The following is a 41098-nucleotide window of genomic DNA, read 5'->3' as shown; positions in this document are numbered from 1 at the left end:
TTTTCATTCCATCTTTAGCAACAAATATGTTATTTAATTCTTCGTTTGTGTAGAACTTTTCTAATATAACTGCATTAGTCTCATTTCTATTTGTCCCACCTAATCTTTCTGGGTTTGGTAGCTTATTAGCTATTTCATTTGATATGGCTACTTCACTTCCAATAACGTAAGATTTCTCTATATTATTATCTTTTATATATTGATCAAATACCTTAGTTCCTTCTTTTGGTGATGCTAATACTATTGGCATTCCTTTCTGTGCTGCAACTGGTGAGATACTTATTGCATCAGGAAGTCCTGTTACGCCATTTACAACTGCTATTTCTGGTGCATAACCTATTTTTTTAGCTATCTCTAAAGATGTCTCGTATCTATCTTTTCCACTTATCCTCTCAACAGTAATATTCATAGACTTTAATTCATTTATAACTGAATTTGATACAACACTCTCTCCACCTATTACGTAAACTGTTCTAGCGCCAAGCCTTGATAGTTCTTTTTTGGTTTCACTATTTAATTTATTTCCTTCTGTTAAAAGTATTGGTGCCTGTCTGGATTCTGCAAATGGTGTTGCACTAAGTGCATCTGCTATTGAATTTGAGTTTACTATTACTACCTCAGATGCGTTATCCCATCCTTCATTACTTACTTTTATAGCTGTTTTGTATCTATTCTCTCCAACTAGCTTATTTTCATATACAATAGACTGTGGTTCATTTCCTTCTCTATTTTTTGTACTATAATGTACATATGACCATTTATCAATTACTTTTTTTATTTTACTCTCATCATAATGTACTTTAGTATATATCCCTTCTTTTTCTGCTTTTACTGTGTATGTATCTCCTTTTTGCTTTATATCTCCATCTATATATAGCTCTACTGGATTCTCTGTACTACTATTATCGCCTTTCTTCAAAACTATTGCGTCTTTTTTTGCACCATCTATCTCTAATGTTCCTTTTACTCTTACCTTACCACCTGATTCTTTGCTTCCCTCTGCATATATTGCATGATCTCCTGGATTTGTTATTTTTACATTCTCTAATTCTACACTTCCCCCCTCTAAATCTATTAGTGCATCATCATATCTATTATCATTTATTTCAGTATTGATTATCTTCGCTATTCCAACTTTTTCTTCATAAGCATTCACTGAGATCGAGCTATTTTTTAATTTACTTGAATTCACAACTAAATTTCCAGTACCATATATTGATGCATTATTCATTTTTACATTTTCTAATGATAGATTTCCATACAAATCTATTGATAAACTGTTCATTTCGCTATTATTTACTATATCTACTTTTTTTCCTTCTACAGTGAATATTCTTGCTGCAGTTAGCTTTAAATTATCTATTTTTGTATTTGCATATGCATAGAAAAAGTTTGATCCTAGGATATTACGTACTGTGTGTCCATTTCCTTTTATTTCTTTTTCATTTCCTTTTATATCTATATTAAACCCTCTATTTTCACGTCCATTTATGACTATATCATTTCTTAAATCTATTGCTTTTACATTTGGATCTTCTAATGCTGATATCAATTCTCTTTCATTTGTTACTGGTATAAATGTATTTTCATTACCTGGAAGTGGTGGCTTATTTCCTTCTCTATTTTTTGTATTGTAATACGCATCTGACCATTTATCAGTTACTCTTTCTATTTTACTATCATCATAATATACCTTAGTATATGTACCTTCATTTTCTGCCATTACTGTATATGTATCCCCTTTTTGCTTTATATCTCCATCTATATAAAGCTCTAATGTATTCTTTTTATTACTATCAGGTTCCATCCTCAACAATATTGCTTCTTTTTGTGCACCATCTACCTCTAATCTTCCTTTTATTCTTATCTTTTGTTCTGTTACACCTTTTGAATAACTTCCTGCTGCATATATTGCGTAGCTACCTGGATTTGTTATTTTTACATTCTCTAATTCTATATTCCCTCCATATAAATATATTGGTGCTTTATAGCGTTCATAATCCGTCTCAATTATACCCTTCCTCCCATTACTCTCATTTATTTCAGTATCAATTATCTTCACTATTCCAACTTCATCTCCGAAATGTTTAATTGAACTCTTGTTCATTTTACTTGAATTTATAACTAAGTTTTTCTCACTCTCTATCATTGTATTATTTACTTTTACATTTTCTAATGTTGTATTCCCACAATGATATATTACTCCATTACTTATTTCACTATTACTCACTATATCTAAATTTTCTCTATTTACGCTTCTTATGTTTATTTCATTTAGTTTTAGATTCTCTATTTTTGTATTTGTACGTAATACTAAGTTACATATATCATCACTACTTACTGTGTATCCATTTCCATTTATTTTTTTTCCATTTCCTTTTATTTCTATAGCGCGTGGATAATTTAAATCTCTTATTAATATATCATTATTTATTTCTACTATTTTTATATTTTCATTTTCTAATGCTGTTATTAACTCTTTTTCGTTTGTTACTTTTACAGTATCTTGTTTTACATAATTAGAAGACTGTGGTACGCTTTCTTCTATGTTTTTTTCTAGTGTAGTTTGGTTTTTATCATCTTCCAGTGCATATGATAGCGTTGTTATTTGTGTATTAGTAGCTATTACTACCCCTGATAAAATAATTCCCATATTTTTATTATATTTTCTCATATTACTCTCCCCTATTTGTAATAAATGTAATTAAAATTAATTATACCTTTTTTGTTAAAATCTTTATATACTAAAAAAAATACATTAACAAAGTTATTAATGTATTTTCGTGGATTTCAATAGTGGATACGAGCCACATTGTCCCCCTCCTTCTATAATATTTTTTTCATAATAATAGCAGGTAGTATTTTTCCATTCCAATTTAATGTTATATTCTCCATACTTTTAAACCCATTTTTTATCCAAAAATCAAAAACATGTTTATCATAATTTTCTACAACATCTATTCTTATACTAGTACTACCAAAAGACTTTATATAGCTTTCCAATGATTCATATATTATTGTTCCAATGCCATTTCCTCTATACTTATTATTAATCATAAGTATAGAAAGGTATGTTTCTTTATCTAGCTTGAAGTCGATTAGTCCTACTGTGCTATTTGATTTTTTTTGAATTACTTTACAAGAATAGAAGCCTTCATTTTTCATTATATCTAGCTCTCTAGCCACCCACTCTAGCGTTACATTTTCATTGCCTACATGGTTAATTAAGAAAAGTTTATTTGAATTATATATGTCAACAATATCAGTTAAGTCTTTATTATCAACTAAATCTATATAAAAATCATCAAATTCAAAGTAAATATTAATCTCCTCCCTTTTTACTAGCTTAATACTTCTTATCTCACTTTTAATTCTATGGTCCATAAGTGAACATCAACTATTTTTACATACTTTACTAACCATTTCTGATGATATAAGCATTACTATTATTAAAATTATTAAGAAATATGGTAAAATGCCAAATCCACTGAACTTTGATATCATACCAAACAAAGGTGGTACCAACGTACTACCCACATACGCCGTAGCCATTTGGATTCCCATTATACCTTGAGACAATTCTTTTCCAAATCTATTTGGAGTTTCATGAAGCATCGCTGGATAAATTGGTGCACAACCTAGACCTATTAGTATCAAACCAACTAATTGTAAATTATTTGATAGTGGCATAATTAAACATAAAGCTCCTATAACACAAATAATTTGACCCATTCTAATCATTTGCTTATTGCTTAGCTTCACAGCTATAAACCCTGCTAAAAATCTTCCTACTGTAATTCCTAAATAATATAAAGATACCCATTTAGCAGCCAATTCTGCTGATAATCCATTATTTACAACTAAAAACGAACTTGCCCATAACCCAGTCGTAAGTTCTACTGCACAATAACATAAAAAAGATATAAGAGCAGGTTTAGCTCCAGGTAATTTTAATAAAGTTGATACACTTACATCAGTACTACTATTTTTTTCTTCTTCATTATTTTCATTTTCAAACTTCTTCCATAACGGTAAAGAAATGAAAAGACACACTACTAGTACTGCTTGAATAATACCAATAGTTGCATAACCCATTCTCCAACCATTTTCTTTTAATAAATATAATGACATAATATATGGTCCTGATGTAGCTCCTATACCCCAAAAACAATGAAGCCAGTTCATATGCTTTGCTTCATAATAAATTGCAACAAAGTTATTTAATGCAGTATCTACAGCTCCTGCACCTAAACCTAAAGGAATTCCAAGCAAGCATATCCATATAAAACTAGGCGCAGAATAAATACCTAATAATCCTGCTGCTGTTAAAAATACACTGAAGGTAGTTATCTTCCCTGTACCAAATCTTTTTATCAGTTTAGAACTAAAAAAGCTTGAAATAATAGTCCCTCCAGCAACAATCATAGTTGCAAGTCCTGCATAAGATACTGGAACATTTAAATCTTGATGAATTATAGGCCAAGCAGAACCTAATATTGCATCTGGTAATCCTAAACTAATAAATGCAATGTAAATGATTGCTAATAATACTGTTAACATATCTTTTCCCCCTTATCTTTGCTATATTTAAAAAATTCTCTCGCTATTTTTTAATATTTCTAATGAAGCTCTTATCATTCCCGATTTATAATCTTCTTCAAATCCATCACATACAATTATATTTGCATCAAAGTGGTTTTGTAGCATATTATTAGCATTTTCTTTTATTTTTTTCTCACTTTCTACATTAAAGAAGTCTCCGTAAACTACAAAATAATCAGGTGCAATGATACAGCTCATCATAGCTATAAGCTTTCCAATAGCGCTACATACTTTTTCACAATCATAATAATCTAAATTTATCCAATCAATACCAATTGGCATATAAGCAACTTCTCCTGCAAAATTAGATTTTCCAGTATGTATTTCTCCATTTATTACTATACCTGAACCTGGTAAATGAACTCTATTAAATACCAATCCTACTACAGTTTGTGTATGATTGTTATCTAATTTATTGTGATAATATCCGTTAACAGCTGCATTTATGTCGTTTACAAAAATTACAGGAACTTTATATTTTTCTTTATAATGTTTTAAAAATGTATCTCCTACTATATCAGGATAATCATTGATAGTTATTACTCCATTTTCTTCAGTACCAGGAAGTCCAAAGGCTATAGCTTCTATACTTTCATATTTATCAAAAAGTATATCCAAAATATCATTAAAGCTATTATCATTTACATTTTCAAAAATATTTTCTTCTTCATAAATGCATTTACCTAATAAATTAGTTACTAAGATTTTTATGTAGTTCTTATCATTTCTAGTAAATCCAAATATTATAGCTGCACACCTAAACATATCATTGTATTTATATACAGTAGATGGACGACCACCATTTGATGGGATATTTTGTCCTACTAGTACTTCTTTAGTTTCAACCATTTCTTTTAGCAAAGCATTTACTGTTACTACACTTAGCCCAGTTTTTTGAGATAGTTGAGCTGCTGTTGAATCTAGTTCTGTTCTAAAGCAATTTCTTATAATATTTTTATTTATCTCTTTCATCATTTTAGTATTTGCTCTTTTCATATTTAACCTTTCCACCTTTTTAAATATACTTAATTAAGTATATTTATTATATGTTAAATACAAAATCTATGCAACTTTTATAAAAAACATATCCATAGTTAAATTTAGTAAATGCTTTTTAATACAATATTTTTTCTTAAAGCTGATAATAATAAGAATGTATCAAAACTATTACTAGGAGGACAAATTAATGAAAAACAAACAACCAAAGTTTAATAGTAAAAGTGATGTAAAAATGTCTTGCACTACAAAGAAAAGACTAGAAGGTACTTGCCCAGAATATAAAGATGGATGCCAATGCAAAGAAGAAAAAAATCAAAAATTCACAAATCAATTTAAATAAACTTATAGGGAGTCGTAAATACGACTCCCTATCTTTCTGTTGTTTTGAATAATCTATTATCAATAAAACTATTTTTATATTCTTTAAAATATTCTAAATCATATAAGTTATAAGTGTTTAATACTATATATTATAACTATATTTGTTAAGGAGAAATATAAATGATAAATAAAAATTTATCTATAAGAAAAAATTATGACTATGTATTTAGGTGTACGTTAATGTTATTTGGTATTTTTTTATGTGCAATAGGTATAAATGCTTTTCTAACTCCAGCTAATCTTCTAAGTGGAGGTGTTGCTGGAATAGGTGTAATTCTTCATCATATATTTGACATAAATCAAGGTGTAAGTACGTTTATAATCAATATTCCAATATTTATAGTAGGAATAAAGTACTTAGATAAAGACTTTTTAATAATAAGTTTTGTAAACATGTTTTTATTTTCTTTTGCATTAGGCGTAACCCAAGACTTATATAGATATGTTCAACTTAATGATCCTATGATTCAATGTATTTATGGCGGCTTACTTAATGGTACTGGAATGGGCTTAATTTTTAAATCTCGAGCATGTGTAGGTGGATTAGATATAATTGCTGCAGCCTTAAAAAAACAATTTAATATTGAAATGAAAAATACCTTTGTTACTGTAAATTTATTCGTTGTTAGCGTTGGAGGAATTTTGTTTGGATTTAGATTAGCACTATATACTTTAATAGCTATGTATCTAGCATCTCATACAATGGCAATAGTAAAGGATTCTTTTAATAGTCAAAAATCTATAATGGTAGTATCTGATTACGATGAAGAAATAGCAAATTGTATAATGAATAAGTTAAAAAGAGGAGTTACATATTTAGAAGCAGAAGGTGCTTACACTCATCATAAGAAGAAGTTACTCTATTGTATTGTAAAAACTAGTGAAATAGCTAAATTTAAAGAATTAGTTTATTCTATTGATGATAAAGCTTTAATATGTATAAATGATGTAAATGAAGTGAAGGGTGGAGGGTTTAAAGGCAAATTTTTATAAAAAAATGGCCCACTTCGCTTTAATGCTATTTTTTAATTCGATAAATATAGGCTCTGTTAGACAATTACCTAACATAGCCTATATATTAAATTAATTTATAATTATAGTGGTTTTATCTAATACATTATCATAAATCCAATGAGCATTTTCTACAGCTAATCGAATACATCCATGGCTCAAAGCCATGCCAAGCCTATCATCAATTATTTCAGTTCCCTCTGCATTAAATAAAATTGAATGATAATAGTAACTACCTCGAATTCTAGTAGCGTATTTTACTCTATAAGTATCAGAGCCAAAGTAAGGCTTTCTACCACTAACATAAAAGGTTCCCTTAATAGTTGGTGTACTAGATTTACCTACTGTACATGACCACTTATCTAGTAATTTCCATGAACCATCATTATTTTTTTCAAAAATATATGTAAGCTTATTTTCTAAATCTGTTGTAATTAAATTTATAGTTGGGCTTTTAATTTGATTATCATTTACAAACCTCTCCATATCTGTATAAAAGTACTTAAAATCATATCCTTCAGGTGGATTTCCATCATCAGAAAGGAAATAGCTAAATATATATCCTTCTTGATTATCATACATAACATGACTCCAGTCTCCATTTACAGACAACACTTGTACTATAGATTTTGGAGGAATTGCAGTTACTGGATTTGACTCAGCAGATGGATAAGACCTTAAAGTAACATCTGTCCATGTATATTTAGTTTTGGATAAATAATCACTATATACATACCCGCTTTGTCCATTATATAATACTTCATACCAATCTTCTTCAGCGTCGATAACTTGAACCTTAGACCCTGCAGGTATTACAGTTATTACATTTGAAGAAGTAGATTTTTCTTCCCTTAGATTAGTATTAGCTATGGTGTATTTATATGAATTTTGTTGTTGTCTTTTATATTTTTTCATACTTCACCCCTAAATTTAATTTTTATAATATCCTATGAGACTTTTTATTTATTTAGCACCACTATACTCAATACTAGTTGATACAAAATTTTTAATTATTCCTATCTAATATGCTTGCAATAAATCTCCTATTGATGACGCTACTATAAAAATATACTTAAATATTGCAAGATTATTTATTACTTTAAATAAAAAATAAACCTAGATTACAGTAATTTACTACGTAATCTAGGTTTATTTAATCTAAGCTATTCTTTTCTTATTTGCTCAACTATACTATATTTTTTAAATCTATCTATTAAATTATTTGTCTATATTTCTCTTAAAGGTATAATATGTACCTATAAAGTAACATATATAAATACATATAATTAGAACTAGAGCAATCACTATGCTTAAAACAAAAGTTTCACCTCCAATATAAGAACTAATTACTGGAGAATATATAAGATAGAAATTATATATAAAAATTACAAACCCAACTATTGCAATAGCTATAGGTATTATAAAATACATAGATATTTGTTTTAAGATAATTTTATTTATATCATTATCTTCTACTCCAAGTTTTTTAAGTACATTAAACCTATCCTTATGCTCTATAGAGTCTGATAGTTGTTGTAGTGAAAGAACTGTTAAGCTTATCATAAGTAACACTGTACCTAGATATATTCCTAATATTCTCATACCCAAACTTACATTTAAAATGTTATTAGTTTCTACTGATTTTATTCTTGCACCAATAATGTAATCAGTTATATCTTCTTTAGAACTATATTTTTTAACTAAGTTCTCATTATTTTTCTTAAACCAATTAGGTACATAATCATATCCAAACTCAATCGCCTTTTCATTACTTACTTTATTATTAATATTAGCAAAAAAAATCAGTACCTGATAAAGTTAATTTTTCACATACTTTATCAGGTAAAATTATAATATTATCTGAGTAAACATTATAAATTCCTTCCCCTATTGATTCATCGTGGTATGGATTAGAGCTAATTTTTAACTCCTTCCCATCTATATTTAAAATTGAATTTTCTTTTATATACTTATTTCTACCTTCTTCATCTATCATTCTGTGCCACTGTGTAGTAAACTCATTACTTTTAAGTTTTATTTCTTTATAGCCTAACATACTTCTTAGCTTGTTAAAATCACTTACTTTTATTGCTATTATGGGTATATTATTTGTATCTCTTATATAAAAATCTTCTTTATTAATGAAGTATTTTTCTACCTGACAATAGTTTTCTATATCATAGTCATTGTCATTTAAATACTTAACAACTTCACTGTAATCTATTTTTGGTATATCTTCTATATCATTTATACTATATTCTTCTCTAAATCCATAGCTATACTCATTTCCTATCTGTATGTCAAATGGTACTCTGTAATCTAAGTACCCTAAACTCCATTGAGACATAAAAAGAGTCATAATAAAACTTATTGCACCACCTAAAAATGTTAACGATATTGTAGCCATTAAAATTGGTGCTGTTTTAATCTTTGATACTATCGATCCTATTAAGAATAGATTTGTATTTTCGTATTTAAAGTTTGTGCACTTATTTTTTATATGTATCATTATATAAGCAATAGAGTAAAATAATAAATATGTACCTATTATAAAAGTTACTAAAGATATAACTTCAAAAATTAATTTGTTATTTATTAAAATAATAGGATCATCAATTGATTTTATTAGTTTGAATGTACAGTATCCACAAATACTATATAAAATTACTGCTATACTAAATATGACTATGTATACTTTTTTACTTCTTTTAAACTGAAACTCTACTTGCTTGTGTGCATTCATCATATTCATAAGTTTTAATTTTTTTAGTATTCTAATATTATATAATCCTATTATACAAAACATTGATATAAAGAATATAAAGGTTATTGCTACGGTATCCATATACAGCCTAAAAGAAAATGTTATTTCTTGTTTTGCCGTAATAAGAACTATTGCAGTAACTACTTGTGAAAATAACGTTCCTATAAATATGCCACATATTATTGCTATAATTCCAATTATTAATGTTTCAATAAAAAACATCAACGCAACACTTTTTTGTTCCGCTCCTAGCAATATATATGTTGCAAATTCCCTTTGCCTTCTTCTTATCATATATTTATTTACATATACTACAAGAAGAGATAATATAGCTGTAATTACATATGTTGAATACTTTAATATTATTTTTAACTTTTCAAAGTTTAAAGATTCCTCTGTAATTAACTCATAACCTGAGCTTGATAATGATGTAAATGCATAAAACAAGCTTACGCATATTGTTATAGTAATAAAGTAAATTAAGTAATCTTTAATAGATTTCTTTGCATTACCTAGTGCTAGTTTAACGTACATCCCTTACATCACCGCCTAACAATGCAACTACATCTAGTATTTTATTGAAAAATTGCTTACGTGTATTTTCTCCTTTAACCAATTCAGTGAATATTTTACCATCTTTTATAAATAATATCCTATCGCAATAACTTGCAGTAAAAGAGTCATGAGTTACCATCAATATAGTAGCACCTAAATCTTTATTTAAATTTGAAATCATCTCAATTAACATCTGAGCTGACTTTGAATCAAGTGCTCCTGTTGGTTCATCTGCTAAAATAAGTTTAGGATTTGTTATTAATGCCCTTGCACAAGCAGTTCTTTGTTTTTGACCTCCTGATACCTCATATGGATACTTTGAAAGTAATTCTTCAATTCCCAATTCTTTTGCTGTCTCTATTACTTTATTATCTATTTCGCTTTTCTTAGTTTTATTTATGGTTAAAGCTAATGCTATATTTTCATGAATAGTTAATGTATCTAATAAATTAAAATCTTGAAATATAAATCCTAAATTTTCTCTTCTAAACTTCGCTATATTTTTTTGATTTATTTCAGTTAAATCCTGACCATCTATATAAATATGACCGGAACTTACTTCATCTATTGTTGCTATCAAGTTTAATAAAGTTGTTTTCCCAGAACCTGATGGCCCCATTACACCTATAAATTCACCTTTACTTACTTTTAAACTTATATCATCAATTGCCTTTACTACATTTCCTTTATTCCCATAGTACTTTTCCACATTCTTTATTTTTAATATTTCACCCATTATTATCACCTCAACAAAATTTTAACTCATTTTGGTATTACTTGATTCAATTTAATATTACTTTAACGTTACATTATCGTAACATTAGCAAAATAAAACGAGTCTTAAAGACTCGCTATATTAAAACTTACAAAAATTTCCCTTTGGAAAAGTAATTATGACTCTAGTATATAAGTTTTCTTCTGATTCTATTTTTATTAATAAACCTAATTTATCACATAGTTTTTTACATAAATATAGCCCAATTCCTGTAGATTTACTTATCATTCTTCCTTTGTTTCCTGTAAAACCTTTTTCAAATACACGATTTAATTCATCTTTAGGTATGCCTATTCCATTATCTTCTATAATAAGTTGATTACCATTTTTGATAGATACAGATTTTATTTTAATCATAGGATTTTCATTACTTCTATACTTCACAGCGTTTACTATTATCTGATTTAATATAAATTCTAACCACTTACTATCACAATAAATATTTATATCTGTATTATCTATTTCAATGTCTATATTATTTAAAATAAACACCTGCTTATTTCTTGTTATGACTTTATGTACACACTCCTCTAAAGATATTTCTTTTATTAAATAATCCTTTTCTACATCTTCACTTCTTGCATAAAATAAAGCCTGTTCCACATATCTATCTATATCCTCTAATTGCTGTAATACTGATGATGACTTATTTGTCTTATTGTTTTCCTCTATTAATTTAATTAATGATATTGGTGTTTTTACTTCATGAACCCATTGTTCTATGTACTCTTTATAATCTTTACGCTTATTTTTTTCTATATTAATTTCATCACGCATAGACTTACTTGCTTTTTTTAGTAAATAATAATATAAACCAGCCTCAATATAAGGAGGTTCTTCTATTATTTCACTAATAAGATACTTTTTATCTAAATTTTCTACGCATCTTAATACTTCATTAAAAAATACTTTTCTTTTTTTATATTCATATATTAAAAATGCTCCTAAAATTAAAATCCATACTAACATAATGACTTTTATGGTATCAAAAGTATTTCCTGTACTTACTAAGAAAACTATTAATGTTAATAAAGATATAATATTTAATAAAATTATTCCCGTTCTACTTTTAAAAAAATCTCTTAAACTCATATTATGTATCCTTGTCCTCTTTTAGTTTTTATAAGTTCCTTGATACCTATTTCTTCTAGTTTACTTCTTATTCTAGTTATATTTACTGTAAGAGTATTATCATTTACAAATAGAGAACTATCCCATAGATACTCCATTATGTCATATCTAGAAACTATTTTGCCTTTATTATTTAATAAATAATGTAGAATCTTAAGTTCATTTTTAGTTAGCTCTACCACATTTCCTTCGTGCTCTATTGTACTTGATAATATATTTAACTTTAATCCATCGTATTCAAGAGTATCCATAGTATTTTCATTTGGGTAAGCTCTTTTTAAAAGAGAAGATATCCTTGCTAATAGAATTTGAGTATTATATGGTTTTGTAATAAAGTCATCTCCACCTAAAGTTATACCCATAATTTCATCAATATTTGTGTTTCTACTTGTTATAAATATTATTGGTACATTAGAAAAGCTTCTTATCTCTGTACATATTTTAAACCCGTCATCTTGTGGTAAATTAATATCTAAAAGAATTAGATGAGGACTTTGTTCTTTTACTAGTTTTGAAATGTTATTAAACTCTCTTGATTTTATTATTAAATATCCATTAGATGTTAAAAGATTTCCAAGTTCATTTTGTAATTGTTCGTTATCATCTATTATCATTATCGTAAACATATATTTATTTCTCCATTTATGATTTTTTTATCTCAATAGTATAATACTATCTTAATTATATTATCAATTCAATATGCTAGTTATTAATCTCATACTTATATATAGTTTCTAAAACTACTTTATCTATAAGCTTCTTAATCCATTCTTGAATGTCCCTTTAAGTATATATCTATTATATCAAATATAAATTATGTGTTACTTTCATCAACATTATTATTCTTATTTTTCTTATTCATATATACTAAAACACCTGCACATACCATTCCTACTATAGCAACTACTGCTCCTATAGTAAATATTTTTTGATATGCAACTATTGGCTCATGATTGTCTATTATCTTTCCATTTAATCCATGCGCCCAAAACACAGGTGCATAAGCCGCAAATGATCCTACACTCATTGATGAGCCTGAATGATCTTTTGGTACATTTGCTTCAATAATTGGAGCTAAAATAATTCCTTTTGCCAAGAAGATTGAGAATGAGAATAACATTAATAATACAATACTTAACATAAGCATATTTTCACCTTTTGGCATTACTAATGTTGCAATTAATGTTACTTCTGTTAATTCTAGTGAAACGAACATCATTTTAGAAGATTACTTAAATAAGTAATCAGATATAGTTCCAGATATTAATCCTGCTGCTACTCCCATAGTTCCTGTATTTATTATCCCAAATATTGATGCTTGTGATTGTGAGATGTTAAATACTGCTTGTAAATATGGCACTGTATAAATTAAGTTTATATAACACCAATAAACAGAAAGAGCTGTTAATGATGCCATCCATATTGGCGGCATTTTCATAACATGTATTAATCCTTTTTAAAGCTACTTTATCTTTATTTTCATTTTCTTTTAATTCCATTTCATTCTTAGGTACACACTTATAAACAAAAAACAGGTACATCTGGTCTTATATCTTTGAATTTTGATAACATTAGTGGATTAAAGCTAGATACTATTATTTCTCTGTCTTTATCTAATTTATTTATTGCTTCTACAAATCTTTTTATTAAAGCTTCTGTTAAATCTTTTTCCCCACAGCATGATTTTAATTCAAAGTTAACATTTAGCTTATACTTATTAATTAATTCAATTAACTCATCAAGTGTTGGAATTTTTTCTCCCTCATACTCATCACTAAACCAACTACCTGCATCAATTTTTTCTAAATCTTCTTTGTAAAGATTATATAATGACCCCGTTTTGTCAGTACATCTGTCTAACGTTTCATCATGACTTATTACTATTGTTTTGTATTTTAAAATATCTATATCACACTCAAACCACTTTATACCATTCTTCTTACATAATTCAAATACTGATAGAGTATTTTCTGGTGCTAGTACTGACATCCCCCTGTGAGCAAATACTAATTTTTCATTTTTTTATCCCCCAATAAAATAATTGCCTTAAAACGACAAAAAGAGCACTTAGTAAAAACTAAAGGCTCTCTCGTCTCTGGCCAGTATATTAACTTAATTAAATAACATTTTTATTGCCAAGAAATTAAATTATCATAAAATTAATTAGTTTGGGTGTTTAAGACGGAGATGTATAATGTCTCTATTTAATATTTTAAATGAAACAATAAATATTGGTACAGCAGTACACTAACATTGCTAAACATTATAAACTTATATTATTTTACTATTTTTTATAAGTTTTATAATTCTAGTGTACTTACTGTACTATTTTAGTAAAATCATCGAAATAACTGGTGCTTATCATAGTACACCAACTATTTTTTTGATGTCCAATTTACTATTTTGCTGTCCAAGTGTCCACACTTTTTACAAATCAGCTTAAAAATTTTGCCACTAGTGCACCAAAAGTTACACTAAATTCTAAAGAAACTTCTATGTGGTGGTTTCATGTAGTCCTAGTTCCTGTAGTAAGTAGGAAGGAGGTGTAAACCACTCAGATAATGTAGGACTTTATTTTGTATTGCAAACTCGTCCATTTCTAAAAGCATCAGTTGTTATCCATGCTGGGCACACCACAAAAAAGAGCCAAGCAAAATTTTACTTAGCTCTTCATCTTCTATTATCTTTTGTAGTCTATCAATTAGAATATCCTGACTTACTTTACCTAATAATTGATTCTAGGATAGCCTCTACAACACCTTTTCAGCAGTAATATACACAACATCTAAACCTGTTGTATCAACCGTAAACTCAGCTGTACCTTTATTCTCTTCAACATTAACAGTCTTAACCTCAACAGTACCGTCTGTCTTAGCTAATGTTACTTTATAATTTCCTGACTCTTTTGCAGAAAGTGTTACAGTTACTGTTCTCTTTGTACTTCCAGCTGATCCATTTCCTCTATTTGAGTTTCCAGGAAAATGAAGTACTCCAAGAGCATTCTTATCTTGTCCTTCAAGTACATCTAATTTAGGATTTCCTTGTTCTTCCTGTCCATTACTTATTTCTTTAATTTCCATAAAGATATTTTTTGTCATGTCAGCTGTTATAGGTAATCCTGAATGGATAAGCTCTTTGTTATCTTCAAGTACTTGAAGCATTGTTTTAACAGTTCCAAGAACTGGTTTTGGAGAACTTGTTCCATTATTTTCGAAGTCATTATATAATTCTCCATAACAATATATACCTATTCCTTGACCACCTCTAGCTATTGTCTGAGCAGTAATCTGTTTTGCAACACTTCCATCATTCATAGTTCCACTTATTTCTGTTGGGAACAATATAGGAAGTCCTGTTGCGTAAGTATCCTTTATATTTCCCTTTTTATAAGTATTGTAGACAGTATCAAGATTTTCATATAATTTATGAGCTTCGCCATAGAACATACTTCCAATCATATCTACACTCTTATAAAGATCTAGAGTCATTCCATCAGGAGCATACTGATCATCTGTAACTCCCCATTTTTCTGTATTTCCAGATTGAGTATTTGTAGTAGTTGGTTTATAAGGATCTCCTTTGTGAATAGCATTACTGAAACATTTCCATAAATTATTAATTGTTTCTGCACGGAACTTGTTATCATCTTTACCTGCATTTTTTGGATCAGATTTATACATTTCTTTCAATTCTTTATAATACGGATTTTTGTCATTTCCATTATCAACATAATAATTAAATCCTTCTTCATTTCCAATCTGATATCCTATAATATTAGGTGAATTCACAAAGTTTTTACCAAGTGCTTCTAAAGCATTTGTAACTCCTTCAAACACTTCAGGATGCCAATATTCCAAGAAGTTTTCAATTCCTGCACTAGCATTATTATGCTTATCTCTATGGGCTCTAATATCTGCTGATGATGTAAGACCATTTCCCCACTGCATAGTAAGTGCATACTCTTTATCATCTATAGTCTTACTATCAAATTTGTATCCCCAGAAATCATCCATTTCTCTTGGAATATTATCTGTCTGACTATGGAAGAAAATTATCAATTCTGTTTTTAATCCATTCTTTGCTGCAAGATCTGTTACATGATTTAAAAAAGTAAAATCATACTCTCCTTGTACAGGCTCCCAATCTCTCCAATATGTCATAAGTTGAACTGTATTAAAACCAATATTTTTCATATCTGAAAAATATGAATTCCACTCTTCATCAGTGATATCTTTGAAGTTATCTCCTACATCATTTGAATTTGAATTTTCCTTACCATTATCATCTACACGAGTATCCCACCACCCTGTTTCTATAGCTAGTGGATAATATGGTTCACCATTAACATAATAGGCTACCTTTCCATTTTCCAATCTTACCATAGCAACTGGATGATCTTTAGCTTCATCTTCAGGTACTATCTTAACATCCTTCTTTGTAAGATTTTCATCAAATATAGTGTCATAAACTTCTTGTAATCCATCTTTGTCGACATACTTTTCTAGATCATCATACGGAATTCCTGAAGCCTCCACATTATATGGTTGAACCATAAATACCGTAAGACATACTAGCATCAAAAAAGATACTATTTTTTTCCCCATATACCTTTTCATCCCCCTTTTATTTTACTTGCATACTTGGCTTGTTACAAAATCCACAGCCTTTTTAGGTGCTCTAGTTAAATTAATATACTCAGCTCCTTTTGTAGCCACTAATTTAATTCCTAAACGATCAGTATCTTGCTTTATGTCATCATAGTAAGAACCAACTTGTGGAGCTAGAATTATCATATCAAAATCTTTCATAATTTCATAATGTGACCCATATGCTCCAGCAGCTGAAGATATAGGAATATCACACTCTTTTGCACCTTCTTCTAAAGCATTTGCTAACATAGCACTAGTTCCTGCCCCTGCACATAAAACTAATACATTTATACTTTTAGCTACTCTGTCCACTAAATCTGAACTAACTTCTAATTCCCCATTACTCGTGCTTAAAGCAACTTCAGGTTCTCTTACAATATCTTTAGCTTCTTCTTTAGTTTCTTCTTCCGCTTGCTCTAATTCTACTTCTAATAAATGTGAATCGTAAGCTTTACAGAATGGTAGGTATATTATGAAGTCTACAACAATTAAAACTGCCATTAATACAACTGCCCATAAACTAAATCCTGTACCTAATATTAGTCCCATTGGAGCTGGCGTTGCCCATGGTAGAACATACATAAAACTATTCATTCCAATTACATCTACAAAGAATTTAAATAAACAAACATTTACCATTGGTGTTAATAAAAATGGCACAAAGAAATATGGATTTAGTATAATTGGAGCTGCGAAAAGTAAAGGTTCATTTACTGCAAAGCATACAGGTACTACTGAAGCTTTACCAACTGCTTTTAATTGTTTAGATCTTGCGAGTAATAAGAATATAAAAGGTACTATTAAAGTAGCTCCTGTTCCTCCCATTGTTCCTACAAAGTTACCTAATCCAACTGTTAAAACATTTGATGCATGTTCTCCCGCCTGGAATAATTCTAAGTTAGTCGCAACATTTGCATATATAATAGCAGCTATTGCAGGCTCTACTATTGATGGACCATGAACCCCTACAAACCAGAAAAATGCCATAGCTCCCCATATTATTGCAATTCCTAAATATCCATCTGCTGCTGTAAATAATGGTTGTAAAAGAGTTATAATAGCTTCTGCAAAAGAAGTTCCTATAATAGTTCTAACTGCTAAGTCAATACAAACCATTGCTAATATAGAAAATCCAAAAGGGAAAACATCCTTAAATGTTTGAGAAATTGTTCCCGGAACTTCTTTTGGCATTTTTATAGTTATGTCTTTTTTTACACAAAACTTATAAATATTAACCGTAATAAATGCTGATACAAAGGAAGCCATAAGACCCTTTGTACCCATGTAATCAGTAGCAAAACCACCATCAATTTGATTAACACTTAAAAGTAAAAATCCTACTATTGATGCTAACATAGTCGATGTAGAGTTTATAATCTTATTCTTTGGCATAGTTCTATTCATTGACTCAGTTAAACACCTTGCTGTAGTTCCCGCAACTAATAGTCCAACTACTCCCATTGAATATCCATAAACTTTCCATAACCAGTTAGAAATATTATCTGGCCAATAAAATCCAAATGAATTTGGAACTGCTGCAATTAATATAAATATACTTGAAAATAAAATAACTGGCATTGCTGTCAAAAATCCATCTCTAATAGCTGATAAATAAATATTTCTAGAAATCTTTTCGAAAAATGGTTTACCCTTTTCAATTTGCTTTATTATAAAATCCATTGGAAATTCCCCCTATTAGATTCTTTTTTATTTTGTTTTTTTATAAAGCTCAATAAAATCTTGAACAAGCTCTCTTAATAAAAGAGTTGTCATTAAATGATCTTGGCCATGAATAAATATTACACTTAAATCCATGCTTTTTCCCGAAGCTTCTTCTGCTAGCATTTTAGTTTGTGCATTATGAGCTAATGAAAGATTTTCATCTGCATCTTTTAACTGTGCCTCAACATTATCAAAGTTACCATTTCTAACTTCTTTTAATAATTTCATTAATGAGCTTCTTGCATCCCCTGCATAAGCAACTATCTCAAATCCAAGCATTTGTAATTCTTCTCTATTCATATCAATTCCTCCTAGTAAATATTCAATGTAATGTTTTTATATTATTGTTTTAGTTTCGCTAACGCGCTTATACCAATATGCAGATTCTTTTGGATATCTTTTTTGAGTTTCAAAATCTACATAGAATAGACCATAACGCTTGTTATATCCATTTGTCCATGAGAATAAATCCATTAAAGACCAAAGGAAGTATCCTTTTACATCTACTCCATCAGCTATTGCATCACTGATTGCTTCTAAGTAAACTTTTATGTAGTCTATACGCTGTTTATCCATTATTATTCCATTATCAAATTCATCCTTATATCCCATACCATTTTCAGTTATATAAATTTTGTTGTAATTAGGATAATCATTTTTAATTCTCATAAGTATATCATACATACCTTCAGGGTAAATTAACCAATCCCAATCAGTTCTAGGTAAACCTTCCTTATATACACGTTCTCCTATACCTTTAACTCTATATACTGAACTTCCTTTATCACCTGTTCCATTATGATAGATCATACTTTCACCATCATATGCTTTAACAAAATGGCATTGATAGTGGTTTATTCCTAGATAATCATTTCTATTAGATGCTTTTTTCATAACCTCAAAATCTTCATCTCTAAATTCATAAGTTGCATTATTATTCTTGCAAATATAATCAATGGCTTCCATAGTTTCATCGGAATAATATCCAAGGTATGTAGCATCTAACAAGAATCTTATTGATAAAGCATCCTCTAGAAAACAAGCTCTTTTATCTTCTTTCGAATCACTATTTGGATATTTAGTTTCTAAAGAATGGACAACCCCAATCTCTCCAGGATATTCATTATCCTTAAATAAATTAACTGTCATAGCATGAGCTAACATCATATTATGTAAGCATTGAATAATTTTAGTAAAATCAAATTTTATAGATGGAGGAAAAACCCCTAACAAGTATTGATTTGTAGCTACTGGATAAATTTCATTAAATGTAGCCCAGTACCTTACTTCACTAAACTCTTTAAAACAAAATTCTGCGTAATCTACAAAAGCACTTATAGTATCTCTATTAAGAAAATCTCCTTTATCAAATAGTGTTTTCGGAGTATCAAAGTGATGTAGAGTTACGAATGGAGTTACGTTTCTCTTTTTACACTCTTCAAAAATTCTATGATAGTAGTCTACTCCCTCTTTATTTACTTCCCCAGTTCCAGTTGGAAAAATCCTAGTCCAAGCTATAGATATCCTTATACCATTGACACCGAACTTTTCACATAATTCTATGTCATCTGCAAATTTATTATAAAAGTCACTTGCAGGATTTGGGCTAAATCTTCCTTGCTTTTCTAAAAATTCATCCCACGCAACAGCTCCTTTACCACCTTCTTTTGTAGCGCCTTCAGCTTGATAAGCCGCTGTAGCACCACCAAATATAAAGTCATTAGGTAATTTTTTTGAACATAAGTCTATCCCCCTATTTTTTAATTAATAACTTAAGAATTTTACAACGCTGTATTTAAAAAACTTCAAGATTTAGTAACCCTGCATTTTTAAACTCCAGAATTTAGCATCACTGTTTCTTTGTGTTTGATTATATTTTGTTTTTGTTATCTTTTGTTTTAATTCTAACTCTACAATTTTATTTAGTCAAGCGTTTTCTCGCATTTTATAACTTTGTATTATAAGCCAAGTTTTAGCTATATTACTGACTTCAATCATTTTAAGCAAAACAAAATCTAGCTGTTTGTTTTTTGTTTGTTTTGTTAGTTATTTTTTGTTTGTTTATATTGACTTAGTTTTGTTTGTATGATAAATTATGCTTAAAGTGAGTTATAAATTATGTTTAAAGTGAGTGATAAATTATGTTAAAAAGAGAACGATTAGTTAAAATATTAAACAAGATAAATAATCAAGGTATAGTGACAGTTAACGAAATAATAAATGATATAAACGTTTCTGACATGACTGTAAGAAGATATTTAGATGAATTAGATAAAGCAGGTAAAATAATTAGAATACATGGAGGAGCACAAAGCATTTCTTATGCTATAGACCAAGAACTCTCACACTCTGAAAAACTAAAGCTTCAGATGAATGAGAAAGAACAAATTGCAAAAATTGCAGCTTCCAATATACACGATGGAGATACAGTCTTTCTTGGACCTGGAACTACTATTGAATTATTAGCTCGTCATCTAATAAATAAACGTATTCGAATAATCACTAATAACTATCCTGTTTTCGATATATTAAAGCAATCTAATTCAGCTAATATAATACTCACAGGTGGTGATTTCAGAAAAAATACAGGTGCACTTGTAGGCCCTATTGCGAATTCTACCTTAAAAAACTTAAACTTTACAAAAGCCTTTATAAGTTCAAACGGCATTCATAACGAAGATATTTCTACTTATAATGTGGAAGAAGGCGAGGCTCAAAGAATAGCACTTAATAATTCGAGGACAAAATACTTAGTTGCAGATAACAAAAAATTAAATAAAGATGATTTTTATGTATTTTACGACCTACATGATATAGATTATCTAATAACAGATTATACAATCAGTAAAGAAGTAAAACAGCACTATGAACAATATGTAGACATAATAGTAGCAGATGGGCATAATTAAAATTTAAAAATACAAAGGGGAATAATTATGAAGGGAATAATTTTTGATTTTAATGGTACAATGTTTCAAGATTCACATTTACATGAAGAGGCTTGGATTTACATGGTAAATAAATATGCTAGTGGCTCTATGACAGATGAAGATATTTTAATTAATTTACATGGTAGAACTAACAAAGAAATATTAAATCACTTTATATCAAGTTCTCTGACACCTGATGAAATAAAAAAACTATCTCTTGAGAAGGAAGCATATTATCGTGAACTTTGTCTAAAACATCCCAAAGACCTTAAACTAACAAATGGTTTAACTAATGTTTTAAACGAACTAAAACATAGAGAAATTCCTATGACCATTGCCACTGCAACAGTTAAAGAAAATGTAGATTTTTACTTTGAAATATTTAATCTAGGAAATTGGTTTGATTTGGATAAAGTTACTTTTGATAATGGAAGCTTTCCAGGTAAACCAGAGCCTGATATATTCCTAATAGCTGCAGACAAGCTTAAGTTAAAACCTGAGGATTGTTTAGTTATTGAAGATGCATATTCAGGGCTTTTAGCTGCAAAAAAAGCTGGCATAGGAAAGGTAATAGCAATAGATCCATTTAATAAAAATGCTGATTTATTTATTGAGAACCAAATGTGTAAAAATGGTATAATCAATGATTTTACAACATTTTTTAAAGTGCTTAATGAATCAAATGTAGATATATCTTGTTAGTAAACAAGGTACTGAAAGTGTATATAATTTTAAACTTACCCCTGTTAAGCGGACAGTGGAAATAATAAAACTAGTCAACTATGGCTTGGCTTCGATATTTAAATGGAGCCAGGTCATTTAAGGCAACATCCTCCATTATTGCAGCATATACTAATTTCAAATCTCTTGCAAATTCTTTTCTATGCTTATATGAAACATAATTAAGAGTATCTAATTTGATGAACTACAAATCTTTGAACTTCGGTGTTAGGAAATACTGCTTTAATAACATCTGAGAAGCCAATTAATCCATCTACTGAATCGATTAAAATATCCTTACCACCTCTATTTTTAATATCTGTAAGTACTTTTAACCAATACTTTGAACTTTCATTTTCACCTATCCATGTACCTAAAACTTCTTTTACACCTTCTAAGTTAATACCTATTGCAATATATGCAACTTTATTGATAATTCGCCCCTCACTTCTAACTTTGTAATGAATTTCATCCGTAAATACTTTTAAGATGACTTGATATATCTCGAGTAGACATATATATCGTTCATATCCTAGGTGATCTTCAAACTCCGCTTCTAACCTTTCTTGAATTGTGCCTGCAAACAAATCTTTTAACATTTCTTGCACATCTCTTATTGTTTGTACATCATATTCTTCAATCAATTTTCTTAAAATTTCACTTTTATTTAGCATAAAAAGTGTGCACTTTCCTTTTCGTTAATGATATTTAATATCTTAATTATCACCACTTTTTGGAAGAATGCACACTTTATTTTACATATCCTAGCTATATTTAGTAAAATCTCATAGAGGCTCAGCTTCTCCTCATTCTAAATATAGCTATTTTCATTTCATAATATATTTTACTAGTTATAACTCTCAATAATTTTATTAACTACTTATTTAGAAGTACTAAATGTAGTCTTATAATTATTTCTTGTTATAATCAGCTAAAAACTTCTCTATACCTATATCAGTAAGAGGATGCTTAGCCATTTGCTTTAATACTCCAAATGGTATTGTAGCAATATCTGATCCTGCTAATGCACATTCTGATACATGTATAGGATTTCTTATACTTGCTGCTATTATTTCTGTTTGCATATTATGAACTTCAAATATGCTGGCTATTTCAGCTATTAACTCAACACCTCTAGCTCCTATATCATCAACTCTTCCTACAAAAGGACTCACATATGTAGCTCCAGCTTTTGCTGCTAATAGAGCTTGCTGAGATGAGAATATTAAAGTTACATTAGTTTTTATATTTTTTCTGTTAATACCTTAACTGCCTTTAATCCTTCTATACACATAGGTATTTTTATAACTATATTTTTATGTAATTTAACTAATTCCATAGCTTCTTCAACCATTTTATCAGCTTCTAAACTTATAACCTCCGCACTTATTGGCCCATCTACTATAGAACATATTTCATTTATAACTTCTTGTAAATCTCTTCCTTCTTTAGCTATAAGAGAAGGATTTGTAGTAACTCCATCTATTATTCCCCAACTATTAGCTTCCACTATTTCGCTTACATTTGCTGTATCTATAAATATTTTCATATCCTTAATTTCCCCCTATTTATTTAAATTTTCTTTTATTAACTTAACTATATTTTCACTAGTTAATCCATGCTTTTCTAATAATTCTTTTGGAGTTGCTGATTCTCCAAATACATCATTAACACCTAATTTAACTACTTTTGTAGATACTGTTTCTGATGTAACTGATGCTACAATTTGTCCTAATCCACCTATAACAGAATGCTCTTCACAAGTTAATATAAAATTAGTTTCTTTTGAAGCCTTCTCTATTATTTCTCTATCTATAGGCTTTATAGTAGGCATATGTATAAGTCTCACATCTATATTTTCTTCTTTTAGTAATTCACAAGCTTGTTTTGCCATAGATGTCATAAGACCTGTAGTTATTATGGTACAGTCTTTACCATCCTTTATGCAAACTCCCTTACCATATTCAAATTTATAGTCATCTTCAAATATATCTTCACTATTTAATCTTCCTAATCTTATATAAACAGGTCCATTATGTTTTGCTGCATATTTTATTATTTCATTTGTTTCTTTTGCATCAGCTGGAACTAATACACTCATATTTGGAAGAGAGTTCATTATTGCTATATCTTCTATTGATTGATGAGATCCACCATCTTCTCCTACTGTTATTCCTGCATGAGTTGCTGCTATTTTTACATTAGCATTTGGGTAACATACTGAGTTTCTTATTATTTCAAAAGCTCTTCCTGATGCGAATACTGCAAATGTACTTGCAAAAGGTATTTTTCCATACCTAGCTAAACCTGCACTCATACCTAATAAATTTTGCTCTGCTATACCTGCATTTATAAATCTTTCTGGATACGCTTTTGCAAAATCTGCTGTTTTAGTAGATTTTGAAAGGTCCGCGTCTAATACAACTATATCCTTATTTTCTGCTCCTAACTCAACTAATGCCTTTCCATACGCTTCTCTTGTTGCTAATCCCATTATAAGCACCCCTTTCTCATTTCTTCCAATTCATTTATTGCTGTGTCTCTTTGCTCTATATTTGGTGCAGTTCCATGCCATCCTGCATTATTTTCCATAAATGAAACGCCTTTTCCTTTTATAGTATTAGCTACCACTACTGTTGGCTTTCCTTTTGTTTCCTTTGCTTTATTTAATGCACATTCTATTTCTTTAAAGTCATGTCCATCTATAACTAAAACATTCCATCCAAAGCTTTCAAACTTTTTATCTAATGGTCTAATTCCCATTACATCTTCATTATTTCCATCGATTTGTAGTTTATTATAATCTATGAAAGCTACTAAATTGTCTAATTTATAATGAGCTGCACTCATAGAAGCTTCCCATACTAGTCCTTCTTGTAACTCTCCATCTCCTAATAATACATATACCCTAGAATTAGCATTATCTATTTTAGCTCCTATTGCAAGTCCCACTGCATTAGATATACCTTGTCCTAGTGAACCTGTTGCTATATCTACTGCTTTTATTTTTTTACTATCTGGGTGTCCTTGTAATTTAGAGCCTAATTTTCTTAAAGTCATTAAGTCTTCTTGAGGTATAAATCCTTTTTCACTTAATGTTGCATACAATACCGGAGCTGCATGTCCTTTACTAAGCACAAAATAATCTCTTTCTTTACTATGTAAATTTTCTTTATTTATGTTCATTTCTTTAAAATATAAATATGTAAGTATCTCTACTGCCGATAATGATCCCCCTGGATGGCCTGATTTTGATTCAGTTACCATATTTACTATATTTTTTCTTATATTTATAGCATGATTTTTTAAGTTATTGTACATATAGTTTCTCCTTTTTAGTCTTCGATTTTTTATTTATATATTTTTAAAAAATTTGCCCACATATTTATTAGCACTAATAAATATGTGGGCAAAATAGTTATCAATTAAATTATTAATTGTAGTAAATGTCTACTATAGAGCTATTATTAAACCTACTATTAAAGAACTTAATAAACTTACACAGAATCCACCTATCATTCCTCTAAATGCTAATCTTGATAATATATCTCTTTTTTCTGGGCAGAATACTGATATACCTGATATACATATACCCATACTAGCAAGATTTGCAAATCCTGCTAGAGATATTGATAACATTAAACCAGTTCTATAATCTAATGTATTTAATATCTTTCCTAATTCTCCAAAAGCAACAAATTCATTTAATATTAACTTACTTCCAAGTAATTGACCTGCTGTAAATGCATGTTCCTTGCCAAGACCCATCAAGTATCCTATAGGTGAGAATATATATGATAAAATTTGTTCTAAAGATAATCCAACTATTCCTAATATACCATTAACCAATGCTACTAAAGATATTATTGCAATTAGCGATGCTCCTATGCCTAAAGCCATTTGAAGACCTTCATTAGCTCCTTGAGATATTGCAGATATAAGATTTGCATTGTCACCTTTATTATCCATACTTACTTCCTCTATAGCCATTGTTGAAGCAACTTCCGTTTGTGCTATAACATCTACATCATCATTTTCTACTTTAGTGTTAGTTAAGCTAACTCTATCAATAGCAACTTCTGGAAGTATCATTTTTGATACTATTATACTACCTAACGGAACTAGCGCTCCGGCTATTAAAAGATTCTTCATAGGTATACCCATTGCCGTATATCCCATAAGTACAGTCGCAGACATACTACCCATTCCTGATATTAAAACTAACATTATTTCACTTTCAGTCATACGCCCTAAATACTTAGATACAAGTATTGGAGACTCTGTTTGACCTAAAAATACGTTTGCAACAGCAACAAAACTTTCTACATTGCTAGTTCCAAGAGTTTTACCTACTATTCCACCAATTACTTTAACTATTGCTCCAAGAACACCAAGATAGTATAATGCAGCTACTAATGATGATATAAATATTATATTACCTAAAACCTGAATACCAAATATAAAACCTGTTGGAGCACCTGCATCTTCTAATGAACCAAATATAAATGTTAATCCTTCTGCTCCGTAATTTAAAATACTAGTTACACCATCAGATACCTTTTCTAAAGCCATTTGACCTAACGGAAACTTTACTAATAAAAATGCTATTACAAACTGAATTATAATTGCTTTCAATATCATTTTTTTATTAATATCTTTTTTATTAGATGATGTTAGGTATAATACACCTAATAATACCATTATTCCTAATATGTTTAATATTATTGTCATCTTATCACCCTCTGCTTTTAGATTAACTATTATATTTCGCTAACTATTTTCTTTACTAAATTTAAAAACTGTTGTTTTACTCTTTGAGTTGTTTCTATAACTTCTTCATGATTTAATGGTTGTTCTAGTATTCCCGATGCCATATTAGTTATACAAGATATACCTACTACTTTAAGTCCACTATGTGATGCAACTATAACTTCTGGAACTGTAGACATTCCTACTGCATCTGATCCCATTATTCTTGCCATTTTTACTTCCGCTGGCGTTTCATATGTTGGCCCTGTAAAGAATGCATAAACACCTTCTTTTACATCTATTCCTAATTTTTTTGCACATTTTCTAGTTAATTCTATATACTCTGGAGTGTATGCTGTTGACATATCAGGGAATCTAACACCTAATCTATCATCATTTTTTCCTATTAATGGATTATATCCTCCAAAGTTTATATGATCTTTTATTATCATTAAATCTCCTGGTGTATAGTCTTTATTAACACCACCTGCAGCATTTGTTACAAATACAGTTTCTACTCCTAAAGCTTTCATAACTCTCACTGGGAATGTTGTTTCTTGCATTGCATATCCTTCATAATAGTGAAATCTTCCTTGCATAGCTACTACATTTTTACCTTGTAATTTACCTATAACTAATTGCCCCTTATGACCTTCTACAGTTGATACTGGGAAGTTTGGTATATCATGATAGCTTATTTCTACTGGATTTTCTATTTCATCTGCTAAAACACCTAAGCCCGATCCTAATATTAATCCTATTGTTGGTACTACATCTATTTTAGATTTTATATACTCTACACTTTCATTTATTCTCTCAAATAAGTTATTCATATCGTTCACCTCTATTATTTTATATTTTGTAAAAATGATTTTCCTATTTCAAAATCATACTCTTTATTATTGTCATTAAAATTATCTAATATTGTTATTCCTATATCTGCCATACTTTCTAAGATAGGCATTTGGTTATATTTTTTTATTTGTTTGCTATAAACCAATACTGGAACATATTCTCTAGTATGGTCAGTCCCTTTAAATGTAGGATCATTTCCATGATCTGCAGTTATTATTAAAAGATCATCATCTTTAAGTTCTTTGATAAGTTTTCCCAATTGAGAATCAAATTTTTCTAATGCTCCCTTGTATCCTTCACTATCTCTTCTGTGTCCATATAATGCATCAAAATCTACTAAGTTTAAGAATATTAAACCTTTATAAGATCCATTCCTTGCAATCTCTATAGTTTTATTCATTCCATCTTCATTGCTCTTTGTTTTTATACTCTTTGTTATTCCTTGATATGAGTATATGTCTCCTATCTTACCAATTCCAACTACATCTAAATTATTTTCATAAAGTGCATCTAAAATTGTTTTAGTTGGTGGTTTTAGAGCATAATCTTTTCTATTTGAAGTTCTTGTAAAGTTGTCTTTATTAGTTCCAACAAACGGTCTTGCTATTATTCTAGCTACCTTGTATTCTTCCTTTAAAGTAATTTTTCTTGCTACTTCACAAACTCTGTATAGCTCTTCAAGCACTATTATTTCTTCATTTGCAGCAATTTGTAAAACGCTGTCTGCTGATGTGTAAAGTATTAAGCTTTTAGTTTTTAAATGTTCTTCTCCTAAATTTTTTATTATTTCCGTACCTGATGCAGAAATATTTCCTATAAATTTATGACCACTTTTTTCTTCGAGTTCATCTATAAGTTCTTTTGGAAAACCAGTATCTGTAAATACTTTAAAAGGTTCTTTTATAAGAATTCCAACCATTTCCCAATGACCTGTTATTGTATCTTTACCTTTAGATAGTTCTCTACATTTAGTCGTATATGAAGTTTGACTATCTGTTGGATTAACACCTTCTATATTAGCTATATTACCTAGACCCATTTGTTGTAGGTTAGGAATGCTAAGCCCTCCTGTTGCTTTAGCTATGTTGCAAAGAGTATTAGCTCCTAAGTCACCATACTCATTTGCATCTTCTAGCGCACCTATACCTACTGAGTCTAATACAGTTAAAAATACTCTATTAAACTTTTTCATTTTAGTACTCCCATTATGTCTTCATATTTTTTAATTTTTAAATATATTTTCTTTAGTCCATTTTTCTAACTCTTTTTCATTTGAAGGTATTTTTATTTTATCTTCTATTATTTGAGTTTTAATATCTTCTACTACTTCTATTATTTTTGGTGATATATCAACATTTGAACCTTCTGTTGTATATCCTATAACGTCTTCCTTAATCCCAAATTGATGTACACCATCTTGCCAAGTATTATTTGTAATAGACTTAATTTCATTGTATATAATTTCATTAGCATACCTTGTTGCTGTAGATACTATATGATTTGGTTCAAATAAGTTTTGATTATCATCTATTCCAAATGCATACTTATCTGCTTCTTTAGCTGCTGCAAAAACTCCAAGTCCGGACTCTCCAGCTATATGTTGTATATAACTTACACCTTTACTATACATTGAAAGAGCCATTTCTTTTGCTTTTGCTGGATTATCAAAATCATCTACAATACCTACTATTATCTCTATATCTGGGTTTACATACTTAGCTCCTGCCTCAAATCCAATTGCACCTTCTCTAAGATGTTGCATATCTTTTCCTAATATTACACCTAATGAATTACTTTTATCTAAACTCTTATTTTCATATTTTGTAATTAGTCCTGCCATAACACCATTTAAAAATATTTGTTCAGGCCAATTTGTATATATAGAGCTTACATTTGGTAATTCTATTTTAGAGTCTATTATTGAAAATTTCTGATTTAAAAATTCTTTGGAAACTTTACTAACAGATTCCTCATGATCTAGCCCAATTGATATGATTAGTTCATAATTTTGACTTTTTGCATATTCTCTACAAATTTTCTCATAATCATCTTCAGATTTAGGTTCTGAATAATCAAACTCAACTCCTAATTCATCCTGAGCTTTTAATGCTCCATCATAGCATAAATCATTAAATGACTTATCACCTAACCCTGCTGTGCTAAAAATAACAGCTACTTTTTTATTTCCAACTGTAGCATTTGTAAATAAATTATTTGACATTTCTTTATTATATTTACTAGAACTTGTTATTATAAAGACAGCTACTATTGTTATTAAAATTATCATAGCTATTTTTTTGTAATGCTTTAACATATTGTGCCCCCTATGTTTAATCATAGCAAAGCAGCTTTTTTTAAATTTTTTCTTTCTACTTTACTAAAATTATATTAAATAAAACGTTTTCTTTCTATAGATTATATTGATAACTCTCTCAATAATATTGATGTATATTTCTTAAAAGAGTTATCTATAATGCAAAATTTTGATATTTGTGAAATATATTGATTTTAGTATCTATCTTCATCTGGAGATACACCTTTATATTTTTTATATGATTTAGAAAAATATCCTGAATTTGAATATCCTACCTCATTTGAAATTTGAGCAATTTTCATATCTGTGTTTTTTATAAGATATTCTGCTTTTTTCATTCTATATGAAGTTAAATATGTTATAAAATTTTCTCCAACTTCTTCTTTAAAAAGACGAGAAAAATACTCTGGCGATAAATAAACATATTTAGATATAATACTTAAAGATATATGTTCTTTATAATTTAACTCAATATATTCTATAGCTTTTTCTATAGCTTTAGAGTACTTTTTACTTTGAATACTTTCAATATCACTATTTTTATTTGTTGATATTTCCTCTTCTTTATCATTTTTTATGTTGTTATCTATACGATCTAATAACTCTTTTAACTCCTTTGGTCTTATCTCTGATTTTATTAAATATTCATATACACCACAGCTAATTGCTTGTTTTGCATATGAAAACTCCGCATAATTAGTTAATAGTACTACTGTAATATCTGGCATTACATCCTTTATTTTTTTTGTTAATTCTATTCCATCCATTATCGGCATCTTTATATCACTAATTATTACATCTGGTTTTAACTCTAAAGCTAATTCATAAGCTTCTTTTCCATTACATGCACTTTTTAAAACATTAAAGTTATTTGATATATTTGAAATTGTATATACTACCCAATCTCTGATTGGTGCTTCGTCTTCTACTACTAGTATATCTAACATATTAACTCCCCTCTAATTTGGTAATATAAATGTTATTTTGCTTCCTTCTCCTTCTACACTTTCTACTTCTAATCCATATTCTGGTCCATAATTTAATTGAACTCTTTCTTGGACATTTATAAGCCCAACTCTATTTATACTTGCTTCTTTATTTAAAATGCTTTCTAACTTGTTTCTAGACATTCCAATTCCATTATCTTCTATTACTATTCTTATACCTTCTTTACTTCTATATCCAGAGACGCTTATTTCACCTAAATTATCTTCTTTTTCCATACTATATAAAATTGCATTTTCTACAATTGGTTGTAATATAAACGATGGAACTTTAAAATTATTTATATCTGAATCTATGTCATAAATAACTTCAAAGCAATCTGGATATCTCATTTTTTGTAGTTCAGTATAATTTTTTATGTTTTCAATTTCTTCTTCTAGTCTTATCATCTCACTTGCTTTAGGTAACAAGCTTCTAAGTAATTTCGTAAATCTATAAAGCATTTCTTCAGATTCTTCTATTTTATTCATTGAAACCAAAAATCTTATACCACTTAAAGTGTTGTATAAAAAATGTGGGTTTATTTGAGCCTGAAGGAAACTTAATTCTGCAATTCTTTTTTGTTCTTCTTTATTTTTAATTTCATCTATAGATTCTTCTAACCACCTAACCATACCATTAAAAGATTTTTCTAGTTGTCCTATTTCATCATACCGATTCTCTTGAATTTGCATTTTCAAATTACCTTCCATAACTTCATTCATATTATTTTTTATATTTAATATTGGTCTAGTTATACTTACGGATAATCTATAAGATACTATAGTCGATGCTATACTTACTAAAAGTAAAACTAATATTGCCTTTTCAGTTAAATCATCTATAGGTTGTCTTATAACACTTAATGGAATTTCTTCAACTATAGCCCATCCATATTCATTTAAATTAGAGGTAACTTGCATATATTTAACTTTATCTCTTTCAACTCTATATTCATCTTCATAAATTAAAGATTTTTTTATTTTAATTCCATTAATGTAGTTAGTTCCTACTAATCTTTTATCTTTTGTTGATATTATACTTCCGTCTTTATCTATAATATATATATAACTTCCTTCTGTTAGTACTTCTGAGTATTTATCATATAAAATAGTTTCACTTATATCTATTATAAGCACACCTAAAGTTTTTCCTGTTATCAAATCTTTTATTAATCGTCCCATCTTAAATACACATTTATATGGTCCAATGGCATTTTCATCTTTATATGTATTTATCAATATTGTTTTGCCATCGGCTTTAACAATCTTTTCGTACCAATTATTTTGCTTTATATCATTAAGATTATATTTTGTTTTCGAATATGTATCATAAACTAACCCATTCTCCCCTATAACATATAATTCTGGTTTCATACTGAAATTTCCATATTTCCAAACTTCATCTGTTAAAAGTCCCTCTGCATAAGAATCCATTTCTTTATTTTGAGATTCATATTTAAATAAATCTTCTTTTGGAATTGATAATATTTCGATTAACTTACTGTCTATAGAAATTCTTTTTGCTATACTTTCCACATTAGCTAATAATAAAGAAATATTATTGCTTATTTGATTTAAAGTTTGATTGCTCATATTGTACATTTCTTTTTCTACAGTTCTATTCGTATCATTTATAAACCATATTCCTAAAATCATGGAAACAGATACTGAAAGTCCAAATAAAACTAAAAATAATTTATATGTTATACTCTTTTTCTCTAATTTTATATTTACCAACTCCTACTTAAATATAAATATATTGTACATTGTATAATATTAATATATTTATATTTTTTTATCAATTAAATTCGATATTTTAGCCATTCAGCACTAATATTAACTTATTTTTTTAATATATCCTTAATTGTTCATAAAGATAGTATAAAAACAATAGCATTTTTTTAATCACTATAATAAAAAGTCTATATCAAGATATCTATCTAAATAAATATCTCAATATAGACTTTACATATTTTATAAATGAAATCTCAGTTCGTAAAATACGAAGTAGATTTATTTAAACAAATTATAAATATCCTCATCTGATAAATTTTTAAGAACTCCTCCATCTGATAAGTTCCCATCAATTATATCATCTATTAATGCCTTCTTACTTTCTTGTAGCATAACAATTTTTTCCTCAATAGTTCCTTTAGCTATAAGTTTAATAACTTCAACAACTTCCTTTTGACCATATCTATGAGCCCTATCAGTTGCTTGATTTTCAACTGAAGGATTCCACCAAGGGTCAAAATGAATTACAGTATTTGCAGATGTTAAGTTCAGACCTGTTCCTCCTGCTTTTAATGAAATTAAAAATACTTTTTTGTCTTTACTTTCATTAAATTCGTCAACAAGCTTTATTCTATCTACTGCCTTAGTTTGTCCATCAAGGTAGCAGTATTTTATATTATTTTTAGCTAATTTCTCTCCAATATTTTTTAATACACTTGTAAACTGAGAGAACACTAATATCTTATTATCTATTTCTATATATTCTTTTATTATCTCTAGGCAAGCATCAGTTTTAGCACTTTTACCTTTATAATCTTCTATTATCACACTCGGATCTAAGCAAAGTTGTCTTAGCTTAGTTAAGTAAGATAATATAGTAATCTTATCTTTAATATCTTCTTTTTCTTTAATTTTTCTCTTTATATCATCTACATATACGCTATATATTTTTCTTTGTTCTTTACTTAATTCCACTATATACTTTCTTTCTATCTTGTCTGGTAATTCTTTTATAACCTGGCTTTTAGTTCTTCTTAATATAAATGGTCTTATCATTCTTTTTAGATTTTTTATTTGACCTTCGTCTTTTATAAATATTGCATTAAATTTAGAAAGTCCATATAAATATCCGGGCATTATAAAATCAAAAATTGACCAAAGCTCAAGTAAATTATTTTCTATTGGAGTACCTGTAAGTGCAAATCTATTTTTAGCATTTATTGATTTCACTGCATCTGTACTTATAGACGTTGGATTTTTAATATTTTGAGCTTCATCTATAATACAGTAATCAAAGTTTATTTCTTCATATTTTTCTAAATCATTTCTTAAAGATCCATAAGTAGTTAGTATTATATCGTATTCATCAATATTTTTTATTACTTTTTCTCTTTCCTTTTTAACCCCATGGGCTATACCAACCTTAAGACTTGGTGCAAACTTATCAATTTCATTTTTCCAGTTATGAATAAGTGATGTTGGAGTTATTACTAAACTTTTCTTTCCTTTTTTAGATAATAAAAATGTTATTGTTTGCAATGTCTTACCTAGACCCATTTCATCTGCAAGTATTCCACCAAAGCCTAAATTATCAAGAGTTTCAAACCAACTAAATCCTTCTCTTTGATAGTCTCTTAAGCTTGCATTTAAGTTACTTGGTACTTCATATTTTAAATTATTTACATTTTTAAATTTATCTATAATTACCTTAGCATTTTCCATACCTTCTATAAATGGCAACTTATCTTCAGTTATTAATTTATCTATAAATAAAGCCTTACTAGTGTGTATTTTCATATCATTTATACTATTAATAAATCCTAAGCTTTCCATAAGCTTAAACATTTCCCTAGTTTCTTTATCTTCTAAGTTCACAAAGCTTCCATTATTTAGTTTATAAAATCTTTTATTAACCTTAAACGCATCTATTATAGATTTATATTCAGCTTCATTTACGCCATCAATTTTAAACTTAAATTCTAAATAATGATTTACTTCTTCTCCAAGTCCAACTTTTATAGAACTTGAATTATAAACTTTCTTTTCTTTTAATTTATCCGAGTAATATACTTCACCTATATTTTTAAGCCTATCTATTTCCTTAGTTAAAAAATCATATAATTGAATATCATTTCCTTTAAATACATACTTATTTTTACTTTTTTCAAAATAATAACTATATAACCTATATATCGCCTCTTCTTCTTTTTCTATATCTCTTATTACAAATTTGCCTTCATTTTCGCCTTCATAAACAAATTTAACATCACAAGTTATATTTGAGTCTTCTAAGTCAAAGTAATATTTAACTACTAGTTCTTCACAAATATTTGCTTCAATTTCCTTTGATACTACTACATTACTACTTATATCATTAAGTTTTGGAACCATATTTGTAAGTACTTCACTTACTTCATCTTTACTAAAACTTATTTCTTCAAATTCATTTAATACCTTATATAGTTTCTTATAATATATTCCACTATCACTATTTAGTAAGTGTATATTACCATCATAAAAAACTACATCGCCCTTTTGTGATAAGGGGATTGGTAGTTTTTCATTACTTTTAAGAATTATTTCTTTATTTTCCATTTCTAAATTTATATCTATAGGAAGTTCACCTTTTATTATTCTTGGGTTGTAGTACATATTTTTATATTTAAATTCAAAGTCTTTATGTTGTAATATTTCCATAACCCTTCTAACTGAGCTTGAATTTATATTCATATATTTACTATTTTCTGAGGATAAATTAGGTAATCCCATACCGTATTCTTCTATAAATTGTGCTATTTTTTCATCTTCATCAGAAAAATAATTATAAGAAGGATTATATAAAAAATCTATTCCATAAATAATTTCATTTCCTTCTGCCCTACAATATGCAAAATCTCTAAGACTTTTTATCACATACATCTTATCTATACCTATCTTAAAATAAGCAAATATTAGCCCATCTTTATTAACTTCTAAGTTAACCTCTAGATTTACCTTTTCTTTTGGATTACTTTTAAAGTAATTTAGTAAATCTCTATTTATAAACTCCATGTTTTTTGATATCTTATGTTTATCTTTTACACTATTACTTTTTTGTTTAAGATTACTTATTATATCCGACTTTAGTGAGTTTATTGTATCTAATGTTATTGCTACTATATGCTTACATATTGCACTGCTTTCTGATGTTGTTCTAGACATACAGTCTTGACAATCACACATTGCAGATACTATCTCTTTATTTTCTAAATCCATTATTATATGGCTAGTGTAAGTACGATTTTGATGTTCTGATTCTACTTGTCCATATATACTTAATACTTCACTTTCTCTTTGATAATTTACTTCATTTATATATCCATCTTTATAGTAGTTATTACCTCTATCAATTCTCCATTTATCCGTATTTTCTCTTAGTATGTCATTTACTATTTTAAAGTCCATTTTATCACCTTCTTTTTAGTCCTAAGTTTTATTATATATGTCTTAGTTATATACATCAATTAATATAAACAAAAAGAGATACCTCTAAAAAGCCTTAATGCTTTTTTGAGATATCCCTTCTTAAAATTTTTATGCTGCTGACTGATTATCAGATCCTGTTTCTTGCTTTAACATATTTTTTTCATATACTTTAAAGAATGGATAGTATATTAACATACTTATAGCTACTAATGCAAATACAAATATTACATTCTTAAAGTCCATAGATGATAAGTATGCTTGCACAAAGAATGGTGTAAATGATGGATCTATCATATAACCTGGTGTTATGATACCCATCACTTGTGCAAAATACATTAGTGAAACATTCACTATTGGAGTTATGATAAATGGAATCGCTAGTATTGGATTAAACACTATAGGCGTTCCAAATATTATCGGTTCATTTATTCCACATATTCCTGGAACTGTTGCAAGTCTTCCTAATGATTTTAAGTGCGCTGACTTACTTCTTGCCATTAATAAACAAAGTCCTAGTGTATTACCTGCTCCACCTAATATTGCAACTCTGAACATTTGTAAGTTCATATATACATTTGGGTCTTGACCTGCTGCCATTAAATTAGCATTTAAGCCCGTATTTGTTATTCCTAAAGTAAATACTATTGGGAATATTATAGAAGTTCCGTTAACTCCTAATATCCATAATATATTACCAAAAGTTATTATTGCTAAGAATCCCCATATATTATCTACTACTGATAATGCAGGGCTTAATATATTCATAACAGCTTGAGGAATGTTTACTCCCATTGTAGCTATTACAATTATATTTATACCGTACAAAATTATTATATTTATAAGTAAAGGAAGCATTGAGTTTACAAATGATGTCACTGCTGGAGGAACACTATCTGGGAATTTTACTTGCCATCCTTTGTTTTCTACAAATCTTGTTATTTCAACTGAAAGTAAACCTATTATAATTGCAACAAATAAACCATCTGCACCCAAAAATGATAAAGGTATACTTCCTTCAACTGATGGTGCACATATCATTAAAAATACTGATGTAGATATTAAACCTGACATAGCACTATTCATTTTGTATTCACCAGCTAAGCAGTAAGCTATAGTAAATGCAGACATAAGACCTGCCATTCCCATAGTCATATCATATGGCGTAGTAAGTGCTGCGTAATTTTCTACTGCAAAGTTTTTCCAAGCTAATAAAAGCTTTATAAATATGTTTGAAGTCACTGGATCTACTAACTCTGGATTCACTGGAGGGTTAGCAACTATTAAAAATAGTGAACCTATAACTATTAACGGTAGAGTCATCATCATACCAGTAGATATAGATTTTAGATGTCTTTGCTCTCCAATCTTAGCACCTATAGGTGATAATGTTTTATCTAATTTTTCTAAAAATGTATTTGAATTCATTTTTTTATCTCCCTATTATATGAAAGTTCTTTTATATAAAGCTTATTCTTGCCATGGATTGTATTTAAATGCAGATTCTACTGCTTCTTCTGGTTTATATGTTTCTAATATTTTTGCGTAACGTTCTTTGTAATCATTATCTATTTCCATTTGAGGTATAACTTTACTTGCTTCATTTAAGAAGTGGAATGAATCACGTCCCATTTCTGCTCCTCTAACTGTGTGCTTATCAAGAGCAAAATCTGGTATTTCTGGAACAAATCCCATAGCAAAGCTCTTCATCATAATATTTTTTAATAAATCACTTGATCTATCTTTTTCACATGCACATAAGTATCTTATAGCGTGTATGAAAAATATTGGTCTATCTCCATCTGCATAAGAATAGTTTTTACGTATTTCATTTAAAGTATTTATAAGTATAGGTGCGTTAGTATCTCCCATTCCTATATCTTCAACAGTTATAGTTATTAATCGTCTCCATAACTTTTCTTCCATTTGAGGTGATGTTATATACATTTCATAAGCAAATTGACAAGCTTCTTCAACTAATCCTCTTCTTATACATTTTTGAAGTGATGATATAACCTCATCTCCTGATAATCCATTACGAGTTTTTATTCTTGCCCATGGATCTTGAATGAATTTTTTTTCCACTTTAGTGTCCTCCCTTATATTTACCTTTGTATTTTTTTCATATATAATACCTTTTGAGGTGATATATATGGACTTTGAATATTTAAGCAACAAGTACCAATTAAATCAAATCGAGAAAAATATTTTAATTTACTTATATAAAAATATAAATGACGTTAAAAAAATTGGTATTAGAAAAGTTGCTAAAGATAACTACACATCTACAACTACTGTATATAAGTTGTGTAAAAAGTTAAGTTTTGAAGGTTACTCAGATATGATTTATAATCTTTCTTACTCTTCAAAAGAAACTTTAAATGATTCTAGTCTTGATATATACGCAAGTACAAATAAACAAATTGAAGATAATTTAGATGCATTTAGCTCTATTTTAAATAAATCTAAAAATAAATTAATTATGTTGCTTAGTGTTGGTATATCTCAGACTATAGCTAATTATATAAACGAACGTTTTGCTGTTAGTGGCTTTAGAAGTATCGCAAATGCTCATCTTGAACTTTTGTCCAAAGAACATCAAAATGATGTTTTACTAGTTGTTATCTCCAATTCTGGAGATACTCAAAGCCTTATTGATGTAATCGAAAAAGCAAGAGTAAATAATATAGAAGTAATAAGCTTTGTTGGAAACTCAAATTCTAGAATTGCCAAACTTTCAACACTCCCAATTATTATAGAAGGTAGAAATGACTTTTTTACTCTTAAAAATCCTCCTAATACCTTTTTCTCTGAATTAATGCTTATCTTCGAATGTTTCATAAATAACCTATAAAGTTTGTTCGTTTATGGTTATACTGATTATAATAATTTTTTATAAAAATCTAAATAGTTTTCCCACTTTAAAAAACATGTTTTTCATTTTGAAAACATGTTTTTTATTGTCATTTATAGCTACTTTTTTGTTGTTTTAAATAAATATTTGTTATATTATATCTTTAACAAAAATAAATATATAATTCGTGTTTTCAGGAGGATTTTATTATGATAAAAATACTATTAGCATGCTCTGCCGGAATGTCTACTAGCTTATTAGTAACTAAAATGGATGCAGCTGCTAAAGAACAAAATATAGAAGCAAAAATATGGGCTATATCTGAAGCTAACTTAGCTAATGAAATAACTGATTGTGATGTGGTTTTATTAGGACCTCAAGTAAGATTTATGTTAAATAAAGCAACTGAAATAGCTAAACCTCATAATATACCTGTTGAGGTAATAAATATGATGCACTATGGAACATGTAATGGTAAAGCTGTACTTGGTCGTGCAATAGAACTTTGCAAGTAATTTAAGGAGGTTTATTTATGGATGAAAAAATATTTGAATTATCATTTGAGATAATTTCATTTGCTGGAAATGCAAAATCAATAGCTTTTGATGCAATAAGTAAGGCTAAGGCTGGAGAAATAGAAAAAGCTCGTGAATTATTAAAAGAATCAAAGGAAGAAGTTAATAAAGCTCACAGATGCCAAACTTCTCTTATTCAAAAAGAAGCATGTGGTGAAAAAGTTGAAATGAGCGTTGTTTTAATTCATGCACAAGATCACTTAATGAATACTATGAACTTTCAAATGTTAGCTGAAGAAATAATAGATTTATACGAAAGAATAGATAATAAATAATAAAAATAGGGTGTCTAAGCTAAATCTAGACACCCCATTTTTTATTTATTTAAGTTAATAACTTCTCCTTTATGAACTATATCTATACCTTCCCCACTGATTAACTTATAGCTTGCATTATAATTTTCTATACTAACTTTTATAACTCTACCCTTGAAACTAACCTTAAATTCTATCTTTTTAAACTTATCAACTAGCCTTGGATTAAAATGTAGTACTCCATCAATCTGTCTCATTCCAGCAAATCCAAATACTATACACTGCCAGCTTCCTGCCATAGATGCTATATGGACACCATTTTTCACGTTATTGTGCAGGTCATATAAATCAGTTTTTACAGTGTTTTCAAAGAACTTATAGCTCATATCTTCATATCCTAGTTCATTAGCTATTATTCCATGAATACACTCAGATAATGAAGAATCATGAGTAGTTACTTTTTCATAATAATCAAAGTTTACTTTCTTTTCTTCTTTTGTAAAGTTTTCTGGCATTAAAAGCATAGCAAGTATTAAATCTGCTTGTTTTATAACTTGATGTTTATAAATTACCATTGGGTGATAGTTTAATAATAATGGATAATTATCTTTTGGAGTATTTTCAAAGTCCCAAACTTTCTTATTTAAGAATCCATCATCTTGTCCTATTAACCCTCTTTCTTTATCATAGTGGATATACATATTTTCACATACATCATCAAATAATTTGATTTCTTCATTAGTTATATTATTTTTCTTTAATAATTCATTGTATAAAGATACATTTTCTTCTTTTAAAGAATTTATAAAGTCAACTAAGAACTTAACTTGATACCTTACCATCATATTTGTATATGTGTTGTTATCAACTAAAGCACTATATTCATCAGGTCCTGTAACTCCATTTATGCAATATCCTCTACCTTCTATAAAGTCAGCATAATCTACGTAAAATCTTGATGTTTCAACTAACATTTCAAAGCCTTTATCTATCATAAAATCTAAATCATTAGTTGCTTCATAATATTTCTTAACTGAATACATTATATCTGCATTTATGTGTATTTTGTGCTGTTC

Annotated in this window: 36 protein-coding genes and 2 pseudogenes; 7 read left to right on the top strand and 31 right to left on the bottom strand. The window is 28.5% G+C overall.

All coding sequences use genetic code 11. The annotated features are described in order from the left end of the window. From BN899_RS04510 to BN899_RS04495, 4 genes are all read right to left on the bottom strand, one after another. Positions 1-2674: cell wall-binding repeat-containing protein (locus BN899_RS04510; RefSeq protein ID WP_147568492.1), on the bottom strand; the 2674-nt coding region annotated here is incomplete at its 3' end. A gap of 152 nt (positions 2675-2826) precedes the next feature. Further along, positions 2827-3384 (bottom strand): GNAT family N-acetyltransferase, encoded by a 558-nt coding sequence (locus BN899_RS04505; protein ID WP_081712156.1) that lies wholly within the window; start codon positions 3382-3384, stop codon positions 2827-2829. Positions 3385-3393: 9 nt separating this feature from the next. After that, positions 3394-4560 carry an MFS transporter gene (locus BN899_RS04500; protein WP_042273314.1) on the bottom strand — a complete coding sequence of 389 codons (1167 nt, stop codon included), beginning with the start codon at positions 4558-4560 and terminating at the stop codon, positions 3394-3396. Positions 4561-4587: 27 nt separating this feature from the next. Next, on the bottom strand, positions 4588-5598 hold the full coding sequence (locus BN899_RS04495) for an ROK family protein (protein ID WP_042273313.1): 1011 nt from the start codon (positions 5596-5598) through the stop codon (positions 4588-4590). 190 nt (positions 5599-5788) lie between these two features. On the opposite strand from BN899_RS04495, the gene BN899_RS18925 reads away from it, so the two are divergent. Together BN899_RS18925 and BN899_RS04490 are read left to right on the top strand one after the other, a co-directional pair. Next, positions 5789-5941, top strand: a complete 153-nt coding sequence (locus BN899_RS18925) for a hypothetical protein (RefSeq protein ID WP_154658879.1) — start codon at positions 5789-5791, stop codon at positions 5939-5941. Positions 5942-6102: 161 nt separating this feature from the next. Further along, positions 6103-6975 (top strand): YitT family protein, encoded by an 873-nt coding sequence (locus tag BN899_RS04490; RefSeq protein WP_042273312.1) that lies wholly within the window; start codon positions 6103-6105, stop codon positions 6973-6975. A 90-nt stretch (positions 6976-7065) separates the two neighbouring features. On the opposite strand, the gene BN899_RS04485 is transcribed toward BN899_RS04490, so the two are convergent. The 13 genes from BN899_RS04485 to lacG all read right to left on the bottom strand — a co-directional run bounded on the left by BN899_RS04485 (position 7066) and on the right by lacG (position 20338). Beyond that, complete coding sequence (locus BN899_RS04485) at positions 7066-7908, bottom strand: L,D-transpeptidase family protein (RefSeq protein WP_042273311.1); 843 nt, start codon at positions 7906-7908, stop codon at positions 7066-7068. A gap of 303 nt (positions 7909-8211) precedes the next feature. Next, positions 8212-8595: an FtsX-like permease family protein gene (locus BN899_RS19575; protein WP_242824075.1), complete on the bottom strand. Its 384-nt coding sequence runs from the start codon at positions 8593-8595 to the stop codon at positions 8212-8214. 187 nt (positions 8596-8782) lie between these two features. Beyond that, entirely contained in the window at positions 8783-10291 is a 1509-nt protein-coding gene (locus BN899_RS04480; protein WP_242824074.1) for an FtsX-like permease family protein, read from the bottom strand. Continuing rightward, positions 10281-11048 carry an ABC transporter ATP-binding protein gene (locus tag BN899_RS04475; protein WP_042273310.1) on the bottom strand — a complete coding sequence of 256 codons (768 nt, stop codon included), beginning with the start codon at positions 11046-11048 and terminating at the stop codon, positions 10281-10283. Before BN899_RS04475 ends, BN899_RS04480 begins: the two co-directional genes overlap by 11 nt. A gap of 120 nt (positions 11049-11168) precedes the next feature. Further along, positions 11169-12179 (bottom strand): sensor histidine kinase, encoded by a 1011-nt coding sequence (locus BN899_RS04470; RefSeq protein WP_042273309.1) that lies wholly within the window; start codon positions 12177-12179, stop codon positions 11169-11171. Beyond that, the gene (locus BN899_RS04465) at positions 12176-12844 is read right to left on the bottom strand and encodes a response regulator transcription factor (RefSeq protein WP_042273308.1); all 669 of its coding nucleotides are present in this window, start codon (positions 12842-12844) and stop codon (positions 12176-12178) included. Before BN899_RS04465 ends, BN899_RS04470 begins: the two co-directional genes overlap by 4 nt. Before the next feature lie 188 nt (positions 12845-13032). Beyond that, positions 13033-13437, bottom strand: coding sequence for a hypothetical protein (locus tag BN899_RS04460; RefSeq protein ID WP_052356597.1), 405 nt, complete (start codon positions 13435-13437; stop codon positions 13033-13035). Positions 13438-13446: 9 nt separating this feature from the next. Continuing rightward, entirely contained in the window at positions 13447-13656 is a 210-nt protein-coding gene (locus BN899_RS04455) for a hypothetical protein (RefSeq protein WP_052356596.1), read from the bottom strand. Between the two features lie 80 nt (positions 13657-13736). Continuing rightward, a complete protein-coding gene (locus BN899_RS04450) occupies positions 13737-14207 on the bottom strand; it encodes a glycerophosphodiester phosphodiesterase family protein (protein ID WP_042273317.1) in 471 nt (156 codons plus the stop codon). A gap of 761 nt (positions 14208-14968) precedes the next feature. After that, positions 14969-16822 carry a beta-galactosidase gene (locus BN899_RS04445; protein ID WP_042273307.1) on the bottom strand — a complete coding sequence of 618 codons (1854 nt, stop codon included), beginning with the start codon at positions 16820-16822 and terminating at the stop codon, positions 14969-14971. Positions 16823-16846: 24 nt separating this feature from the next. Next, entirely contained in the window at positions 16847-18547 is a 1701-nt protein-coding gene (locus BN899_RS04440) for a lactose-specific PTS transporter subunit EIIC (RefSeq protein ID WP_042273306.1), read from the bottom strand. 27 nt (positions 18548-18574) lie between these two features. Next, positions 18575-18889 carry a PTS lactose/cellobiose transporter subunit IIA gene (locus BN899_RS04435; RefSeq protein WP_042273304.1) on the bottom strand — a complete coding sequence of 105 codons (315 nt, stop codon included), beginning with the start codon at positions 18887-18889 and terminating at the stop codon, positions 18575-18577. 36 nt (positions 18890-18925) lie between these two features. After that, positions 18926-20338, bottom strand: coding sequence for a 6-phospho-beta-galactosidase (gene lacG / locus BN899_RS04430; RefSeq protein WP_042273303.1), 1413 nt, complete (start codon positions 20336-20338; stop codon positions 18926-18928). A gap of 392 nt (positions 20339-20730) precedes the next feature. Between lacG and BN899_RS04425 the strand changes: the two genes are divergently transcribed. After that, positions 20731-21498: a DeoR/GlpR family DNA-binding transcription regulator gene (locus tag BN899_RS04425; protein ID WP_042273302.1), complete on the top strand. Its 768-nt coding sequence runs from the start codon at positions 20731-20733 to the stop codon at positions 21496-21498. A gap of 27 nt (positions 21499-21525) precedes the next feature. Next, positions 21526-22221 carry an HAD family hydrolase gene (locus tag BN899_RS04420; RefSeq protein ID WP_042273300.1) on the top strand — a complete coding sequence of 232 codons (696 nt, stop codon included), beginning with the start codon at positions 21526-21528 and terminating at the stop codon, positions 22219-22221. A 109-nt stretch (positions 22222-22330) separates the two neighbouring features. Here the strand turns inward: BN899_RS04420 and BN899_RS20935 are convergent. From BN899_RS20935 to BN899_RS04355, 13 genes and pseudogenes are all read right to left on the bottom strand, one after another. Next, a pseudogene (locus tag BN899_RS20935) lies at positions 22331-22913 on the bottom strand (transposase); the annotation flags it as partial. Positions 22914-23150: 237 nt separating this feature from the next. Continuing rightward, positions 23151-23788: pseudogene (gene fsa / locus BN899_RS04410) on the bottom strand (fructose-6-phosphate aldolase). A gap of 15 nt (positions 23789-23803) precedes the next feature. Next, complete coding sequence (locus BN899_RS04405) at positions 23804-24736, bottom strand: transketolase family protein (RefSeq protein WP_334291361.1); 933 nt, start codon at positions 24734-24736, stop codon at positions 23804-23806. Further along, the gene (locus BN899_RS04400) at positions 24733-25560 is read right to left on the bottom strand and encodes a transketolase (protein WP_042273298.1); all 828 of its coding nucleotides are present in this window, start codon (positions 25558-25560) and stop codon (positions 24733-24735) included. Before BN899_RS04400 ends, BN899_RS04405 begins: the two co-directional genes overlap by 4 nt. Positions 25561-25692: 132 nt before the next feature. Further along, a complete protein-coding gene (locus tag BN899_RS04395) occupies positions 25693-26970 on the bottom strand; it encodes a NupC/NupG family nucleoside CNT transporter (RefSeq protein ID WP_042273297.1) in 1278 nt (425 codons plus the stop codon). Positions 26971-26999: 29 nt separating this feature from the next. Continuing rightward, entirely contained in the window at positions 27000-27821 is an 822-nt protein-coding gene (locus BN899_RS04390) for a purine-nucleoside phosphorylase (RefSeq protein ID WP_042273295.1), read from the bottom strand. A gap of 14 nt (positions 27822-27835) precedes the next feature. Beyond that, a complete protein-coding gene (locus BN899_RS04385; protein WP_042273294.1) occupies positions 27836-29035 on the bottom strand; it encodes a phosphopentomutase in 1200 nt (399 codons plus the stop codon). A gap of 30 nt (positions 29036-29065) precedes the next feature. After that, positions 29066-30157 carry a BMP family lipoprotein gene (locus tag BN899_RS04380; protein WP_052356591.1) on the bottom strand — a complete coding sequence of 364 codons (1092 nt, stop codon included), beginning with the start codon at positions 30155-30157 and terminating at the stop codon, positions 29066-29068. A gap of 194 nt (positions 30158-30351) precedes the next feature. Then, complete coding sequence (locus tag BN899_RS04375) at positions 30352-31104, bottom strand: response regulator transcription factor (protein ID WP_042273292.1); 753 nt, start codon at positions 31102-31104, stop codon at positions 30352-30354. A 12-nt stretch (positions 31105-31116) separates the two neighbouring features. Beyond that, on the bottom strand, positions 31117-32880 hold the full coding sequence (locus BN899_RS04370) for a cache domain-containing sensor histidine kinase (protein ID WP_042273289.1): 1764 nt from the start codon (positions 32878-32880) through the stop codon (positions 31117-31119). Positions 32881-33156: 276 nt separating this feature from the next. Then, on the bottom strand, positions 33157-36321 hold the full coding sequence (locus tag BN899_RS04365; RefSeq protein WP_042273288.1) for a DEAD/DEAH box helicase: 3165 nt from the start codon (positions 36319-36321) through the stop codon (positions 33157-33159). 129 nt (positions 36322-36450) lie between these two features. Next, a complete protein-coding gene (locus BN899_RS04360; RefSeq protein WP_042273286.1) occupies positions 36451-37767 on the bottom strand; it encodes a PTS sugar transporter subunit IIC in 1317 nt (438 codons plus the stop codon). Between the two features lie 42 nt (positions 37768-37809). Next, the gene (locus BN899_RS04355; RefSeq protein WP_042273285.1) at positions 37810-38424 is read right to left on the bottom strand and encodes a hypothetical protein; all 615 of its coding nucleotides are present in this window, start codon (positions 38422-38424) and stop codon (positions 37810-37812) included. A 67-nt stretch (positions 38425-38491) separates the two neighbouring features. On the opposite strand from BN899_RS04355, the gene BN899_RS04350 reads away from it, so the two are divergent. The 3 genes from BN899_RS04350 (at position 38492) to BN899_RS04340 (ending at position 40043) form a co-directional block, all read left to right on the top strand. Further along, a complete protein-coding gene (locus BN899_RS04350; RefSeq protein ID WP_042273283.1) occupies positions 38492-39193 on the top strand; it encodes a MurR/RpiR family transcriptional regulator in 702 nt (233 codons plus the stop codon). A gap of 209 nt (positions 39194-39402) precedes the next feature. Then, positions 39403-39708, top strand: a complete 306-nt coding sequence (locus BN899_RS04345; protein ID WP_147568491.1) for a PTS sugar transporter subunit IIB — start codon at positions 39403-39405, stop codon at positions 39706-39708. Between the two features lie 17 nt (positions 39709-39725). Beyond that, positions 39726-40043: a PTS lactose/cellobiose transporter subunit IIA gene (locus tag BN899_RS04340; RefSeq protein WP_042273281.1), complete on the top strand. Its 318-nt coding sequence runs from the start codon at positions 39726-39728 to the stop codon at positions 40041-40043. Positions 40044-40084: 41 nt separating this feature from the next. Here BN899_RS04340 and BN899_RS04335 read toward each other — a convergent pair. Then, positions 40085-41098, bottom strand: a 1014-nt coding sequence (locus tag BN899_RS04335) for a glycosyl hydrolase family 65 protein (RefSeq protein ID WP_042273280.1), incomplete at its 5' end; no start/stop codon positions are given.

It is taken from the genome of Faecalimicrobium dakarense (assembly GCF_000499525.1).
Classification (GTDB): Bacteria; Bacillota; Clostridia; order Peptostreptococcales; family Peptostreptococcaceae; genus Faecalimicrobium; species Faecalimicrobium dakarense.
Note: the sequence above shows the minus strand (reverse complement) of the source record. Positions and strands in the feature narration are given on the sequence as shown.

Excerpts from the sequence above, each read along its gene's own strand:
- BN899_RS04350 (WP_042273283.1), top strand. The coding sequence starts at position 38,492 with ATGGACTTTGAATATTTAAGCAACAAGTACCAATTAAATCAAATCGAG.
- BN899_RS04385 (WP_042273294.1), bottom strand. The coding sequence starts at position 29,035 with ATGAAAAAGTTTAATAGAGTATTTTTAACTGTATTAGACTCAGTAGGT.
- BN899_RS04420 (WP_042273300.1), top strand. The coding sequence starts at position 21,526 with ATGAAGGGAATAATTTTTGATTTTAATGGTACAATGTTTCAAGATTCA.
- BN899_RS04425 (WP_042273302.1), top strand. The coding sequence starts at position 20,731 with ATGTTAAAAAGAGAACGATTAGTTAAAATATTAAACAAGATAAATAAT.
- BN899_RS04465 (WP_042273308.1), bottom strand. The coding sequence starts at position 12,844 with ATGTTTACGATAATGATAATAGATGATAACGAACAATTACAAAATGAA.
- BN899_RS04400 (WP_042273298.1), bottom strand. The coding sequence starts at position 25,560 with ATGTACAATAACTTAAAAAATCATGCTATAAATATAAGAAAAAATATA.
- BN899_RS19575 (WP_242824075.1), bottom strand. The coding sequence starts at position 8,595 with ATGAGAATATTAGGAATATATCTAGGTACAGTGTTACTTATGATAAGC.
- BN899_RS04495 (WP_042273313.1), bottom strand. The coding sequence starts at position 5,598 with ATGAAAAGAGCAAATACTAAAATGATGAAAGAGATAAATAAAAATATT.
- BN899_RS04365 (WP_042273288.1), bottom strand. The coding sequence starts at position 36,321 with ATGGACTTTAAAATAGTAAATGACATACTAAGAGAAAATACGGATAAA.
- BN899_RS04345 (WP_147568491.1), top strand. The coding sequence starts at position 39,403 with ATGATAAAAATACTATTAGCATGCTCTGCCGGAATGTCTACTAGCTTA.
- BN899_RS04435 (WP_042273304.1), bottom strand. The coding sequence starts at position 18,889 with ATGAATAGAGAAGAATTACAAATGCTTGGATTTGAGATAGTTGCTTAT.
- BN899_RS04455 (WP_052356596.1), bottom strand. The coding sequence starts at position 13,656 with ATGAAAATGCCGCCAATATGGATGGCATCATTAACAGCTCTTTCTGTT.
- BN899_RS04475 (WP_042273310.1), bottom strand. The coding sequence starts at position 11,048 with ATGGGTGAAATATTAAAAATAAAGAATGTGGAAAAGTACTATGGGAAT.
- BN899_RS04380 (WP_052356591.1), bottom strand. The coding sequence starts at position 30,157 with ATGTTAAAGCATTACAAAAAAATAGCTATGATAATTTTAATAACAATA.
- BN899_RS04450 (WP_042273317.1), bottom strand. The coding sequence starts at position 14,207 with ATGTCAGTACTAGCACCAGAAAATACTCTATCAGTATTTGAATTATGT.
- BN899_RS04500 (WP_042273314.1), bottom strand. The coding sequence starts at position 4,560 with ATGTTAACAGTATTATTAGCAATCATTTACATTGCATTTATTAGTTTA.
- BN899_RS04440 (WP_042273306.1), bottom strand. The coding sequence starts at position 18,547 with ATGGATTTTATAATAAAGCAAATTGAAAAGGGTAAACCATTTTTCGAA.
- BN899_RS04445 (WP_042273307.1), bottom strand. The coding sequence starts at position 16,822 with ATGGGGAAAAAAATAGTATCTTTTTTGATGCTAGTATGTCTTACGGTA.
- BN899_RS04485 (WP_042273311.1), bottom strand. The coding sequence starts at position 7,908 with ATGAAAAAATATAAAAGACAACAACAAAATTCATATAAATACACCATA.
- BN899_RS18925 (WP_154658879.1), top strand. The coding sequence starts at position 5,789 with ATGAAAAACAAACAACCAAAGTTTAATAGTAAAAGTGATGTAAAAATG.
- BN899_RS04395 (WP_042273297.1), bottom strand. The coding sequence starts at position 26,970 with ATGACAATAATATTAAACATATTAGGAATAATGGTATTATTAGGTGTA.
- BN899_RS04505 (WP_081712156.1), bottom strand. The coding sequence starts at position 3,384 with ATGGACCATAGAATTAAAAGTGAGATAAGAAGTATTAAGCTAGTAAAA.
- BN899_RS04390 (WP_042273295.1), bottom strand. The coding sequence starts at position 27,821 with ATGAATAACTTATTTGAGAGAATAAATGAAAGTGTAGAGTATATAAAA.
- BN899_RS04375 (WP_042273292.1), bottom strand. The coding sequence starts at position 31,104 with ATGTTAGATATACTAGTAGTAGAAGACGAAGCACCAATCAGAGATTGG.
- BN899_RS04460 (WP_052356597.1), bottom strand. The coding sequence starts at position 13,437 with ATGATGTTCGTTTCACTAGAATTAACAGAAGTAACATTAATTGCAACA.
- BN899_RS04480 (WP_242824074.1), bottom strand. The coding sequence starts at position 10,291 with ATGTACGTTAAACTAGCACTAGGTAATGCAAAGAAATCTATTAAAGAT.
- BN899_RS04470 (WP_042273309.1), bottom strand. The coding sequence starts at position 12,179 with ATGAGTTTAAGAGATTTTTTTAAAAGTAGAACGGGAATAATTTTATTA.
- BN899_RS04490 (WP_042273312.1), top strand. The coding sequence starts at position 6,103 with ATGATAAATAAAAATTTATCTATAAGAAAAAATTATGACTATGTATTT.
- BN899_RS04340 (WP_042273281.1), top strand. The coding sequence starts at position 39,726 with ATGGATGAAAAAATATTTGAATTATCATTTGAGATAATTTCATTTGCT.
- BN899_RS04360 (WP_042273286.1), bottom strand. The coding sequence starts at position 37,767 with ATGAATTCAAATACATTTTTAGAAAAATTAGATAAAACATTATCACCT.